This is a genomic window from Hyphomonas oceanitis, assembly GCF_036964545.1.
GTDB classification, from domain to species: Bacteria; Pseudomonadota; Alphaproteobacteria; order Caulobacterales; family Hyphomonadaceae; genus Hyphomonas; species Hyphomonas oceanitis.
The window spans coordinates 1-57,671 of record NZ_JBALTL010000006.1 but is presented as its reverse complement, the minus strand read 5'-3'; the positions used below and the strand labels follow the sequence as shown (position 1 = coordinate 57,671).

At 58.9% G+C, this 57,671-nt stretch carries 51 protein-coding genes and 1 tRNA gene (1 of these 52 running past the window's edge); 27 read left to right on the top strand and 25 right to left on the bottom strand.

The features are described from left to right. The 3 genes in view from astD to maiA are tightly spaced (at most 17 nt apart) and all read left to right on the top strand, a layout consistent with a single transcriptional unit that may run on beyond the window. Positions 1 to 384, top strand: the end of a protein-coding gene (astD, locus tag V7651_RS15810; RefSeq protein WP_335613720.1) for a succinylglutamate-semialdehyde dehydrogenase. The gene continues 1,071 nt to the left of window position 1, outside the view; only the last 384 of its 1,455 coding nucleotides appear in the window; the start codon falls outside the window, past its left edge; it ends in the stop codon at positions 382 to 384. Next, the gene (locus V7651_RS15805; protein ID WP_335613719.1) at positions 381 to 1,700 is read left to right on the top strand and encodes an N-succinylarginine dihydrolase; all 1,320 of its coding nucleotides are present in this window, start codon (positions 381 to 383) and stop codon (positions 1,698 to 1,700) included. Before astD ends, V7651_RS15805 begins: the two co-directional genes overlap by 4 nt. 17 nt (positions 1,701 to 1,717) lie before the next feature. Beyond that, entirely contained in the window at positions 1,718 to 2,359 is a 642-nt protein-coding gene (maiA, locus tag V7651_RS15800) for a maleylacetoacetate isomerase (RefSeq protein ID WP_335613718.1), read from the top strand. Position 2,360: 1 nt separating this feature from the next. Here the strand turns inward: maiA and V7651_RS15795 are convergent, their stop codons facing one another. The 3 genes from V7651_RS15795 to V7651_RS15785 are packed head-to-tail and all read right to left on the bottom strand — an operon-like array spanning position 2,361 to position 4,632. After that, a complete protein-coding gene (locus V7651_RS15795) occupies positions 2,361 to 3,194 on the bottom strand; it encodes a hypothetical protein (protein WP_035539090.1) in 834 nt (277 codons plus the stop codon). Between the two features lie 36 nt (positions 3,195 to 3,230). Further along, the gene (locus V7651_RS15790) at positions 3,231 to 3,605 is read right to left on the bottom strand and encodes a DUF6285 domain-containing protein (protein ID WP_035539092.1); all 375 of its coding nucleotides are present in this window, start codon (positions 3,603 to 3,605) and stop codon (positions 3,231 to 3,233) included. A gap of 1 nt (position 3,606) precedes the next feature. Continuing rightward, positions 3,607 to 4,632 carry a phosphotransferase family protein gene (locus V7651_RS15785; protein WP_241767005.1) on the bottom strand — a complete coding sequence of 342 codons (1,026 nt, stop codon included), beginning with the start codon at positions 4,630 to 4,632 and terminating at the stop codon, positions 3,607 to 3,609. A 58-nt stretch (positions 4,633 to 4,690) separates the two neighbouring features. On the opposite strand from V7651_RS15785, the gene V7651_RS15780 reads away from it, so the two are divergent. After that, positions 4,691 to 5,407, top strand: coding sequence for a DUF502 domain-containing protein (locus tag V7651_RS15780; protein ID WP_051624835.1), 717 nt, complete (start codon positions 4,691 to 4,693; stop codon positions 5,405 to 5,407). Between the two features lie 14 nt (positions 5,408 to 5,421). On the opposite strand, the gene recG is transcribed toward V7651_RS15780, so the two are convergent. Further along, positions 5,422 to 7,494 (bottom strand): ATP-dependent DNA helicase RecG, encoded by a 2,073-nt coding sequence (gene recG / locus V7651_RS15775; protein WP_335613717.1) that lies wholly within the window; start codon positions 7,492 to 7,494, stop codon positions 5,422 to 5,424. A 99-nt stretch (positions 7,495 to 7,593) separates the two neighbouring features. On the opposite strand from recG, the gene V7651_RS15770 reads away from it, so the two are divergent. Next, positions 7,594 to 7,854, top strand: a complete 261-nt coding sequence (locus tag V7651_RS15770) for an FAD assembly factor SdhE (RefSeq protein ID WP_034743032.1) — start codon at positions 7,594 to 7,596, stop codon at positions 7,852 to 7,854. 47 nt (positions 7,855 to 7,901) lie between these two features. Continuing rightward, positions 7,902 to 11,366: a transcription-repair coupling factor gene (gene mfd / locus V7651_RS15765; RefSeq protein WP_335613716.1), complete on the top strand. Its 3,465-nt coding sequence runs from the start codon at positions 7,902 to 7,904 to the stop codon at positions 11,364 to 11,366. Here mfd and V7651_RS15760 read toward each other — a convergent pair. Beyond that, entirely contained in the window at positions 11,363 to 12,622 is a 1,260-nt protein-coding gene (locus tag V7651_RS15760) for a diguanylate cyclase domain-containing protein (RefSeq protein WP_335613715.1), read from the bottom strand. The genes mfd and V7651_RS15760 overlap by 4 nt on opposite strands. 116 nt (positions 12,623 to 12,738) lie before the next feature. On the opposite strand from V7651_RS15760, the gene V7651_RS15755 reads away from it, so the two are divergent. From V7651_RS15755 to V7651_RS15690, 14 genes are all read left to right on the top strand, one after another. After that, a complete protein-coding gene (locus tag V7651_RS15755) occupies positions 12,739 to 13,836 on the top strand; it encodes a CaiB/BaiF CoA transferase family protein (protein ID WP_418887258.1) in 1,098 nt (365 codons plus the stop codon). Positions 13,837 to 14,088: 252 nt separating this feature from the next. After that, the gene (locus tag V7651_RS15750; RefSeq protein ID WP_335613713.1) at positions 14,089 to 15,333 is read left to right on the top strand and encodes a dipeptidase; all 1,245 of its coding nucleotides are present in this window, start codon (positions 14,089 to 14,091) and stop codon (positions 15,331 to 15,333) included. Between the two features lie 122 nt (positions 15,334 to 15,455). Further along, entirely contained in the window at positions 15,456 to 15,641 is a 186-nt protein-coding gene (rpmF, locus tag V7651_RS15745; protein ID WP_034742997.1) for a 50S ribosomal protein L32, read from the top strand. A gap of 110 nt (positions 15,642 to 15,751) precedes the next feature. After that, entirely contained in the window at positions 15,752 to 17,032 is a 1,281-nt protein-coding gene (gene eno, locus V7651_RS15740) for a phosphopyruvate hydratase (protein WP_335613712.1), read from the top strand. Positions 17,033 to 17,074: 42 nt separating this feature from the next. Continuing rightward, positions 17,075 to 17,374 carry an FtsB family cell division protein gene (locus V7651_RS15735; protein WP_081812311.1) on the top strand — a complete coding sequence of 100 codons (300 nt, stop codon included), beginning with the start codon at positions 17,075 to 17,077 and terminating at the stop codon, positions 17,372 to 17,374. 66 nt (positions 17,375 to 17,440) lie between these two features. Next, positions 17,441 to 18,454, top strand: coding sequence for a pyruvate dehydrogenase (acetyl-transferring) E1 component subunit alpha (pdhA, locus tag V7651_RS15730; RefSeq protein WP_034743317.1), 1,014 nt, complete (start codon positions 17,441 to 17,443; stop codon positions 18,452 to 18,454). Continuing rightward, positions 18,455 to 19,852 (top strand): pyruvate dehydrogenase complex E1 component subunit beta, encoded by a 1,398-nt coding sequence (locus tag V7651_RS15725; RefSeq protein ID WP_335613711.1) that lies wholly within the window; start codon positions 18,455 to 18,457, stop codon positions 19,850 to 19,852. 4 nt (positions 19,853 to 19,856) lie between these two features. After that, positions 19,857 to 21,206 (top strand): pyruvate dehydrogenase complex dihydrolipoamide acetyltransferase, encoded by a 1,350-nt coding sequence (locus V7651_RS15720; RefSeq protein WP_335613710.1) that lies wholly within the window; start codon positions 19,857 to 19,859, stop codon positions 21,204 to 21,206. An 18-nt stretch (positions 21,207 to 21,224) separates the two neighbouring features. Beyond that, a complete protein-coding gene (gene lpdA, locus V7651_RS15715) occupies positions 21,225 to 22,646 on the top strand; it encodes a dihydrolipoyl dehydrogenase (RefSeq protein ID WP_035539105.1) in 1,422 nt (473 codons plus the stop codon). 70 nt (positions 22,647 to 22,716) lie between these two features. Continuing rightward, complete coding sequence (locus V7651_RS15710; RefSeq protein WP_335613709.1) at positions 22,717 to 23,856, top strand: DUF2891 domain-containing protein; 1,140 nt, start codon at positions 22,717 to 22,719, stop codon at positions 23,854 to 23,856. Next, a complete protein-coding gene (locus tag V7651_RS15705) occupies positions 23,853 to 25,061 on the top strand; it encodes an Nramp family divalent metal transporter (RefSeq protein WP_335613708.1) in 1,209 nt (402 codons plus the stop codon). The genes V7651_RS15710 and V7651_RS15705 overlap by 4 nt, the downstream gene beginning before the upstream one ends. Then, entirely contained in the window at positions 25,058 to 25,819 is a 762-nt protein-coding gene (gene pxpA, locus V7651_RS15700) for a 5-oxoprolinase subunit PxpA (RefSeq protein WP_035539109.1), read from the top strand. Before V7651_RS15705 ends, pxpA begins: the two co-directional genes overlap by 4 nt. Then, a complete protein-coding gene (gene pxpB / locus V7651_RS15695) occupies positions 25,816 to 26,451 on the top strand; it encodes a 5-oxoprolinase subunit PxpB (protein ID WP_335613707.1) in 636 nt (211 codons plus the stop codon). The genes pxpA and pxpB overlap by 4 nt, the downstream gene beginning before the upstream one ends. Further along, positions 26,448 to 27,374 carry a 5-oxoprolinase subunit C family protein gene (locus tag V7651_RS15690; RefSeq protein WP_335613706.1) on the top strand — a complete coding sequence of 309 codons (927 nt, stop codon included), beginning with the start codon at positions 26,448 to 26,450 and terminating at the stop codon, positions 27,372 to 27,374. Before pxpB ends, V7651_RS15690 begins: the two co-directional genes overlap by 4 nt. A gap of 43 nt (positions 27,375 to 27,417) precedes the next feature. Here V7651_RS15690 and ccoS read toward each other — a convergent pair whose 3' ends face one another. The 8 genes from ccoS to ccoN are packed head-to-tail and all read right to left on the bottom strand — an operon-like array spanning position 27,418 to position 35,171. Then, entirely contained in the window at positions 27,418 to 27,597 is a 180-nt protein-coding gene (gene ccoS / locus V7651_RS15685; RefSeq protein ID WP_035539114.1) for a cbb3-type cytochrome oxidase assembly protein CcoS, read from the bottom strand. After that, positions 27,597 to 29,789 carry a heavy metal translocating P-type ATPase gene (locus tag V7651_RS15680; RefSeq protein ID WP_335613874.1) on the bottom strand — a complete coding sequence of 731 codons (2,193 nt, stop codon included), beginning with the start codon at positions 29,787 to 29,789 and terminating at the stop codon, positions 27,597 to 27,599. The genes ccoS and V7651_RS15680 overlap by 1 nt, the downstream gene beginning before the upstream one ends. A gap of 17 nt (positions 29,790 to 29,806) precedes the next feature. Continuing rightward, positions 29,807 to 30,328, bottom strand: a complete 522-nt coding sequence (locus V7651_RS15675; RefSeq protein ID WP_335613705.1) for a FixH family protein — start codon at positions 30,326 to 30,328, stop codon at positions 29,807 to 29,809. Then, complete coding sequence (ccoG, locus tag V7651_RS15670; RefSeq protein ID WP_035539120.1) at positions 30,325 to 31,785, bottom strand: cytochrome c oxidase accessory protein CcoG; 1,461 nt, start codon at positions 31,783 to 31,785, stop codon at positions 30,325 to 30,327. The genes V7651_RS15675 and ccoG overlap by 4 nt, the downstream gene beginning before the upstream one ends. An 8-nt stretch (positions 31,786 to 31,793) precedes the next feature. Continuing rightward, positions 31,794 to 32,681, bottom strand: a complete 888-nt coding sequence (ccoP, locus tag V7651_RS15665; protein WP_335613704.1) for a cytochrome-c oxidase, cbb3-type subunit III — start codon at positions 32,679 to 32,681, stop codon at positions 31,794 to 31,796. Further along, positions 32,674 to 32,835: a cbb3-type cytochrome c oxidase subunit 3 gene (locus V7651_RS15660; RefSeq protein WP_335590918.1), complete on the bottom strand. Its 162-nt coding sequence runs from the start codon at positions 32,833 to 32,835 to the stop codon at positions 32,674 to 32,676. Before V7651_RS15660 ends, ccoP begins: the two co-directional genes overlap by 8 nt. A 9-nt stretch (positions 32,836 to 32,844) precedes the next feature. After that, a complete protein-coding gene (gene ccoO / locus V7651_RS15655) occupies positions 32,845 to 33,612 on the bottom strand; it encodes a cytochrome-c oxidase, cbb3-type subunit II (protein ID WP_335613703.1) in 768 nt (255 codons plus the stop codon). An 11-nt stretch (positions 33,613 to 33,623) separates the two neighbouring features. Continuing rightward, the gene (gene ccoN / locus V7651_RS15650; RefSeq protein ID WP_206741569.1) at positions 33,624 to 35,171 is read right to left on the bottom strand and encodes a cytochrome-c oxidase, cbb3-type subunit I; all 1,548 of its coding nucleotides are present in this window, start codon (positions 35,169 to 35,171) and stop codon (positions 33,624 to 33,626) included. A 601-nt stretch (positions 35,172 to 35,772) separates the two neighbouring features. Here ccoN and V7651_RS15645 point away from each other — a divergent pair. The 3 genes from V7651_RS15645 (at position 35,773) to V7651_RS15635 (ending at position 38,030) form a co-directional block, all read left to right on the top strand. Further along, positions 35,773 to 36,942, top strand: a complete 1,170-nt coding sequence (locus V7651_RS15645; protein WP_035539131.1) for a sensor histidine kinase — start codon at positions 35,773 to 35,775, stop codon at positions 36,940 to 36,942. Further along, on the top strand, positions 36,939 to 37,571 hold the full coding sequence (locus tag V7651_RS15640; protein WP_035539132.1) for a response regulator transcription factor: 633 nt from the start codon (positions 36,939 to 36,941) through the stop codon (positions 37,569 to 37,571). The genes V7651_RS15645 and V7651_RS15640 overlap by 4 nt, the downstream gene beginning before the upstream one ends. Before the next feature lie 72 nt (positions 37,572 to 37,643). Next, positions 37,644 to 38,030 carry a response regulator transcription factor gene (locus tag V7651_RS15635; protein ID WP_051624837.1) on the top strand — a complete coding sequence of 129 codons (387 nt, stop codon included), beginning with the start codon at positions 37,644 to 37,646 and terminating at the stop codon, positions 38,028 to 38,030. 241 nt (positions 38,031 to 38,271) lie between these two features. On the opposite strand, the gene V7651_RS15630 is transcribed toward V7651_RS15635, so the two are convergent. The 6 genes from V7651_RS15630 to V7651_RS15605 form a co-directional block, all read right to left on the bottom strand. Further along, positions 38,272 to 39,081, bottom strand: coding sequence for an MBL fold metallo-hydrolase (locus V7651_RS15630; RefSeq protein ID WP_335613702.1), 810 nt, complete (start codon positions 39,079 to 39,081; stop codon positions 38,272 to 38,274). After that, positions 39,078 to 39,851 (bottom strand): TatD family hydrolase, encoded by a 774-nt coding sequence (locus V7651_RS15625; RefSeq protein ID WP_035539137.1) that lies wholly within the window; start codon positions 39,849 to 39,851, stop codon positions 39,078 to 39,080. Before V7651_RS15625 ends, V7651_RS15630 begins: the two co-directional genes overlap by 4 nt. A gap of 10 nt (positions 39,852 to 39,861) precedes the next feature. Next, positions 39,862 to 40,797 (bottom strand): hypothetical protein, encoded by a 936-nt coding sequence (locus tag V7651_RS15620; protein WP_051624838.1) that lies wholly within the window; start codon positions 40,795 to 40,797, stop codon positions 39,862 to 39,864. Further along, positions 40,794 to 41,441 carry a dTMP kinase gene (tmk, locus tag V7651_RS15615; protein WP_241767009.1) on the bottom strand — a complete coding sequence of 216 codons (648 nt, stop codon included), beginning with the start codon at positions 41,439 to 41,441 and terminating at the stop codon, positions 40,794 to 40,796. Before tmk ends, V7651_RS15620 begins: the two co-directional genes overlap by 4 nt. Positions 41,442 to 41,445: 4 nt before the next feature. Continuing rightward, positions 41,446 to 42,597 carry a D-alanyl-D-alanine carboxypeptidase family protein gene (locus V7651_RS15610; protein ID WP_035539142.1) on the bottom strand — a complete coding sequence of 384 codons (1,152 nt, stop codon included), beginning with the start codon at positions 42,595 to 42,597 and terminating at the stop codon, positions 41,446 to 41,448. A 119-nt stretch (positions 42,598 to 42,716) separates the two neighbouring features. Then, positions 42,717 to 43,628 carry a septal ring lytic transglycosylase RlpA family protein gene (locus V7651_RS15605; RefSeq protein ID WP_335613701.1) on the bottom strand — a complete coding sequence of 304 codons (912 nt, stop codon included), beginning with the start codon at positions 43,626 to 43,628 and terminating at the stop codon, positions 42,717 to 42,719. A gap of 561 nt (positions 43,629 to 44,189) precedes the next feature. Between V7651_RS15605 and V7651_RS15600 the strand changes: the two genes are divergently transcribed. Continuing rightward, positions 44,190 to 44,279, top strand: a tRNA-Ser gene (locus V7651_RS15600). 237 nt (positions 44,280 to 44,516) lie between these two features. Here V7651_RS15600 and V7651_RS15595 read toward each other — a convergent pair. The 6 genes from V7651_RS15595 to V7651_RS15570 form a co-directional block, all read right to left on the bottom strand. Continuing rightward, on the bottom strand, positions 44,517 to 44,942 hold the full coding sequence (locus V7651_RS15595) for a copper-binding protein (protein WP_335590909.1): 426 nt from the start codon (positions 44,940 to 44,942) through the stop codon (positions 44,517 to 44,519). Continuing rightward, positions 44,939 to 48,154, bottom strand: coding sequence for an efflux RND transporter permease subunit (locus V7651_RS15590; protein ID WP_051615576.1), 3,216 nt, complete (start codon positions 48,152 to 48,154; stop codon positions 44,939 to 44,941). Before V7651_RS15590 ends, V7651_RS15595 begins: the two co-directional genes overlap by 4 nt. Then, positions 48,151 to 49,977 carry an efflux RND transporter periplasmic adaptor subunit gene (locus V7651_RS15585; protein WP_034742946.1) on the bottom strand — a complete coding sequence of 609 codons (1,827 nt, stop codon included), beginning with the start codon at positions 49,975 to 49,977 and terminating at the stop codon, positions 48,151 to 48,153. The genes V7651_RS15590 and V7651_RS15585 overlap by 4 nt, the downstream gene beginning before the upstream one ends. After that, positions 49,974 to 51,212 (bottom strand): TolC family protein, encoded by a 1,239-nt coding sequence (locus V7651_RS15580; protein WP_034742943.1) that lies wholly within the window; start codon positions 51,210 to 51,212, stop codon positions 49,974 to 49,976. Before V7651_RS15580 ends, V7651_RS15585 begins: the two co-directional genes overlap by 4 nt. Positions 51,213 to 51,295: 83 nt before the next feature. Then, positions 51,296 to 51,709 (bottom strand): hypothetical protein, encoded by a 414-nt coding sequence (locus tag V7651_RS15575; protein WP_034742939.1) that lies wholly within the window; start codon positions 51,707 to 51,709, stop codon positions 51,296 to 51,298. A 186-nt stretch (positions 51,710 to 51,895) separates the two neighbouring features. Continuing rightward, the gene (locus V7651_RS15570; RefSeq protein ID WP_045699909.1) at positions 51,896 to 52,186 is read right to left on the bottom strand and encodes a hypothetical protein; all 291 of its coding nucleotides are present in this window, start codon (positions 52,184 to 52,186) and stop codon (positions 51,896 to 51,898) included. Positions 52,187 to 52,487: 301 nt separating this feature from the next. On the opposite strand from V7651_RS15570, the gene V7651_RS15565 reads away from it, so the two are divergent. The 3 genes from V7651_RS15565 to V7651_RS15555 all read left to right on the top strand — a co-directional run. Next, a complete protein-coding gene (locus tag V7651_RS15565; RefSeq protein ID WP_335613700.1) occupies positions 52,488 to 53,645 on the top strand; it encodes a TolC family protein in 1,158 nt (385 codons plus the stop codon). After that, on the top strand, positions 53,642 to 54,931 hold the full coding sequence (locus V7651_RS15560) for an efflux RND transporter periplasmic adaptor subunit (RefSeq protein ID WP_335613699.1): 1,290 nt from the start codon (positions 53,642 to 53,644) through the stop codon (positions 54,929 to 54,931). Before V7651_RS15565 ends, V7651_RS15560 begins: the two co-directional genes overlap by 4 nt. A gap of 11 nt (positions 54,932 to 54,942) precedes the next feature. Next, positions 54,943 to 57,671 (top strand): efflux RND transporter permease subunit (locus V7651_RS15555; RefSeq protein WP_335613698.1); only part of this gene is annotated, 2,729 nt, incomplete at its 3' end.

Genomic DNA, 57,671 nt, shown 5'->3' with positions numbered 1-57,671 from the left:
GTCACGGCGGGCGTCATGGATATTACAGAGGCCCATCACATTCCCGACGAAGAATTGTTTGGTCCGCTGATGCAGGTGGTCCGGGTGAAGACATTCGACGAGGCAATCAAGCGGGCCAATGCGACGCGCTACGGCTTGTCCGGTGGTCTCGTGTGCGATGATGATGCGCTTTGGGTTCAGGCGCACCGCGAGATGCGGGCCGGTATCCTCAACCGCAACCGGCCAACAGCGGGCGCAAGTGGCGCCATGCCCTTTGGTGGCCCGGGGCTCTCGGGCAACTTCCGCCCGGGTGCCTATTATGCGGCTGACTACTGCGCCTGGCCGCAGGCAAGCCAGGTGTCGGACAAAGCTGAGCGCCTTGGCGCGCAAGGCTTTCCGCAATGAGCGCGTATGAGGTCAATTTTGACGGGCTGATCGGGCCTTCGCACAATTATGGTGGTCTGTCCGACGGCAATCTTGCGAGTGCCACGCATGCTGGCGCGGTGTCCAACCCACGTGAAGCGGCGCTGCAAGGGCTGGAGAAGATGCGGACCTTGCTGCAGCACGGACTGATACAGGGCGTGTTGCCACCTTTGCCGCGCCCTAACTTCGACTTTCTCGTGTCCGCCGGATTTCATGGCACGGATGCGCAGATCATCGAGTCGGCGGCGAGAGTTGCGCCGCACCTGCTCAAGGCTGCCTATTCGGCGAGCAATATGTGGACGGCGAATGCGGCAACGGTGTCTCCGTCTGCCGACACAGCTGATGGTCGTCTCCACCTGACGTCGGCCAACCTGTCCACGATGCTTCACAGGAGTATCGAGCATCCCGATACGACGGCAACGCTGATCACGCTGTTCGACAATGAGGACCGTTTCTCGATTCATTCGGCGCTGCCGATGCATAGTGATTTTGCCGACGAGGGCGCCGCGAATCATGTGCGGCTGTGTGCAGAGCACGGCGCCATGGGGGTTGAGCTGTTCGTATACGGCCGTGAGGCAGGGGAGAGCACAGTTGGCTTTCCAGCACGTCAAAGCTTGCTCGCCAGCGAGGCCATTGCACGGTCGCACGGTCTGGATGGTGCCAGAGTTGTCATGGCGCGCCAGTCAGCCGCTGCGATCAATGCGGGTGCTTTCCACAATGATGTTGTGTGTGTCGGTGCCCTGGATACGCTCTTCTTCCATGAGCTGGCGTTCGAAGACACGCGCGGCACGCTTGATGCCATTCGCCGCGCAGCTGACGGACTGTTCGAACTAAAGCCTGTCATGGTTTCGAATGCCGATGTGCCGATTGCCGATGCGATCAAGTCTTACCTGTTCAACTCACAGCTCTTGCAGATGCCTGGCCAGGACCGGCTCGTGCTGGTGGCGCCTGTTGAGGCTCAAGAGATGGAGTCCACCCGCGCGTTTTGCGAGGGCATGGTCGCGGGTAACGGCCCCATCGGACACGTCGAGTTTGTGGACGTGCGGCAGTCGATGCGTAATGGGGGCGGCCCCGCCTGTCTCCGCCTGCGTGTTGTGATGACCGAGCCGGAGATCGATTCCTGCCATCAGGGCGTTCTGCTTGATGACGAAGCCATTGATGAGCTTCAGGACGTGATCCGCGCCACTTATCGTGATCGGCTTGCACCCGCGGACCTGGCCGATCCATCCTTTGCCGATGAGTGCCGTGCCGCGCGGGAACAGTTGCTTGCTGTTCTCGACCTTGAGTCGCTTGCCTGAAACGTTGGAGTAAATGCATGCTGAAACTGTACGACTACTGGCGCTCGTCGGCGGCCTACCGCGTACGCATTGCTTTGAACCTCAAGAACGCACCCTATGACAGCATTCCGGTGAACATTGCGCCTGGAAAAGATGAGCAATTTGCAGAAACATATCAACATTTAAATCCGCAGATGCGCGTTCCTTCAATCGAGCAGGACGGCCGCATATCGGGCCAGTCGATGGCCATCATAGAATGGCTTGACGAGACCTTGCCCGGGCCCGCCCTGTTGCCGGAGAATCCGTGGACGCGGCTACAGGCTCGCGCTTTTGCCGATACGATTGCCTGCGATATTCACCCCCTTAACAACCTGTCGGTTCTGGCCGCGTTGCGGAAGGATTTCGGCGCTGATGATGCGGCTGTGACGCGTTGGTACCATGACTGGATCCGACGCGGCTTCGCGGCGCTGGAGCGTGTCGCTCAGGACCGGCCACCGGGCACACTACTCTTCGGCGATACGCCTACGATCGCGGAAATTTGCCTTGTGCCACAGGTTTCCAATGCTCGCCGTTTCGATATGGACCTGTCTAATTTTCCGCGGCTGCAGGAGGTCGATGCTGCGTGCCGGTTGATCGATGCCTTTGCGCGCGCCGCGCCAGAAGCGCAGCAGAAAGCCTAGCCTAGTCATCGCCTGCTTCAGGCATAGGGTCAGTCTCCCCGGGCCGGCGAATGTCGATGATCTCGACTTCTTCCAGCGCACCGAGAGGTTCCGCTGTCTTGGCGACGTTGGCCTCGAGCCATTCCTTGTACCCCGTGAGATTATCGCTAGCGATAGGGGTATCCTGGGACACGATCATCATCCCATCCTGGCGTCCGATTTCGACAACTGGCTGGCACGTCGCAGATTCGGTATATTGGGGCGGGCAATAGGCCAGGATGTCGCTCGCTGAATTTTCCACACCGGCGACGGACGAGAATAACGCGGCATCGCCCCGAGCGCGTGTCAGGCGAAGGAAACCCCCAAATCTCTCTCTCAGGCTTTCGTCGGCACGGATGGGAGCGAGCATTTCCGGGGGCAGTGGATGGTCGGTTGCAATGACGAAGGCGCGGCCCCGATTATGATCGTCAAGATAAGTCTTTAAGGCGGCGGAGAGGTCAGTTGCAGCGTTGGCGTTGCGATAAAGCGGCGCATAGACCGGTCCAATAACCGATAGCGACTCGGCGAGCCGCTTGGATTGCTCGACAGCACGATCGGTTTGTGAGGCAATCTGGGCTTGTGACCGAGGCGCGAGGCTGTCATCCGGACCGACCAAGATAACGTCCACGCCCCAACCCTCGGCCCAAACGGCAGGAGGCATTTGCGCCGGAAGCGCAGCCCAGCTGTCATTGGTCCTGTAGTCAAAGGCGGGCAAGGCGATCAGCTCACCTTGATCGCGGAAGGTTCTGTAAGCCCACGGCCCCAGTCCGACACCAAGTGCAACAATGATTCCGACGATAAGAAGCGTGCGTTTCATGTTGGTTCCCTGCCTGTCGCGAGACTGTTAGCGGGGTTAGGAAAGCGCCGCCTTGAGTCCGGAATAGTTTGGTTGATCTATAGCCAACTGGGAGATTGTGGTTGTTTTTAGATGCTTGAACAAGCCTGGCGTCGCAGCATCAAATTGACCATCCCGTATGCGGGCGCAGAGGTCCCTGTTCATCGCAGCGAGATCAGCATTCTCCGGGGCATCCAGCAGGTTGCGAAGACGTTCGGCTTCAGACGCTTCAGCAGCCGGCCTTTGCTCAAGCTCTCTCAAGAGCGTTGCGAGCACATTGGAGGCCACTCTCGCATGAAAGGCAGCGTGACCTGTCAATTGAGGGGCAGCCGCATCATCAATGAAGGACTTTACAGCGGCGACCAGTTCGGTGGGGGAGGGCGCATCATGCATATCAAACAGCCCTTTCGAGAAGATTCAGGAGGTCAATTTCAGTTTCCGAAACCCGCCGCCCGATAGCGGCGCGCTCCACGCTTGGGTCACCACCGGAGCGGTAGGCTTCGTACATGATCATGCACATGATGCCCCATTTGAGGCTGCCCAGCATTTCCCACCAGTCGATGTCTCGCGGCTCGAACCGGGTGCCGCCAGCGGCGGCATATGCTTCAAGTAGAGCATCCAGCTGGCCGAAACCGCCCACACGGTTTTCGATCTGGCCGAACCGCCAGGAATTCACGCAAATCCAAGCAATGTCCTCGCGAGGGTCCCCTATATGAGCGAGTTCCCAATCCAGGACGGACGCCAGACCTTGCGCATCAACGATCAGGTTGCCCAGCCGGAAATCGCCATGGACAAGCACGGCCGGCTGGGGCGCAGGCTGGTGTTCCTTGAGCCAGGCGAACGCCAGTTCAAAGACCGGCCGGGGCAGGTCGAAGTTTCGATAGATCGTCTCATATTTGCGGATTTGGTCCATGCCATCGCTACGCGGCAGGTCTGGCAGCTTCTCCATGTCGATTGCATGGATAGCCGCAAGCGCTGCACCACATTGCTCGGAGAGTTGGGTACGGGCCGTCTCATAAACGGCATCGCGTAAAATCTTCCGCCCAATGGTTTCACCATCGATTCGGCGCATGATGAATGATTCGCCCAGATCGCTTCCGGGCTCGAAAACACCGAGGACGCCCGGCACGGGCACACCGGCGGCGTCTGCGCACGCCAGCAGCATGGATTCCATACGCAAGGTAATAGCCTCAGACGACCGCGCCACGGCTTCCCCACCGGGCGCTCTACGCAAAATCAGGCGGCTGGTCTTTCCGGCCACGACCACTTCAAAGGCCCAAGTCTCCTGACTTGCGCCTCCGGACAAGCGCTTCAAGTCAGCTATACGGGCCGCATCGCCGAAATCCCGGCGCGCCCAGCTTTCCAAAGCTCTTTCAATCTGTTCATTACTTCCCATCTTGGCCACAATTACGCGGAACAAGTGAATCGCCAAGGTCTGACCCAGAGTAACCTTGAGAATTGCCTATCGGAGATGCCTCATGGCTCGAAGGAAAGACCCCGAGGGTGGCCTGCCGCCACCTGACAAGGCCCCGACGCAAAGTCTCTTTGCATGGCTCAGGGGGCGCTTTTTTGCGGGCATGGTGATCGCCGCGCCGATCGCGGTGACGTTCCTCATCCTCCAATTCCTCATCGGCGAGATCGACAAGCGCGTCGTGCCGCTGATACCGGCTGCGCTTAACCCTGAGACCTATCTCAAATACGCCGTTCCGGGCTTTGGTCTGATCGTTCTGGTCGTTTTCCTGACCATTCTCGGGGGCATCGCCACAAACCTGATCGGGCGGTCGGTTATTAGTGTGGGTGACCGCATTCTCAGCCAGGTGCCGATCGTCCGTTCGCTCTATTCGGCGTTCAAGCAGCTGGTTGAAGTCTTCGCGAAAGACAATACTGACCAGTTCAGCGAAGTTGTCCTGATTGAATATCCCAAGACAGGAACATGGTGCCTCGGTTTCGTGTCGTCCCCAGCCAAGGGCGAGATCGGGGCGACGCTTGGCGGGGAGTATCTGGGTGTATTCGTACCGACGACACCGAACCCGACCTCGGGCTTCCTTATGTACGTCGATTCAAAGGAAGTTATCAGGTTGAAAATGACGGTCGAAGAGGGGGCGAAGATGATCCTTTCAGCCGGCCTCGTTGTTCCCGAATTTCCGCCTGCGCCCAAACCCGATCCGAAAGCGCCAAAGAAAATCCTGCCTTAAGGTCTACGCGCGTCCTAGCTACCGCTACCCGTTTCGATCTTGGGTGTCAGAAGCTCCCGGACCAGCCGCAGGGCTTGCCCGCGTGGCCCGGCGAGATCCGGATCAGCCTCAATGACAGCCGTTGCATCTTTCTTTGCAATCGCGAGCAGATCAGCGTGGCGTGACAGCTCAATCACGCGATAGTCGGTGGCGCCGGCCTGACGCAGTCCGAGCATGTCGCCAGGGCCACGCAGTTTGAAGTCGGCTTCTGCGATTTCGAAACCGTCTTCTGTGCGACGCAGAGTCTCCAGTCGTTCGCGCGCTGTCTCCCCAAGTGGAGGGCGATAGAGGAGCAGGCAGAAGGACGGTTTGTCGCCGCGCCCAACCCGGCCGCGAAGCTGGTGTAGCTGGGCGAGACCAAAGCCTTCGGCGCGTTCTATAACCATGATCGTGGCCTCCGGCACATCGACGCCGACCTCGATCACTGTGGTCGCAACCAGGATCTTTGTGCGCCCCGTGCGGAAGTCTTCCAGCGCGGCATCCTTTTCGGTCGGCTTCAAGCGTCCGTGAACCAGGCCGACCGGCACGCCCAGCTGGTCTATCAATGCAGCATGGCGCCCTACGGCTGTGGAATCATCGTCATCGACATCCACCTTTGGGCAGACCCAGAAGGCGCGTTCGCCGCGGCGAATGGCGCGTCCCACCGCGTCGATGACTTCATCAATTCGCGTGTCGGGTATTGCGCGCGTCTCAACGGGTTTGCGACCTGCCGGCTTTTCATCAAGGATCGTTACGTCGAGGTCGCCATGGACGGCTTGGGCCATGGTACGAGGGATCGGGGTGGCGCTCATCACCAGCATGTGCGGGGAGACACCCTTGCCGACGAGCCGCATGCGATCCTGCACGCCGAACCTGTGCTGCTCATCGACGATAATCAGCCCCAGATTCCGAAAAGACACAGATTCCTGAAAGAGGGCATGCGTACCGGCAACAATCTGGATTGAGCCATCAGCGATGCCCATCAGCGTCCCCTCACGGGCCGCCCCTTTGTCGCGCCCGGTGAGCGAAGCCACGGAATAACCGAGCGGCGCCAGAAGATTTGTAAGCGTCTCATATTGCTGTCGGGCGAGCACTTCGGTTGGCGCCATAAAGGCGGACTGGAAGCCCCCGGATACCGCCTGTACGGCCGCCATCGCTCCTACGAGCGTCTTGCCCGCGCCCACATCACCTTGAAGCATGCGCCGCATGGGGGACTGGCCTGACATATCCTCGCTGATTTCAGCCACGGCGCGCACCTGTGCGCCGGTTTGCTGATAGGGCAGGGAGCGCGCCAGCCGTGATTGTTCGACTGGGGCTTTGGGTATTGGCGGCGCCTTGCGACGCTTGCGGCTGGCACGCGCCAGCGCAAAGGCCGATTCACGCGCGATGGCTTCATCATAGGCCAGCCTTGTCCGGGCTGATTCAAATGCGGCTTCGTCGTATCGCACAGGGGCATGCAGCCCGCTCAGAGCGCTGCGAAAGCTCGGCCATCCTCTTTGAGCCACGAGATGAAGGTCGCCCCATTCAGGCAGGTCATCCGGTACGCTTTCCAGTGCCTGAACAGCGAGCGTATGCACGCGCTTGTTGGTCAGACCCGCAGTTAGTCCGTAGATCGGTTCGACCTCCGGCGGCGGATCGCCCTTCTTGGGGTCTACAATGTAGTCGGGATGGGTCATCTGGCGTTCGCCATTGAAATCGTCGACACGGCCGGAGACGATGCGCGTGGCGCCGATCGGGAATTGTCCCTGAAGCCAACGCCCATCGGCGCGGAAGAATGCCAACGTCAGGAATCCTGTTCCGTCGAATAGCTGGATTCTGTGGGGGGCCTTGTCAGAATAGGGCACCTGATAGGCATGGACTTCGCCGCTTACGGTCGCGACCTCGCCAAAGACGACCTGATCAAAACCTTCGCGGACGCGCCGGTCGACCCAGCGCTCGGGCAAATGCAACAATAGGTCCCAAAGCGTATCGCCCCCCACCAGCCTTTCGAACAGCGGCTTGAGCTTCGGGCCAACACCGGAAAGTGTTTCCAGCCCTGCAAACATGGGAAAAAGTCGCTCGTCTCGCATCTCAAAACTCTAGGCGTGCCCGCCCGCGCACACAATGCGTGGTTTACCTGTCCCTCCCACAGCCTATATCCTCCGAAGCAGACTGGTCTGGAGCTATTCATGGAAACAAGACGCCGAAAACTCACGTTCCGGGCCTGGCGGCGCGGTTTCCGCGAAATGGACCTCTATATGGGCTCGTTCGCGGATAAATTCCTTCCGGATTTCAATGAGGCTGAACTGGACGAATTCGCGCGCCTGCTGGATGTCCCGGATTGGGAAGTTTACGCATGGCTGATTGGTCAGCAAGAAGTCCCTGACAATCACAAGGGCCCAGTGCTGGACCAGCTGATCGCTTTCCGCTACGCCCCGCAGGCAGGCTGAACGAGTCAGTCCCTGCGCCTCAACCAAATTCTCTGCAAAAGATCAGGATGACACCCGCCGACCTTCTCAAGTCCTTGAGCGGCCCCGCCAGCTTTGCCGGCGCACCCTTCGGTGCGGACCTGATTGCATTCTGTAATGCCTTGGTCGCAAGGGGCGGTATCGGACTCTACGTCACGCGCGACGACAAGAGCGCCAACACGGCTCGGCGCCTTGCACAATTTATCACGCCGCGCCTCGATAGTATCGACATACCCGGTTGGGACACACTGCCCTATGACCGGATCAGTCCATCCCCTAGTGTCGCGGCACGCCGATGCGCAGGCTTGGCCCGGGTCGCCCGGCATGACAACTCGCAAGGGGCCCTCTTGGTGGTCACAACGGCGACATCGCTCGTCCAGCGCGCGCCTCCCGTTGCCACGCTTCGCCGCGCATCGTTCTCCGTTTCAATCGGACAGTCTGTCGCTCAGAAAGACCTTACAGACTATCTCGCCGTGAATGGGTACGTTCGCGCGAGTACAGTGCGCGAGCAGGGCGAATTCGCGATCCGTGGCGGCATTATTGATATCTTTCCGCCGACGGCTGGAGAACCCTACAGGCTCGACTTCTTCGGCGATACGCTGGAGACTCTGCGCACATTCGACACCGAAACCCAGCGCTCGACAGGGGACGCGCGTTCAGTCGCCTTCGCGCCTGTCAGCGAAGTCCTGTTCGATGATAAGATCCTGAGTGGTTTTCGGGAGCGCTATCTGGCCACGTTTGGACCGCCATCGGGTGATCAGATGTACGAGTCGGCTCGCGCTTCCATCCGCCGCCAAGGTGTTGAGGCTTGGCTTCCGCTCTTTCACGACCATCTGGAAACCTTGTTCGATTATGTTGGCGGGAACGCCCTCGTAGGGCTCGGACACCTCGCGCCTGAATCGGCTTTTGAGCGCCTCTCTCAAGCACTCGATTATTATAACGCCCGGCTCGATGCTGCGGGCGGCGATGCTCACTCAGCGCGTGTGCTCGCACCCTCGACCCTCTATTTGGAACCAGACGAAGTAGATCAACTGCTTGCAACGCATGCTGTCGTGAAATTCAGCCCGGCTGAAGCGTCAGGCGGGGCCTATGACATGGGTGCCCGCATTGGTCGGGACTTTGCGCCCGAACGGCTGCGGTCCGACCAGAACATCTTCGAAGCTGCTATAGCGCATGCCCGTGCGCTCCATGCGTCGGGTAAGCCAGTTGCCTTCGCCGCATGGTCTGCTGGCTCGACTGATCGCCTCATCAATGTCATGGCGGACCACGGATTGCCGGATCTTGCGCAGGTTCATTCGCTCGAAGCGGCCTGCAAGACAGACTTTACCGTTGTCGAAATACCGCTCGAGTCCGGTTTTGTTTCCCCCGAGATTGCAGTCATCTCCGAGGCCGACATACTCGGTGACCGCCTCGCAGCCCCACGCCGTCGGCGCAAATCTGCCAGTTTCATCACTGATGCAACCGCGCTATCGCCTGATGATCTTGTCGTGCACGTCGATCATGGTGTTGGACGCTATGTCGGCCTGAAAACGTTGGAGCTGACAGGCGCTCCCCACGACTGCCTCCAGCTCGAGTATGCCGGCGGCGACATGATCTTCCTGCCGGTCGAAAATATCGACCTGATCAGCCGCTATGGCTCTGAAGAGTCTGAGAGCCAGCTGGACCGCCTCGGTGGAGCGGGCTGGCAGACGCGCAAGGCCAAGGCCAAGAAACGCATCCTTGAGATGGCGGCTGAACTCATGGCTGTCGCTGCCGAACGAGCCCTGAAACGCGCAGAAGCGCTGTCGGCAGGGCAGGGCATGTACGAAGAATTCGCGGCGCGCTTCCCATATGAGGAAACGGATGACCAGCTAAACGCGATCGAAGATGTGCTTGGGGATCTGGCCTCCGGTCGCCCAATGGATCGTCTTATCTGCGGCGATGTGGGCTTTGGCAAAACCGAGGTCGCTCTTCGCGCCGCTTTCATGGCGGCGATGAGCGGAAAGCAGGTTGCGGTCATTGCGCCAACAACTTTGCTCGCGCGTCAGCACTTCAAGACATTCTCCGAACGCTTTGCTGGCTGGCCCCTCAAGGTTCGCCATCTCTCACGGCTGGTGGGTCAACGGGAATCTGTGGAAACGCGCGACGGCCTCACAGACGGCGGCGTGGACGTCGTTGTGGGAACGCACGCGCTGCTCGCAAAGGGCATGGACTTCAAACGCCTTGGCCTCCTGATCGTCGATGAGGAGCAGCGCTTCGGCGTGAAGCACAAGGAACGCCTGAAAGAGCTGAAGGCCGATGTGCATGTGCTAACGCTCTCTGCAACGCCAATTCCCCGCACACTGCAGATGGCACTCACGGGTATCCGCGATCTCTCCATTATCGCCACGCCGCCCGTGGATCGTTTATCGGTTCGGACCTACATCACAGAAGAGGACACGGTTACTTTGCGCGAAGCACTGCTGCGCGAAAAGTATCGCGGTGGCCAGGCCTTCTTCGTCGCACCACGTATCCAGGACCTGGACAAGCTGGAGCAGTTCCTGTCGACGCAGGTTCCCGAAGTATCCTTCGTTGTGGCGCACGGCCAGATGGCGGCGGGCGAACTCGAAGACATCATGAACGCCTTTTATGAGGGCAAGTATGATGTTCTTCTGTCGACCACGATTGTCGAAAGCGGCCTGGATATACCTCGCGCCAACACGCTTATCATCCACCGCGCCGACATGTTCGGTCTGGCCCAGCTTTACCAGCTGCGTGGCCGCGTCGGACGCTCCAAACTACGCGCCTATGCCTATTTCACCACGCCGCGTGACCGGGTTGTGACTGAGATGGCCGAGAAGCGTTTGAGGATTCTCCAGTCGCTGGACAGTCTCGGCGCCGGCTTCCAGCTTGCCAGCCACGATCTCGACATGCGCGGGTCGGGTAACCTGCTGGGCGACCAGCAGTCTGGCCAGGTCCGGGAAGTGGGTGTGGAACTCTACCAGTCCATGCTCGAAGATGCCGTCAAGGCGCTTCAGGCCGGTGCGCGGGGCGAAGACGAAGTCGTGGATGACTGGTCGCCACAGATCAATCTTGGCGTCGCGGTGCTGATCCCCGAAGACTATGTCGAGGATCTCACGATCCGTCTCTCGCTTTACCGGCGTCTAGCAGACATCAGCACGGCCGAGGAACGCGAGTCCTTCGCTGCTGAACTGATTGACCGTTTCGGACCGTTGCCGGAGCCGACGCGGCAGCTGCTGGAAGTCACTGCGATCAAGGTTCAGTGCAAGGCACTGGGTATCTCCAAGCTGGATTCAGGTGTTAAAGGCGCGGTATTCGCTTTCCGCCCTGATACGATCATGGACCCCGCACGCCTTATGGAACTCGTCCGGACACGCCCTAATGTTCTGAAGTTGCGTCCGGCGGATTCAAAACTGGTCCACTCCGGCCTGGGCGGAGAGCCCGAGCGACGTCTTGTGGCCGTTAAAGCATTCCTGAAGGAACTGGAGGCCGTTGTGGGCCGCGTATCGGCCTAGGCGGCTTCGAGACGCATGAACGGTCCCTGCAGGCCAGAATCAAGGAACGTTTTTGCGGAATGATAGGCGCGCTTTTCGACGACACGCCAGTTCAGAACAACGTCAGACAGCGTGTCCAGGTCTGCGACATGAGTTGCTATCCGCGTCGCAAGCCGGGCTCCGCCGCGATAAGGTGTCGTTGGCAAGGAGATGCCAAGGATACCTGCCGAAAGAGCGGCCGCGCAGTCTGTTTCCCGCAGCAGCGGTTGTAGACAATCAGCCAGGGTTTTCAGCACCCTTCTTTCACTGCGGCGCTCACCGGTCAGTTTCAGCATGACCAAGCTTAGGGGCTCGGCTCGCTGCTCTGCCACTTCTATTTGCCGCTCAAGATGTGATTCAAGAAACCGGCGGGAAAAGAGCCCTGTCGCCAGGTCTCGGGCCGCCGGGGCAAGTGCCGTCGAGGGCGTGATGGGCCGAATCGCATTATAGCGGCGCGCCAGCACGTCTATACGATTTGCGACGAGGGAGGCCTGATCCTGGCACTCAATGATTTCGTCTGCGTGGGCTTGAATTGATTTCATGGCCTCGGATGTCTGGCTCTCACCGTTTACGAGGGCGAAGATCGGAACATTGTTCAGCATGTCGCCGGATGGTGGGCCTTCGATGTAAGCCGTCTCAAGCGCTTCTTCGGAAGTAAGGTCGAACAACGCTGCGGCGAACCTTCGGCTCGACAGGTAGTCCCGGACCGTGCTTCGGGAAATCGCGGCCGTCAGCGACAGTCCGCGCGCCTTTAGGGCGCCCTGCAGAGACAGGAATATGGGTGAACCTTCGCCGACATAGATAAGTTCGGGACGCGCGTCACCGGCGGTGACGGGCGGCGCCAACCCGAATTCGCGGGCCGTTTCTGCGCGGATGCACACTTCCATATTGCGGGATTCGCGCCGCGACAGCGCAGCAAGCCGCCCCTTGAGCATTGTAAGGTCGCGGTCACGCCGCAGCGTGATGACGTCTGAAAGATTGAGGCCAGTGTCTGCCACATCGAGAATCGCCATCGGACGGGACAGACCTGCAGCACACGCCCGGGCGCAATGTTCCAGCGTCATCCGCGTCACACTTGCGATATCGACGAGGAGAGGGCCGGTTGAATTGAAATCGAGCGGTTGGCTGGCAGGATAGGGCCTCATTCCGCTTGATCGCATGCGCGCAAGGATCATTTCGAGGCGAGGACTGGTCGCAGCGATTTCGATAGGTGGGTCCAGATAGGACGTATCAGACATGAAACACTCAAAACGCTTCGAAGGGCGGACGCTAGGACACCCCTTTCTTTTGCGCGTTCGACACTTAATGTTCCGCTAATCAGGCCCAAAGGGCCTTAATTGAACGGGAGAGAATGATGGCAAGTGGGCCACTGGACGGTGTCAGGATTGTGGAGTTTGCAGGGATCGGCCCCGGGCCGTTCTGCGGCATGTTGCTGTCCGATATGGGCGCAGACGTTATCCGGATAGACCGTCCCGGCGATGGCAAGCCGGGACGCGCGGCAGATGTCATGAGCCGGGGCCGACGCTCCATCAGCTTGAATCTCAAGGATCCCGCTGATGTCGAGACCGCCCTGAAGCTGATGGAAAAAGCGGACGGGCTGATAGAGGGATTCCGTCCCGGTGTCATGGAACGCAACGGTCTTGGTCCGGATGTCGTACTCGGTCGTAATCCCAAGCTCGTCTATGGTCGCATGACGGGGTGGGGGCAATATGGCTCGCTCTCGCAAGCGGCCGGGCACGATCTCAATTACATCTCCCTTACAGGCGCCCTTTACGCGATGGGCCGGAAGGGCGAGCGTCCGAGCCCGCCCCTGAATCTTGTCGGTGATTATGGCGGCGGAGCCCTCTACCTGGCGATGGGGCTCCTCGCCGGCATCGTGAACGTCAAGAATGGAGGCAAGGGTCAGGTGATTGATGTGGCCATGACGGATGGCGCGGCCTCTCTCGCGACCATGTTCTTTGGTATGAAAGCCATGGGCGTCTGGACCGATGACCGCGAATCGAACCTGCTCGATGGCGGTGCCCACTTCTACGACACATATGAATGCAGCGATGGCCAATGGGTCTCGATCGGCTCCATCGAGCCGCAATTCTATGCGCTTCTGCTGGAGAAGGCGGAAATCACCGATCCCGAATTCAAATCCCAGATGGACCGCTCCAAGTGGGGCGACCTGAAGGCCAAGTTAACCGCGCTGTTCAAAACGAAGACGCGCGATGAATGGTGCGCCATCATGGAGGGCACCGATATCTGCTTTGCGCCGGTCCTTTCCATGGCTGAAGCCCCGAACCATCCCCACAATGCCGAGCGCAAGACATTCGTCGAAGTCGAGGGGGTGATGCAGCCAGCGCCAGCGCCGCGCTTCTCTGGCACGCCCGCAGAAATCCAACGGCGGCCCGCAGGGCTCGGCGAGCATACCGAGGAAATCCTGCGCGATTGGCAGGTCAGCCGCTGAGTCGAAGGCGGTACTGCTCGCCTCTCAGGTGAACGGAACATAACAGCGGGTCACCGCTCCGTTCAGGTTGCCAAGACTATAATCATGACTGTCGGTGCCGCGTTTTTAGGCTATTTGCCCGAACAAAGCCCGACGTCCTTCTTGCTTTACCTTGGCCGTCCTTCGGGGCGGCCATTTTCTTGCGCTGTTGCAGTTTAGCGATATGGTCCCGCTCATTCTAACGAGTATGAGGGCTGAAAATTGAAAATTGCGATGACGAGCGTACTGGCTCTGGCTCTGGTGGCCTGTTCCCAGCAGAAGGCTCCTGCGCCGGCCGAACCGGAAACCGTTGCGGCGCCGAAGACGGCAGCAGAGATCCATGACGAGATGCTAGTGCTCGATACGCACCTCGACACACCTGCCAACTTCTCAAAGGCCGATTTTGATATCATGGCCGATAATCCGAGCGTTCTGGGCAGTGTCCAAGTCGACTTGCCGAAGATGAACCGCGGTGGCCTCGACGGTGGCTTCTGGGTGACCTTCACACCGCAGGGCCCGATGGACCCAGCCTCCTATGAGGCCGCGAAACAGGCTGCCCTAACCCGCAACCAGGAAATCCATGACATGGTCGCGGCTCATCCCGAATCATTCGAGCTTGCCTATACGTCTGAAGATGCCGCCCGAATCGCCGCAACCGGCAAGAAGGTCGTCTATATGTCGATCGAGAACAGCTATCCGCTCGGCACAGACATCGGCATGGTAGAGGAATTCTACAATCGCGGCGTTCGCATGATTGGGCCGGTCCACTTCCGCGACAACCAGTTCGCCGACAGCGCAACGGATCTCGGTGCCAATGACTATGGCGGCCTGAGCCCGCTCGGCGTGGAACTGATCAAGGAAGCCAACCGACTCGGCATGATGGTCGACGGCTCGCACGCATCTGATTCGACGGTTGATGACATCATCGAACTGTCGACGACACCGATCATGCTGTCCCATACAGGCGTGAAGGCTGTTTACGACCATCCGCGCAACATTGACGATTACCTGATGCGGAAGGTCGCTGATGATGGCGGCGTTATCCAGATCAACGCCTATGGCGGGTATCTGGAACAGCTGACCCCAACGCCGGAACGCCAGGCCGCACTCGACGAGATGCAGAAGGAATTCGAGGGCATTTCTCCTGCGACCGCTGACGCGGAGACCCGGGACCGCTATATCGCCAAAATGGAAGAAATTGACGCCCAATTCCCGGCGCCACGCTCGACTTTCGAAAAATTCCTCGAACATATGAATCATGCGCTTGAGGTCGTCGGCCCGGATCATGTCGGCATGGGCGCTGACTGGGATGGCGGTGGCGGTGTTGTTGGAATGGAAGACGTTTCATTCCTGCCTAGAGTGACAGAAGCCCTGTTGGCCGAAGGCTATTCTGAGGAAGACATCCAGAAAATCTGGAGTGGCAACATGCTGAAACTGATGAAGCAGGTGGAAGACGCTGCGGCGCCTAAACCCGAATAGGGAAGGGGAATGCAGAATTCGCGGGTTTGGTGATCTTCAGACCTTGCAAAGCCTGTTGGGCGTCTGTATGAGGCCCGTTCCAATTCAATCGCTGAAAATGCGCAACAAACCGGATACCTGTCATGGCAGTTCCAAAGAGCAAGATCTCCAAGTCCCGCCGCGGCATGCGCCGTTCGCATGATCGGCTTGATATGAACACGTATATCGAGGACGCCCAGTCGGGCGAGCTTCGCCGTCCGCACCATATCGACCTGAAAACCGGCGTTTATCGCGGCCGTCAGGTTCTTGAGCCGAAGGACGACATCTAGTCAGGTTGCGCATTTGCGCGCACAAGACTAAGGCTTCCAGCGCCTCCCGCCGTCCGGCAGGGGGCGCTTTTTACATCTGACATAATGCCTAAGAGGGACACCAGACTGCCATGAGCGAGATCATCGACATTCACGCCCGCGAAATTCTCGACAGCCGGGGCAACCCGACAGTGGAAGTTGACGTCACTCTTGATGATGGCTCGACGGGCCGCGCAGCGGTTCCTTCCGGTGCCTCGACGGGTGCTTACGAGGCTCACGAGCAGCGTGATGGCGACAAGTCCCGCTATGGCGGCAAGGGCGTCCTCGGCGCAGTCGATGCTGTGAACGGCGAGATATCGAACGAGCTTGAAGGCATGGATGCCAGCGACCAGCGCCTGATCGACATGATGATGATCGATCTCGACGGCACTGAGAACAAGTCCCGCCTGGGCGCCAATGCGATTCTCGGCGTTTCGTTGGCTGTGGCCAAGGCCGCCGCGGAAAGCGCCGCGATGCCGCTCTACCGCTATGTCGGTGGCGCCAACGCCCGCGTCCTGCCGACGCCAATGATGAACATTATCAATGGCGGCGCGCACGCGGACAATCCGATCGACATTCAGGAATTCATGATCATGCCAGTCAGCGCCGAAAGCATGGCAGACGCTGTGCGCATGGGCGCTGAAGTCTTCTACTCGCTGAAGAAAACGCTGCATGATGCCGGTCATAACACCAATGTTGGCGATGAAGGTGGCTTCGCCCCTAACATCGGCTCGACTGATGAGGCCATCGGCTTCATCATGAAGGCCATCGAGAAAGCAGGCTACGCGCCGGGCGAAGACATTGCCCTGGCACTCGATGCCGCTTCGACCGAGTTCTACAAGGACGGCAAGTATAACCTTGCCGGCGAGAGCAAGATCCTGGGGTCGGAAGAGTTTGCGAAATATCTCGCCGATCTTTGCGGTCGCTATCCGATTGTCTCAATCGAAGACGGCATGGCAGAAGACGACTGGGATGGCTGGGTCGCACTGACCGAGATGATTGGTGATCGTGTCCAGCTCGTCGGCGATGATCTCTTCGTGACAAACCCCGAGCGCCTGTCTATCGGCCTCCAGAAGGGCGCTGCGAACTCGATCCTGATCAAGGTCAACCAGATTGGAACGCTTTCCGAGACGCTCGACGCAGTCGAACTGGCGCACCTCCACGCATACACCGCCGTCATGTCTCACCGCTCCGGTGAAACCGAAGACTCGACCATCGCAGATCTGGCAGTTGCCACCAATTGCGGGCAGATCAAGACGGGTTCCCTGTCACGTTCTGACCGAATCGCGAAGTACAACCAGCTCATCCGTATCGAAGAAGAACTGGGTCCGATCGGCATTTACGCCGGCCGCTCGCGCATAAACGCTTCTTAGTGCAAACGCACGGTTAACCAATCGTCGTTACAGGTGGGCCTCATGGTATCACGCCTTGAGGCCCTCGGCCTAAGTCTTCTCGTGCTCTACTTTGCCTACCACGCTTTTGCGGGGGAGAAGGGGCTTGGCCGTTGGTCGGATGCCCAGCTTGAACTCGAAGATCGCAAGGTGGAACTCGCCAAGATCGAGACGGATATCTCGCGCCTGCGCACCGATATCCGCAGACTTACACCAGGTTCTGTGGATCCGGACTTTGTAGAAGCGCTCGCACGCGATAAGCTGGCATTCGTATATCCAAACGAAATCGTCTTGATGACGTCAGAACGTAGCGTTGCAAATTGACATAGATGTTCTGACTTGTCTCTGCGGAAATGCGCAGACATAAGACTCGCAGGGATGGAGCATTATATGGCAACGAAACCGAAAGGTGCCAAAAAGGCACCTTCAAAAGCAAGTAAGGCAGAGCTGCTCGAATTCTATCGGGCCATGCTGTTGATCCGAAGATTCGAAGAAAAGGCCGGCCAGCTTTATGGCATGGGCAAGATCGCGGGTTTTTGTCACCTCTACATTGGTCAGGAAGCGGTCGTGACGGGCATGCAAGCCTGCCTCAAGGATGGCGATCAGGTTATTACCGGTTACCGCGACCACGGTCACATGCTCGCATGTGGACTGGACCCGAAAGGCGTCATGGCCGAACTGACCGGACGCAGCGGCGGTCTTTCCAAGGGCAAGGGTGGCTCGATGCATATGTTCAGTCGCGAGAAGAATTTCTTCGGTGGGCACGGTATCGTTGGCGCTCAGGTGCCGCTTGGCACGGGCTTGGCCTTTGCCAATAAATACAAGGGCGGCGACAATGTCAGCTTGGCCTATTTCGGCGACGGGGCGGCCAACCAGGGGCAGGTCTACGAATCGTTCAACATGGCTTCGCTCTGGGATCTGCCGGTTGTCTATGTGATCGAAAACAATCAGTATGCGATGGGCACGAGCGTTGCGCGCGCCTCGGCCGAGGTTGAGCTTTATAAACGCGGCATCAGCTTTGAGATCGAAGGTGAGGCCGTTGATGGCATGGACGTGCTCGCGGTGAAGGAAGCCGGTGAAAAGGCTGTCAAATACGCGCGTTCCGGCAAGGGCCCTTATATCCTCGAGATGAAAACCTATCGCTACCGAGGCCACTCGATGTCTGACCCGGCGAAATACCGCAAGCGGGAAGAGGTCGATGATATTCGCACGCACCACGATCCGATCGAGGGCCTCAAGGGCCAGATTATAGAGGCCGGCCATGCAACCGAAGACGAACTCAAGAATATCGATAAGGAGATCAAGGGTATCGTGAAAGATGCTGCGGACTTCTCGCTTGAGAGCCCGGAGCCGGATGCTTCTGAACTCTGGACGGATGTCCTGCGCGAAGTGGAGGGTGTGTAAATGTCAGTCGATATTCTTATGCCAGCCCTCTCACCGACCATGGAAGAGGGAACCCTCTCGAAATGGCTCAAGAAGGAAGGCGACAAGATCTCCTCAGGTGACATCATCGCCGAAATTGAAACCGACAAGGCAACGATGGAAGTCGAAGCCGTCGATGAAGGTGTGCTCGCCAAGATCCTCGTTGCTGAAGGCACTGAAGGCGTGAAGGTCAACGCCGTGATCGCTGTGCTCGCTGAAGACGGCGAAGATGCAGGCGATGTGAAGCCCAAGTCCAACGGCGCTGCCGCACCCGCCAAAAGCGATGCTGAGCCTGTCGCCAAAGAGGAGAAGCCGAAACCAACAGCGGATGCAGAGGCCGCCCCAGCCGCGCCTGTCCTTTTCGATCCTTCCATTCCCGAAGGCACCAGCTTCACGGATACCACGGTGCGCGACGCCCTGCGCGACGCTATGGCCGAAGAGATGCGCCGCGACGAAACAGTGTTCGTCATGGGCGAAGAGGTGGCTGAGTATCAAGGCGCCTACAAGGTTACCCGTGAACTGCTTCAGGAATTCGGCGCGCGCCGCGTGGTCGATACGCCGATAACGGAACATGGCTTTGCTGGTCTCGGCGTGGGTGCGGCCTTTGGTGGCCTGAAGCCCATCGTCGAGTTCATGACGTTCAATTTTGCCATGCAGGCCATTGACCAGATCATCAACTCGGCGGCCAAGACGCTTTATATGTCAGGCGGCCAGATGGGTTGTTCTATCGTGTTCCGTGGTCCGAACGGTGCGGCCTCGCGCGTCGGCGCGCAGCATAGCCAGGATTATGCCTCCTGGTACGGACACATCCCGGGCCTCAAGGTCATCGCGCCTTATGATGCGGCAGATGCCAAAGGCCTGCTCAAGGCCGCCATTCGCGACCCGAATCCGGTTGTCTTCCTTGAGCACGAACTGCTCTACGGCACCAGCTTCCCGGTGCCGGACCTCGAAGACCATATCCTTCCGATCGGCAAGGCTGCCGTGAAGCGTGCCGGTACGGATGTAACGCTGGTGGGCTACTCCCGCATGGTAGGTTTCGCGCTGCAGGCCGCAGAGGAATTGGCAGAGCAGGGGATCAGCGCAGAAGTCATCGACTTGCGCTCCATTCGTCCGCTCGATACGGCAACTGTCATTGAGAGCGTCAAGAAGACCAACCGTCTCGTCACCTGCGAGGAAGGCTGGCGCTTCATGGGTATCGGTGCCGAAATTTGTGCCTCTGTCGTTTCCGACGCCTTCGATTATCTCGATGCGCCGCCGGCCCGCGTTCACCAGAAGGATGTGCCGCTGCCTTACGCGGCAAATCTCGAAGCCATGAGCTTGCCCGGTGTCGCTGACATCGTCGCAGCGGCCCGCAAGGTCTGCTACGTGGATCAGGAGTAGCGCCATGAGTATCAACATCACCATGCCCGCGCTCTCTCCCACCATGGAAGAAGGCACGCTTTCCAAATGGCTCGTCAAGGAAGGCGACACCGTCTCCTCCGGCGACATCATTGCCGAAATCGAAACCGACAAGGCGACGATGGAAGTCGAAGCCGTCGATGAGGGCACTGTTGCCAAGATCCTTGTTGCCGAGGGCACCGAAGGCGTGAAGGTCAATGCTGTGATTGCTGTGCTCGCAGAAGAGGGAGAGGATGCATCCTCGGTGAAGGCGCCGAAGGAAACCGCCCCTACTGCGAAAGCCGAGGAATCGGGCAAGGGCGAGAAGAAATCTGACGACAAGCCTGAGCCCAAAGCAGCCAAAGCAGAAACGCCTGCCAAGTCTGATACGGCTTCTAAAACCGAAAAACTGGCGTCGACGCCGCTCCCAAGCACCAATACCGCTGACGGTCGCATCAAGGCAAGCCCGCTTGCCCGCCGTATCGCGGACATGAAGGGCATCGACCTCAAGGCGTTGAAGGGGACTGGTCCGCGTGGCCGGATCATCAAGCGAGACGTCGAGTCCGCACAGCCCGGCGCCGCTGCGCCACAGGCTGGCGCCCGCCCGGCTGGCGCTCCTGACGGTCTCATCTTGCCACAGGTTCTCGATGACCGCGTCTACGCGCCTGATAGCTATGAGCTGAAGCCGCTCGATGGCGTCCGCAAGGTCGTCGCCAAGCGCCTGACGACCAGCTTCATGCAGGTGCCGCACTTCCCGCTGACCATCGATCTCGAACTCGATCACCTCTTGGCCAGCCGTGCGGCTATCAATGCGGCCGCGCCAAACGGCATCAAGGTGTCTGTCAACGATCTGCTCATCAAGGCCAGCGCTATGGCTTTGATGGACGAGCCGGATTGCAACGCATCGTACACGGATAAGGGCATTGCCTATCACAAGCACGCCCATGTCTCGGTCGCTGTGGCGATCGATGGCGGCCTGATCACTCCGGTTATCTTCAATGCGGAAACAAAGGGCCTCGCCGAAATCTCCGAAGAGATGAAGGACCTCGCAGGACGCGCCCGTGAGCGAAAGCTCAAGCCGCAGGAATATAGTGGCGGGACGTTCTCCATCTCAAATCTCGGCATGTTCGGCATCAAGAACTTCGCCTCGATCATCAACCAGCCCGAGGGCATGATCCTCTCCGTCGGGGCAGGGGAAAAGCGTCCGGTCGTGAATGCGAAGGGTGAGCTTGCTGTCGCCACGGTGATGAGCGTCACTCTTACTTGCGACCACCGGGTCATCGGCGGCGCAGAAGGTGCCAAATGGCTTCAGGCCTTCAAGCGCTACGTCGAAACGCCCGAAGCGATGCTGCTATAGGCAGCGGAAAGACACAATATGAGCACCCCATACGACCTCATCGTCATCGGCTCCGGCCCCGGCGGCTATGTTTCTGCGATCCGCGCCAGCCAGCTCGGCATGAAAACGGCGATCATCGAGCGCGAAGCCCTCGGCGGCATTTGCCTCAATTGGGGCTGCATCCCGACCAAGGCGCTGCTCCGCTCGGCTGAGGTCATGCACCTCGCCAAGCACGCCACGGATTTCGGTCTTAAGATAGACAAGGTCGAGGTTGATCTGGAAGCTGTCGTCAAACGCTCGCGCGGCGTTGCCAGCCAGCTGTCGAACGGCGTGAAGTTCCTGATGAAGAAGAACAAGATCGACGTCATAGAAGGCACCGCGCGCCTGGAGAAGGGCACATCTGCGCCCAAGGTCATCGTCAAAAGCAAAGACGGCAAGGATACGACGCTCGAGGCCAAGCACGTCATGCTCGCCACTGGTGCCCGCGCGCGCGATATCCCGCAGGCTGGCCTCGTTGCTGACGGCAAGCTGATCTGGACCTATCGCGAAGCCATGACGCCAGACGTCATGCCCAAGCGTCTCCTCGTGATCGGTTCTGGCGCCATTGGTATCGAGTTCGCCAGCTTCTATAATGAGCTTGGCTGTGACGTCACCGTCGCCGAAGTCCTGCCGCGCATCCTTCCCGTCGAAGACGCTGAAATCTCCGCCATGGCGGAGAAGGACTTCAAGAAGCAGGGGCTCAACATCATCACGGGCGCCAAGGTGGAAAACCTTAAAGCCGGCAAGAACACCGTCACGGTCGACATCACCAACAAGGATGGCAAGAAGGAGTCGAAGGAATTCGACCGCGCCATCCTCGCTGTCGGCATTGTTGGCAATGTCGAGAATCTGGGCCTTGAGGCGCTTGGCGCAAACGTTGAAAAAACCCACGTCAAAGTCGATGGCTTTGGCAAGACCGGCGTGCCTGGTCTCTATGCCATCGGCGATCTCACAGGCCCGCCTTGGCTCGCGCACAAGGCCAGCCATGAAGGCGTTGTCTGCGTCGAAGCGATTGCGGGCAAAGGCAAGGCCCCCCCAGAGCCTTTCGATGCCTCAAACGTCCCTGGATGCACCTATTCCCACCCTCAGGTCGCCAGTGTCGGCTTGACTGAGGAAGCCGCGAAAGAAAAAGGGTACGATATCAAGGTCGGCCGCTTTCCGTTCATTGGTAATGGCAAGGCCATCGCAATGGGCGAAACCAATGGCATGGTCAAAACGGTGTTCGATAAGAAGACCGGAGAACTGCTTGGCGCCCACATGATTGGGGCGGAAGTCACCGAGCTGATTCAGGGCTATGTCATAGCGCGCCAAGGCGAACTCACCGACATTGATCTCGCTCACACCATATTCGCGCACCCGACTATTTCGGAAACAATGCACGAATCCGTGCTCGATGCAGACGGCAAGGCGCTTCACATCTAGGGCAGGGGCCTTGCCCACGGGCACCGCGCCTTATACGCAAGAGCCAGCCTCAATTGCTGGAGATCCTCGCGTGACACGCCACTTGTTCATCGGCCTGACAGCCCTCCTGCTTGCCGCGTGTGCGCCAAAGGCTCCACCTGCAGAGGATGCGCCCCTGCCAGCACCCGAGATCGTCCTTCCAGACTCCCGAGAGGGCGTGGTGACAGACCGCTTCGCCCGAATGGCGCTGCAATGCGTCCACAAGGAATACCCGAACAAAATCAGCCACGTCATGAACAGCGATGCCGACGCGCAGACCCCGCGCCAGCTTCACCCAGCTTTCTATGGCTGCTTTGATTGGCACTCGTCGGTGCATGGCCACTGGTTGCTTGTGCGCATACTCAACACCGATCCATCGACGCCCTACAAGGATGCGATTGTCACCGCTCTGGGGCAGAGCTTTACGCCTGAAAATATCCAAGGCGAACTCGCTTATTTCAAAGCGGAAGACCGCGCGAGCTTTGAGCGCCCCTATGGCACCGCCTGGCTCCTTCAGCTGATGACGGAACTGCGCGAATCCGAACTGCCAGAAGCAAAAAACTGGGTGACGACGCTCGAGCCACTTGAGGCCTTTATCACCGACGAGACATCCACCTGGCTCACGAAGCTCGCTTACCCCATCCGCATCGGCACGCATAATCAGACGGCATTTGCCTTCGGACTCATGCTTGACTGGGCCAAGGCCTCAAATGCTGGTGCCTTTAGTGCCCAACTGACGCAGAAGATTCTCGAATTCCACGCCAACGACAGGAACTGCCCCCTCGCGTACGAGCCTTCGGGTGAGGACTTTTTGTCACCGTGCCTGATGGAAGCCGATCTTATGCGCCGAGTCATGACATCGGATGATTTCGCCAAGTGGCTCACGGCCTTCCTGCCACAAATCCCGGCAGACGGTAGCGCCAACTGGCTTCTGCCCGGCGTGGTACTCGACCCCACGGATGGTAAGCTTGTCCACCTCGATGGCGTGAACTTGTCCCGCGCCTGGGCGCTCGATGGCATTGCCAGTGCCTTGCCCGAAGGTGATCCGCGCGTTCCCGCTTTGCGCGCCGCAGAAGAAGTGCACAAGCAGACAGGTATCGCCGCGGTTAGCGACGAGCACTACTCCGGCAGTCACTGGCTCGCGAGCTTTGCGACCTATCTGGAAACGCGGCGCGGGATAGACTCGCAATGAAGCTGCCTATTGGCCCCGGTGCACTCGTCGCTGCGGCCTTTATCGGTCCGGGAACGGTCACGACCTGCACGCTGGCTGGCGCCAGTTTCGGCTTCGCCCTTATTTGGGCGCTCGTCTTCGCGACGCTGGCCACAATGATCCTGCAGGACATGGCGGCCCGTCTCGGTGTCATGGGGCGTGTGGGCCTTGGGGAGGCCCTGGTCGGTGGGGCAGGTAACCCGATGCTTAAATGGGCCGCAGCGGGCCTCGTGCTTGCTGCACTCGCGCTCGGTAATGCCGCCTATGAGGCAGGTAACCTGGCAGGCGGTACGCTCGGCCTTCAGGCCATCATCGGTGAGGGCGATGATTACCGCAGGCCCTTGATCCTTCTACTCGCAGCCATCGCCGCCCTTGTGCTGCTTATTGGGCGTTACAAGCTGATTGAGCGGATCCTCGTCACACTCGTTATCATCATGAGCCTCGCCTTTGCTGGGAGCGCGATCCTCGTCAGACCTGATATCGGTGACATGCTTGGCGGGCTGGTGCCGCGCGTACCGGAAGCGGGGCTTCTGACTGCCATAGCCCTCATCGGCACAACGATCGTTCCGTACAATCTCTTCCTTCATGCGGCCTCTGCACGTGAGCATTGGCCTGATGCCACCGCCAGAGCCTTGCAAGAGGCCCAGACAGACACGCGCGTATCAGTGGGCCTTGGCGGCCTTATCTCCATCCTCATACTCACCACTGCCGCGGCCAGTCTCTTTGGCAGTGGCCAGCAGATATCCAGTGCGGTCGCGATGGCTGGGGCGATAGCGCCGACTTATGGAGAGGCCGCGCGTTATCTCGTCGGAATCGGGCTCTTCGCTGCTGGCCTCACGTCTTCCATTACGGCGCCGCTCGCCACCGCCTATGCCCTCAGCGAAATTGCCCGCAAGCCGCGCAGCGGTCCGCTCTTCAAGGCGGTCGCGCTGGCTGTCCTTACGGTCGGCACGCTGGTCGCACTGATTGGGTACAAGCCTATAAGCCTGATCCTCGTCGCGCAGGTCGCGAATGGTATACTGCTGCCCATTGTGGCGATTTTCCTCCTCGTCGCAATGAACCGTCGTTCATTGCTTGGCGACAGGATAAACGGCCCGCTTGCGAATGTGCTCGGCGGCCTCGTTATCGTGATCACGCTTGGGCTCGGCCTGCGCCTTGTTCTTCGCGCGCTGGGGGTGTGGTCATGAAGAAGACTATCTGCCTGAATGCCGATATCGGCGAACTGCCCGGAAGTAACGCTCGGGCGCTTGACCGGGCGATCCTCGACGTCGTCAGTCGCTGCAGCATTGCCTGTGGCGGCCATGCGGGCGATCAGACAAGCATGGCAGCGACCGTGAAGGCCGCTTATGCGCGCGGTGTCCTCATGGGGGCTCATCCCTCTTATCCCGACAGAGAAGGGTTTGGCCGAAAGCCGATGGCCATGTCGCGTGAAGACCTTTCGGCCACGCTTTCCCAGCAGGTCCGCGCGCTGGCCGCCATAACCCGCGAACGCGGGGCGAGTCTCAGTCATCTCAAGCCTCATGGCGCCCTCTACAATACGGCTGCGGGTGACGAAGGCATTGCCCGTACAATAGTCGACGTCACCATACAGTCCAGAATTCCGCTTCTAATCGGCCCACCCCGATCATGCCTCGAAAGCGCTGCTTCAGACGCCGGACTGGATTATCTGTCCGAAGGCTTTGCTGACCGCGCCTATGAAACATCGGGCGCCCTCATGCCACGCTCTACGACTGGCGCAGTCCTCGAAACTGATGCAGAGCGCATCCGTCAGGCCGTTCAAATAGCAGCAACAGGCAAGGTCAGCGCGCGCACTGGCGAAACAATAGACCTGCCGGTCCGCACGATTTGTGTTCATGGGGATACGCCCGGCGCTCTCGCGAGCGCCCTGGCCATTCGTGATGCACTGAATGCTGCGGGCATTGAGATCGCCGCGATCACTCCATGAGCCATCCGATTATCACGTTTTGTGGCGATGATGCCCTACGCATTGAAGCGCCTGTTCAATCGACCCGTCTTGCTCGCGCGCGCCAACTGCAGGATTCAGGTGAATGGATCGAAGTCGTTCCAGGTCGGCGGGACATCACGGTCCAATTTGATCTTCACACCGATACACCTCAGTCCGCTCAGAATCGCTTGTCGCTTGCCGTGTCGAAGCCTTTGCTGTCCGAGGCGCATTCGATGCAGGAGGTCAGGCTGCCGGTGCATTTCGGAGGAGAGAGTGGGCCTGATCTTGGGGGCATCGCACACAGTCTGGATCTGTCCGAGAGCGATCTCATTGCGCAACTAACCGCAAAGCCGCTGGATGTTGATATGCTCGGTTTCACCCCTGGCTTTGCGTATATGTCAGGCTTGAGCGAGGAATTGGAAATCCCCCGACTTTCTCAGCCGCGCCTGCAGGTGCCGGCTGGTTCCATAGGTCTTATCAGCGGACAGTGCGGACTATACGCGCTAGCAGGTCCCGGTGGCTGGCCGCTCATCGGACGGACGGATGTTTCCCTATTTGAGCCATCTGCCGATAATCCCTTTCGGCTGCAGCCTGGTATGCAGGTCCAGCTTGTTGATGCGGACGCATCATGAGCATCACTATTCTGCAATCGGGCGTTCAAATGACGCTTCAGGGTGCGCCCCGTATCGGAACCCGCCATCTTGGCGTCCCTGCCAGCGGACCCGCTGATCCGCTCTCCATGGCACTGGCCAATCGTCTCGTCGGAAATGCAAGTGACGCGACAGCCTTCGAGATCACCTTTGGCGGAGCAGGACTTTGCTTCAATACGCCAGTCAGTTTCGCGCTTACCGGCGCACCAGCATCTCTGACGTTAAATGGTGAACCTATAAAATCACACGTAACTTACGCTGCCCACGAGGGAGATGAGTTGCAGATCGCTCCAGCGACACAGGGTTGCCGTATCTACGTCGCCGTTGCCGCGGTACTTGAGGCTAGGCGCTTCCTCGGAGCCACCTCGACTTATATTCCGGCTGCACTCGGTGGGCACGAGGGCAGGGCGCTCAAGGCCAATGACCAGATATCCATGGCATTCGTCCGTCTTGTGCCAACGCAGACTACACCGGATGACCTGCAACCTGTCTGCAGCAACAGCTACACTTTACGCGCCTTAGAAGGCCCTGACTTTTCCTTGGTCTCGGCCGACGTTTGGGATGAAATCTATACGGCGACGCAGCGAGCCAGTCGGATGGGTGTTGAACTAACGGGGACCTTTCCAGAGGTCGGGCCAGATGCCAATCGACCGAGTTCGGCCATCTGGCCGGGGGCCCTGCAGTTGCCACCGGGTGGACGCGGCTTCCTGCTTCTCGCTGACGCGCAGACCACAGGTGGCTATCCCCACATCCTTCAGGTCGCTCGGGCCGACCTACATCTTCTGGGTCAGATGCGGCCGGGTGACAGGGTGCGTTTCCTGCGCAGGACGCACGAGCAGGCATCGGAGGCCTTGCGTGCCAAGCAAGCTCTGCTCTCAACGTGGCTGCCGGACTTCGCGCTCTAAATTTACTCTGACGAGAGCGGCTCCGCAGTGTGCCAGGAACGCGCTACTTCTCAAGGCCTTGCTCTCCATTGTCGGGCAGAGGGCGATCCTCGTCCACGAGTATGCGGTTCGCGGCACCATCCGGATCGTCAAACTGCCCCGAGCGGGCCGCCCAGAGGAATGCAACAAGCCCCACAAGCCCCATGCCCAAAGCAATTGGTATAAGGAATATCAATCCTGCCATCAGAGGGTCTCCCGCATCGCATTGAGTCGAAGGGCATTCAGCGAAACAAGAATGGAGGAGGCAGACATCGCCACGGCTGCCACCAGTGGAGTTGCATGTCCGGTAATCGCGATAGGCACTGCGATAACATTGTAGGCTGCCGCAAATGCGAAGTTCTCGATCATGACCGAGCGCGCCTGTTTTGCCACACTTATAAGGCGGGGGAGGGCGGCTAGACCGCCGGAGTAGATGGCATCACTCGCAGACTGGCTGACATCCATTGCACCCCCAGGTGCCAAAGAAGCATGGGCCAGAGCCAAGGCGCCAGCATCATTCAGGCCATCGCCTACCATGAGGACTTTATGACCTTGCGCTTGGAGCTCTTCCAGTCGATTGACCTTGTCACGTGGGGAAGCTGCAGCTGACCAATGATCGACTTTCAAAGTCTGCGCGACACTCTCGACAGTTTCAGAGCGGTCGCCTGAAACGATCTCTACTCCGTAACCGGCTTTCTGAAGGCGGCCGATCGTTGTGGCTGCGTCGTTCAGGACGTGATCCTGGAATTGGAAGTGGACGGGTGTTTTACCTGCCTGTGAGAACCACAGTGAGCTGCGATCACTTTGCCCGGAATCCACGCTGACCCATTCAGCTGAGCCCAGCCGGGCAGGCGCGCCGTGAACAATTCCTTCCAGCCCCAACCCCGCAAACTCGCGCGCGTCCGACGCGACCGGTCCAGCCCCGGCTGCTTCGACGATGGCACGCGAAAGAGGGTGCCGGCTCGCACGGGCAAGCTCCGCTGCGGCTTGAAGAGCCTCCGGCGAAATCTGGCCGGATAATTTGGGCGTTCCAAGCGTTAGCGTGCCGGTCTTGTCGAATATGATGTAGTCACATTGGGCGATCCGCTCGAGCGCATCGCCGGATTTGAGGAACGTGCCGGAACGGAAAAGCCGGCCCGCCGCGACGACTTGCGTCACAGGGGCCGCGAGTGCCAGGGCGCAGGGGCACGTAATGATGAGCGTCGAGACGCCAATGAGAAGCGCCTCATTCACACCCATGCCCGCGAGCAACCAACCGATGAAGGCGAGCAGGGCTGACGTGTGAACAAATGGGACGTAGAGCGAGACTGCCCGGTCGGCGATACGCCGATAGGTCGAACGGCGCTGTTCGCCAGCTTCAAGCATGCGGGCAATGTCGGCAAGGAGAGAGTCGCTCGCCGCCGCTAGTGCCGTCCCGGTCAGAGGCTGTGACAAGTTCACTGTGCCCGCCAGAAGGTGCATTCCCGGTATTGCCCTGCGCGCAAGGCTTTCACCTGTGACGAGGCTTTCATCAATGTCGGATATGCCTCGATCGATCTGTATATCGACGACGGCGCGCTCACCGGGTGCTAGTAATATCTGGTCACCGGGGCTGATCTCACTTGCGCGAACGGAACTTGCTTTCCCGTTCGGACCCAACCGCATTACCGTGCGATGCGCCATCGCAGCCAGATCGCGCGCTGAGGCGTGGGCTTTACGGCGCACCCTTGCCTCAAGGAACCGACCGATGAGCAGAAAGAACAGTAGCATGACAGACGCGTCGAAATAAGCGTCCGCTCCGCCGCGCAAAGTCTCGGAAACACTCACACAGAATGCGATCACAAGCGCCAGGGAGATAGGGACATCCATATTGGCGTGACCGCGTTTCAGCACATTCCAAGCTGAAACGAAAAACACACGCCCTGAAAAAATGATGGCCGGCAGGGCAATGACGCCCGATAGACCGTGCAGCATCGTCCGGGTTGTTTCACCCATTTCTCCCACGCCGGCCCATATGGAGACTGACAGGAGCATGATGTTGGCCATAGCAAAGCCTGCAACACCGAGCGCAATCAGCAGGCTGCGCTCTTCGCGCTGCTCATCGGAGGCGCCTTGGTCCTGATCGCGCGGGGAAACTCCGTAGCCAAGCTCAGCCACTGCGGTGACTATTGTGGGGGCCTTTAGGCTTCCACGCCATCCCACTTCAAGATCTCCGGTAGAGAGGTTGAGACGGGCACTTTCCATGCCCGGCAGGGTTTTGACCGCACTTTCTATCCGGTTGATGCAGGCTCCGCACTTTGCACCTCGGACAGTGAGGCTCAATCGGTTTTGGCCGTCAACGCGACGGACAAAAGCCGATGGATCAGACAGGCTCGGAGCTTCAGATGGCGCCAGTCCGCTAGGGCATCCTGTAACCATATTGGTATCCAAAAGGCTCATTTCAGAATGATCTTCTTGACTGCCTGGAAAGGAACTTCCGCATCGCCATCATGTATGTTGGTATCGATTATGACGTGCCATGCACCCTCCGCGAGCAATGGAAGGGAAGCTTGATACTCACCCCCACCAACTGGGGCCAGTGTGAGCACTATGTCGCTGTTCTGCGTCGCGGCGCGTCGTATTTCGGCTGTTACCGGACCGGCGGCCAAGGCGCTGCCGTCAGGCCCCAGAATACGGCAGATCAGCACATCGCCGTCATCGGTTGCCAGGAGACCCACCTCACTGCGCCAACCCATCTTTTCCTGATATGCCTGTGCAGATAGCCTGTCATTGAAATGAATGCCCTGCAGATAAGAGTGATGCACATCCTCACCAGGAAATGACGTAATGGCGGCCCACAGAAACACGCCATTTACCACGAACATCAGGCCAAAGAATCCCATCATCCAGAACAGGACATGGTGGCCTTTCATAACCTTCGAGGGTTTGTTCATTGTGGGTGAAAGAGTAGCCATCATTTTGCTCCTGCGGTGACAAAGGCGGCGGTGCTTGTATGTGTTTCGCCCGTTTCTGGGTCCTGAATCGTAATAACGAGGGACGTGCGGTGTGGGCGTTCGGTCGGTGGAGCTGTGACCAACATGCGGAAGCGGTCGACGCCGTATTGCTCAAGCGGCAGCTGCACTTCCATGCCATTTTCAGGTTGAGCCAAACCAATGATCTGCAATTGCGCGCCGTCCAAACCTGATATGGAAATTTCGGCGTTACGTGCGATAGTTGCCTTGTTGACGATTTTTAGCGTGTAGCCATTGCGCACACTGCCATCTGCCAATTGCACGAACGGTGGTGAGCGGTCTTTGAGGACGCTCACCTGAAAAGTCGGCTTCTGGGCCAGGCCGACAAGTATAAGTGCGCTAATTGCGATCATCAGAACACCATAGAGAATGGTACGTGCCCGAAGCAGCTTGTATTTGGGCGTGCCGCCAGCTGCACGGGTAGCGACGGCCACGTCAGTGTCATAGGCGATCAATCCGGTCGGCCGATCCACGCGTTTCATTATGTCGTCGCATGCATCAATACAAAGTGCGCAATGGATGCATTCCAGCTGTGCGCCGTCACGTATGTCGATACCCATCGGGCATACCTGTACGCATTGCTTGCAATCGATACAGTCGCCGCGTCCCTCAAACCCTTGGTCTTTGTGGAGGGCGCCGCGTGGTTCACCCCGGTCGTAGCGATAAGTCACGTTCAGCGCGTAATCATCTGTCAGGGCGCCCTGAATGCGCGGCCACGGGCACATATAGGTGCACACCTGCTCGCGCATCCAGCCCGCGAGAAAATAGGTCGTGAATGTCAGGATGCCCGCGAAGAAATAAGCCGTAAGCGGCGCCTCGCCCTTGAAGAATGTCCGCGCGATCGTCGGTGCATCATGCCAGTAGAGGATCAAGGCGCCGCCCGTCAGGAAGGCGATCAGAAGCCAGACAAGATGCTTGCCTATCTTCCGCGCAGCTTTGTTGAGAGTCCACGGCGCCTTGTCCAGCCGCATACGCGCTGCCCGGTCTCCCTCGAATGCGCGCTCCACCCAGATATATAGATCGGTCCACACAGTCTGTGGGCACGTATAACCACACCATGCCCGCCCAATCAGCGAGGTGACAAGGAAAAGCCCCAAGGCCGCAAGGATGAGCAGACCAGCGAGATAATAGATCTCCTGCGGCCATATTTCGATGAAGAAAAAATAGAATTTCTCGCCTGCAAAGTCCGCCAGTACTGCCTGATCCGGAATACCCTCGCCGCGTTGCCAGCGTATCCATGGCAAAGCGTAATAGATGCCAAGCGTACAAGCCATGACGATCCACTTCACCATCCGGAACTTGCCGTGCGCAAGTTTCGGATAGATCTGCTTGCGCCCTTCATAAAGCGAAGGCGGTTGCTGTCCCTTGTTCGCAGGTTTGGCCGTGTTCGAGATCAGGTTCATGATGAAACCTATTCACCCCCGCCAAGCGAGTGGACATAAACTGCGAGTGCCTTGATCGTTGGGTCATCCAGTCGGCCCTGCCATGCAGGCATGTGCGCATTCCGGGCATTTGTGACCGTAGCGCGAATATCTGCCGGCTCGCCCCCGAACAGCCATTCCGCATCGGTCAGGTTTGGCGCGCCGACCAAGCGGCTGCCTTTGGCATCTGCGCCGTGACAGGACACACATTGCGAAGCGAACAGCACTGATCCACGAGCAGCCGAGTCCGCATTCGTCTGACGGTCCGAGAAGCTGAGTACATGCTGTACTAGGTCATCGATCTGTGTGGAGGTCAGCAAATTATCGCGGCCGAATGCAGGCATCGCAGACATACGTGTCAGGTCGTCTGAATCGTGCCTAATACCGTGACGTATGGTTTGCTCGATCCCGTCGAGTGTCCCGTCCCACAGCCACACATCGTCCGCGAGCATGGGATAGCCCTTTGCTCCCCGGCCACCTGAGCCGTGGCAGGTCGCGCAATTGTCGCCAAATGCGCTCTCGCCCATCGCCATCGCGAACTGTTGCAGGTTCAGATCATTCTGAATCTCCACCAGTGAAGCACTCATCAGCTTCTGAGACGCCACACCGCGCTCCGTGCGCATGGCCGACACTTCTTTCGTCACTTCAGCGCGGTCCGATTTTCCAAGCAGGCCGGGCGTGTTTGTCCCACCGAGACCCGGCAGGGCAGGCCACGCAGGCATCAGGATCATATAGATGACCGCCCAGAAAATGGTCGCGTACCACACAATCAACCACCAGCGGGGAAGTGGATTGTTCAGCTCCTTGATGCCGTCCCAGGAATGGCCGGTTGTTTCGACGCCGCTGTGCGGATCATATTCTGTGTTTTCGTCACTCATCGCCGGGTTCCTTGTCTTCGAGCGGCAGGTAGGCTGCTTCACGGAATTTCGTTTTGTTGGTTGGCCAGAGCGCATAGACGAGCGCGACGGCGAACATTGCGACAAACAGGGCAAGACCCCAGGTTTGAGCGAAATGGGAAAGTGTCTCGTACATCTCTTGCTCCTAGCGCCGATTGCTCAGGTCGTCGGCTTCATAGGTCGAGAAGTCGACAAGCGTGCCAGTCATCTGCAGATAGGCGATCACGGCATCCATCTCGGTAATGCGCGTGCGATCGCTATCGAAGTCACCGATGGTGATGGTGCCTTTGCGACCGGATGCTTGTTCGTACCGTGCCACAAGTGCGTCCTGGCTATCATAGTCAGCATCAGGGTCGACTTGTGCGATGAGGTCGGTCTTCGCGTTCTCGATCATGTCGTCGGTATACGGCACGCCTTCAAAACGGAGTGTCTTCAGATGATCTGCGATATCATCGAAGTGAAGCGTATTGTCCGACAGGAATGCGTAGGGCGGCATGATGGATTCCGGCACCACCGACCGTGGATTGGTCATGTGGTCGAGGTGCCACTCGTTCGAGTATTTGCGCCCCACGCGGGCAAGGTCCGGCCCGGTCCGCTTCGAGCCCCATTGGAAGGGGTGATCGTACATGCTTTCCGCAGCTAGCGAATAGTGCCCGTAACGTTCGACTTCGTCTCGCAGCGGCCGCACCATCTGGGAGTGGCACGTATAGCAGCCCTCCCGGATATAAATGTTGCGACCTGCCAGTTCGAGCGGCGTGTAGGGCCGCATGCCCTGCACCTTCTCGATCGTATTTTCAAGATAGAACAAGGGTGCGATTTCGACGAGGCCACCTATGGCGACCACGACGAGGATACCAACGGTCAGGAGCAGAGAGTGGCGCTCAAGAGCCTGGTGTTTCTGGAAAAGTCCCATGTGTCCGGCTCCTATTCGGCAGGCTGAAGGGCTGGCGTACGGTTGGGCTCGGTGACGGCGACATCTGCCGCCTCACCATGTCCCAGCGCCGTGCGCACAAGGTTGTAGGCCATGATGAGGGCACCGGTCAGATACAGGCCTCCGCCCACGGTACGGATCATGTAATTGATGTGCTTGGCATCAACGGTCTCGATGAAGCTGTATTCAAGGAAGCCGTATTCGTTGTACGCGCGCCACATCAGGCCTTCGATGATGCCTGCAAAATAGAGGGCGACGATGTAGAACACGATGCCGATCGTCGCGAGCCAGAAGTGCCATTCGACCAGCGATTTCGAATACAGGGCAGGGCGTTTCCACAGCCATTGTGTGAGGCAGTAGAGCGCGCCGAAGGAGATGAACCCGACCCAGCCCAGTGATCCGGAGTGGACGTGCGCAATGCCCCATTCTGTATAGTGCGACAGCGCATTCACAGCGCGAACACTCATCAGCGGACCTTCAAAGGTCGACATGCCATAGAAGGCCAGAGACACGACCATCATGCGGACAACGGGATCCGTACGGAGTTTGTCCCAAGCGCCCGACAGCGTCATGACGCCGTTGATCATACCGCCCCAGCTCGGCATCCAGAGCATGATAGAGAAGGTCATGCCCAGCGTCTGCGCCCATTGGGGCAACGCTGTGTAATGCAGATGGTGAGGGCCAGCCCAGATATAGATAAAGATCAGTGACCAGAAGTGTACGATTGAAAGACGGTAGGAATAGACTGGCCGCTGCGCCCGCTTCGGGATGAAGTAGTACATGATGGCCAGGAAGCCGGTCGTCAGGAAGAAGCCGACCGCGTTGTGGCCATACCACCACTGCGTCAGTGCATCCTGCACGCCTGAGAACAGTTGGTAGCTCTTGGAGCCAGACAGGTTCACCGGAATCGACAGGTTGTTCACGATATGAAGCATCGCAATGGTGACGATGAAGGAGAGATAAAACCAGTTGGCCACATAGATATGCGGCTCTTTGCGCTTCCACAGCGTGCCGAGGAAGACGAGCAGGTACGCTACCCAGACAATTGTCAGCCAGAGGTCCGCATACCATTCAGGCTCTGCATATTCCTTCGACTGGGTCACACCCATCAGATAGCCGGTGCCGGCGATAACGATAAACAGGTTGTAGCCCCAGAAGACGAACCAGGGCCAAAGTCCGCCTGCAATCCGCGTGCGGCTGGTGCGCTGGACGACATAAAAGCTGGTTGCGATCAGCACGTTGCCGCCGAAGGCGAAGATCACGGCCGATGTGTGCAATGGGCGCAGGCGGCCGAAATTAGTCCAGCCAAGGTCTGGAAAGTAAAAGATGTTCGGCCAGGTCAGCTGCAGGGCGATAATTACGCCGACAAGAAAACCGGCAATCCCCCAGAACATGGCGGCTGCGACGCCGAACTTGACGATGGTGTCTTCATAGAAAGACTCATCGAATGGATTTCTGCCCGTTAGTCCGCCCGCCCATATGCCGATAGACAGCAAGGCAAAGGCGGTCAGGAAGAAGAATATCCAGGCATGCGCTTCCATCATTGGATCGATCGCATTCGCAGCGATCAGTAGTGATCCCAGGCATGCGATGCCAACGAGTGTCGCCACGCCGGCAATGCTGCCCGCAATTGACGACCGCGGCTTTGTGATTGTGCTCACCGAATTTGCCCCTTTTTGTAGACCTGCTTCGAATTGGTCGCAAAATGCGGGGAGCCGCGCTCAGGTTGTATACGGGTTGTTACGGATGGGCCCGGCTGTCGCACCTTCGTAGGAAACAGCCACAGAGAAGGAGGACTCCATGTTCAGGATCGCGCAATTTTTGCCTGGAATCATCTTGTTGTTGGTGGGGCTCACCAAACTTTGGACGCATACTAGGTCTTTGGAGGCTTTCCTTGCTGTCCGTTGTGGACCTGAAGGCATCTCTGCGGCCGGTCATAGCTCCATTTCTCTTTGGTCCACAATGCTGCGCGGGCACTGCTGGGGGTGCCCTGTCGCCTTGACCGGTGCGGCTTTGATTGTTGCTGCAGCAATGGTCTGGGCAATGCCGCCAGCTATGCTTAAGTCGCGTATTCGCTGGGCAGGACGCGTTGCTGGCCTTAGGTAGGTCGCTGGACGCCACACGAATAGAAAAGGGAATCTGATGAGCACCGAATCACCTGATGGTGCCAAGGCTATGCCGTTGAATTCTCCTGATCTCGCGACATTACAATCCCACTTGGCCTCGATCTTGGACTCAGTGCCTGACGGCATGATCGTGATCGACGAAACAGGTCGGATCGTTGCTTTCAGCCGCGCCGCTGAAGCTCTTTTTGGTTATACGGCTGCTGAAATCATGGGTCGAAATGTTCGCGAGCTGATGGCGGGTCGCGATGAGAGCAATCACGACAAATATATCCAGAATTATCTGCAAACAGGCGAGCGGCGGATCATCGGCATCGGCAGGGTCGTCACGGCCCGGAAAGCCGACGGTACGCTTTTCACCATGGATCTGAAGATCGGCGAGGCGAAGATTGGTGATCATTGGCTTTTTACTGCATTCGTTCGCGACCTTACCGAACAGCGCAAGGCAGAGATGCGCATGCGAGAGATGCAGTCGGAACTCGTCCACTTTTCACGTCTCAGTGCCGTCGGTACGATGGCGTCGGCGCTTGCTCACGAGCTAAACCAGCCATTGACCGCCGTTGCCAACTATCTTGAGGCTGGCCGCGATCTGCTGGATCGACCCGGTGACGATTCGCGTGAAACTCTACGCGAGGCCATGGATGAGGGCGCGAAGCAGGCTGTACGCGCTGGAGACATCGTCAGGAAACTTAGAGGATATGTTTCCCGCGGGGAAATTGATGGTCGGTCTGTTGACCTTGGGCCACTGCTGAATGATGCGACAGCACTAGCCAGGCTGTCCATGAACTCGTCCGATGTGCCGATTCTTCTAAGGGTCGCGCCGGGACTTGAGAACGTCATAGCGGATCCAATCCAGATTCAGCAGGTCGTGATCAATCTTGTGCGAAATGCACAGGAGGCGCTGACCAGGATTGCCAGCCCCCAGATATCGATTGAGGCGTCACCAGGCCCACAGGGATTCGTCAGCGTCTCAGTAATCGATAACGGGCCGGGGCTAGATCCTGAAGTGCAGTCCATGCTGTTCAAACCATTCACGACATCGAAATCCGGAGGCATGGGGCTAGGCCTGTCCATCTGCCAGACAATCGTCGAGGCCCATGGCGGCACCATCTCCGCTGAAAATGTTCCTGGCGGCGGCACGTGTTTCAGGTTCACACTTCGTGTTGATCCGGCTATTCATGCATCATGAGCGACCAGAGACTGATACACCTTGTCGATGACGACGAAGCCGTGCGCCATTCGGCCAGCTTCATGCTGCGTCATGCGGGATTTGCGGTAAAAACGTATCAGGATGGCGTGACATTCCTCGAAACAGCCCAAGAGGCTCTTCCTGGCTGCATTCTGCTAGACGTCCAGATGCCCCACATGGATGGTCTTGAGGTTCAGGAGCATCTCAACAAGCTTGGTGTCGCACTTCCTGTGATTGTGCTCACAGGCCACGGGGATGTCGAGGTAGCTGTGCGGGCAATGAAGGCTGGTGCTGTCGATTTCGTCGAAAAACCATATGAAAAACAGTCGCTTGTGGGCGCCCTTGAGCGCGCCTTCGAGCGTCTGGAAGCGCGTAATTTCCAAGATGTGATGATGGACGAGGCGAAGGGCCGCGTCGAGCGCCTTACGCCTCGAGAGCGGGACGTTCTTGTGGGCCTCGTTGACGGGCTGACAAACAAGATGATCGCTGAATCGCTCGATATCTCGCCCCGCACGGTCGAGATACATCGCGCCAATCTTATGGAAAAGCTCGACGCGACAAGCCTTTCCGCTGTTTTGCGTATCGCCTTCGCTGCAGGCATTGGCCTCGATACGGCGCACGAAGCGTAGGGGCTTTTACTTAAAGACGACGCGGTGATGCTGAGCCATCCTTGAGAATAACCGGCTCTCAAAAGGAACAGCATGTCGCAATCCGCAGAGACAGAGACGCAGTTTTGGATTGCTGTTGTCGATGACAATGAGCCGGTTTGCCGCTCGCTTTCACTTCTGCTGCGATCAAAGGGCTATGGCGTAACGGCATTCGCCAACGGACTGGCCTTTCTTGAAAGGGAGCAGGCGCAGGTTTTCAATTGCATCCTGATCGACTTCAAGATGTCGCATCATGACGGTTTCGCGTTATTGCAGGAGCTGCGCGCTGGCGGCGATGACACACCAGCGATCATGATAACGGGCTGGCAATCGCCCGACCTCCTGCGGCAGGCTCTGCAGGCAGGCTTTGAGGATCTCATCTACAAGCCGATGCTGGACGACACGCTACTGGCCGCGATTGATCGTGTGCTGCTTGTTTGAGTCTTTCATCGATGTTCAGCAGAGAAGGGGGAAGGGATACGCTTGCGCGGACGAGGATTAACAAGTTCCTAATCTGCTCATGTGGGAACGGCGCTGGCGAAGTCCGCTTGAGCTTCGGACAGCATGTGCGCGCAATGTATGCGACTTGAAAATCGAACTGATTTGCAATCCGTGTGGTCATGGAAGACACTAACCTAGAGTCGCATAATCATCATTATGGGAAATTAAGACATGCGGGTTGTCAGGCGCTGAACGGGATTTCCATGCCGTCGTAGCCTGGCTCCACGCCTACAGGCAGCTCCCTCTGCAGCGTCTTGTAGTCCAGATCCACATGCATGTTGGTCAGCACCGACCGCGCAGGTTTCAGCTCGGCAATCCAACCAAGCGCCTTCTCCAGATTGGCGTGTGATGGATGCGGCGTGTAGCGCAGCGCGTCGACGACCAGCACATCCAGTCCACTCAAATGCTCCAGGCTCTCCTCAGGCAACTCGTTTACATCGTTGCAGTAAGCGAGTCCGCCAATCCGGAAACCGCAACACCGGATCCGCCCGTGCTCCATGTCGACCGGCAAGAGCGTTATGTCTCCGCCAGCGCCGCTGATTGTAAATGGCTGGTAAGGAATGATGTCCGGCATTGTCTGCAGGATCGGTGGATATCCGCCCATACCCTCGAAGGAATATTGGAACCGGGTGGCAAGCGACTGGCGGGTCACCGCATCCATATGGGTCGGTATGGGCTTACGCATCATGTTCACGAGCGCTCTGACATCGTCGATCCCGTGCGTCTGGTCTGCATGGTCATGCGTATAGACCAGTGCATCGAGTGCGCGGACATTGGCCGCGAGCAATTGCTCGCGCAGGTCAGGTGACGTATCGATCAGGACGCGCGTCATCGCGCCGTTAGTGCCCATTCTGTCAAGCAGAGCCGAACAGCGCATGCGCCGATTACGGACCTCGTTCGGATCGCAGATACCCCAGTCTCCACCGACGCGCGGCACACCGCCGGACGAACCGGTGCCCAGCAAGGTCAGCCGATGGTCCAATCCGCTCATGCGTCGACTTTCGCAAACAAACGCCGCGCATTGTCCTCAGTAGTCGCTTTCACCGCGTCCACCTCGAGGCCTTTGAGCTTAGCAAGCGCTTCTGCCACGTGCTGCAGATAGGCTGGTTCGTTGCGGCGTCCCCGCATCGGCATCGGCGCAAGATACGGACAATCTGTCTCCAGGATCAGGCGCTCCATTGGCACGTCAGCAATCACGTCTCTCACTTCACTCGCGCTCTTGAATGAGAGAATACCTGAAACAGATACAAACGCTTCCAGTGCCAGTGCGCGCTGCGCAAGCCGTGCACCGCCCGTGTAGCAGTGCAGCAGCGGTACAAATGGCGACACCGCGTATTCCTCTTCGAGCATGTCGCCCATCAGATCGTCGGCTTCCCGCGTATGCAGGATGAGCGGCAGGCCGGATTGCCGCGCTGCCTCGATATGTTTGCGCAGGCTGGCGATCTGGGCATCCTCAGCGCTGTAGCCGTAATGGAAATCCAGACCTGTCTCGCCAATCGCCACGACGTCCTTACGTGTTGCGGCTTCAACCAGCTGGTCGACTGTCAGGTCGGGAAAGTCCTTGGAGTGATGCGGATGGACACCTACCGAGCACCAGATGTCATCATTCGCTGATGCAATCGCATGGACCGCTTCGAAATTGTCCAATCGGTCACAGATCGCCAGGAACCGGCTCACGCCTGCTGCGCGAGCGCGCGTAAGGACTTCATCGAGGTCCTCGGCGAATACATCGCCGTGCAGGTTCACATGTGTATCGAACATGGGAGATGCCTTAACCTTGCCCAACCACAGAATAAAGGCCCGCGATCACCTTGGCGGCCGTCTGCGATGCCTCCATGTTGAGTTCATCCGCTTCACCGAGCAAACGCGATGTTCTGAGCCACGCATCGGCGGCGGCCGGATTATCATCGGCCTTGTCTGCCAGCCACCCCAACACTTCAGCGCTGAACGCTTCCATGGCCACCGCGTCGGCATTCGCTGTCTGGAGCGCAGCCGTCAGCAGCGCGTCATTCGGTTTCGGCATGCCGCGCAGCAGGGCCCGGGCCGCATTGGCCGCCTGCAGGCCTGCCGGGCTGGACAAGCGAATGCCCAAGCCCGGACGGCCGCGCGCGAGGCCCAAGGACTCCTTCGGCGCATCTACGGCCTTAAGCACAGCCGCCGTGTCCTCGTCGGACAATCGCTTCAGGCGCAATGTGCGGCAGCGCGAGCGAATGGTCGGGAGAATGGGTTTCGAGCCGTGATTGATCAGGAACATGATGCTGGAGGCGGGTGGTTCCTCCAGCGTCTTGAGTAGCGCGTTGGCGCCGTTCCGGTTCACCTCGTCCAGCGCATCAATGATCCCCACGCGCCACCCGCCCATGGCGGGGCGCAGCGTAAAGAAATGGTTCAGGTCGCGGATCTGGTCGACAGTGATATCCTGCCGGGGCTTGCCCTTGTCATTGAGTTCAATCTGGACGGTACGCTGGTCCGGATGGCCGCCTGCTAGGTAGGCCTGCATCACTGGATCATCCTGTGGCGCATCGAGCGGGCTGTTTGCGGGCCCGCGTGCGCCCAGCATATACGCCGCCAGTCGCATGGCGAGCCGTGTCTTGCCAATACCGGCCGGGCCTTCGATCAGCCAAGCATGATGCAGCTTGCCACTTTCATTCGCTGAGATAAACGCCGTTTCAGCGTCCTTGTGGCCAATAAGGGGTAAGGCCGCGCTCATGGCGCGCTCGCACGTTGCGCCGACAACAGAGCTTTAATTTCTTGCCAAGCACCCTCTGCGACCTGCTCAGCCGTTTGGCCGGCATCTATCAGGCGGCACCTGGCTGGATCCGACTGTGCAAGCGTCTGGAAAGCGCTGCGGACCGCTTCATGGAACGTCGACGGCCGAGCTTCAAACGCGTCGGTTTGTGCTCCCCGGCTCGTGCGGCGGGCGTCGGTTGCGCTTTTCGGCGCATCAAGCACAAGCGTAAGATCCGGCCGCGTATCTGCTATCACGGCGGCTTCGATCTTCAGCAGTATATCCTTGGCGACGCCGCCTTTGACACTCTGGTATACCAGCGTCGAATCGGAAAATCGGTCCGAGATCACCCATTTCCCATTCGTCAGCGCCGGACGGATCAGCTTGTCGAGATGATCACTCCTGGCCGCATTCATCAGCAAGGCTTCGGACATCGACGACCAGCCGTCGTTTTCAGGCGGACGCAAGGCCAGCTCGCGAATGCGCTCAGCCAGCGGCGTGCCGCCGGGTTCACGTGTCGTGACAACGTCTATGCCCATGCCCCGCAACCGCTCAGCAAGCGCCATCTGTAACGTGGATTTGCCAACGCCTTCGCCGCCCTCAAGGGTGATAAAGCGTCCGGTCAACCTATCAGCCACCATTGCCAGAAATGAGTGCACTCAGGCCGGCAATGGCTTTTCCGAAGAAACCGATCTTGTTCACATCAGCCTCTGCGATGATCGGCGCTTCAACCGGCGCGCGGCCTTCCAGCGTCACGACGAGGCGGCCCACGCGGTCGCCCTTTTTCACGGGCGCCTCCAGTGCCTTGTCGAGTACGATCTCGGTCTTCGCATTTTCGAACGCAGCCTTGTGCCCGGCGATCAGCATGGGCTCGGCCAGCGATACCGGCACCAGGCCCTGTTGGCCCAGCCACACCTTTTGCTCCGGCAGCGAGACGCTTTCAGGAGCGATCGTCTTCAATTCGAAGCTCTGGAAGGCCAGACGCAACATGCGCTCAGCTTCCGAAGCGCGTGCGGCCATCGTCTCCATTCCATTGATGACAATTGTGCGCCGGACGCCGTCACGCTCGGCCGAGCCTGTAAGGCCATAACCCGACGCCTCGAGATGTCCGGTCTTCACGCCATCAGCGCCTTCAATGCCGAGCAGTGGATTGCGGTTCGGCTGGGTGTACTCGCGCCAGCTATACGAGGGCAGGCTGTACCATTTGTAGTATTCGGGGAAGTCATCCACGGTCATCTTGGCCAGAAGCGCAAGGTCTTCCGCCGAAATGACGTGTCCGACAGCTTCAAGACCTGTCGAGTTGAGGAAGTTCGCCGATTTCAGGCCTTTCTCATGGGCGAGATCCGTCATCCTTCGTGCGAAAGCTTCTTCTGATCCTGAAATGCCTTCGGCCAGCACGATGCATGCATCATTGCCGGACATGATTATCACTCCATGAAGCAATTCCTCAATGGTGGGCGTGTCCTTGGGAACCAGCCCCATGGTGGATGTACCGGAAGGGAACCCGCCGCGACGCCAGGCGTCCGCGCTGACCGTCAAACGGTCCGTCATCTTCAACTCGCCGCGCTTGATCATGTCGAACACCAGATAGGCAGTCATCATCTTGGTCATCGAGGCGGGGATCATTGGTTCCGCGCCATCCTTGGAGTAGAGGACTTCACCGGTGGCGTTATCCAGAATGACGGCATGCGTCGCAGGTGTATCGATGATCTGCGCGGTCGCTGGAGCAACGAGCAGCGTTAGGGCGCACATCGCGGCAAGAATAGGTGATCGGCGCTTCATTGGGCGAGGGCCTCCATTGCAAAATCAGAGGGCCAAACGACATTCGGCCCTTATTCCCGTGTAATCGGGAAAAAGGGCCGGTTTGTGGTCAGCGTCAATGGGGCGTTCTGTAGCCGGGCTTAGTTATCTTCAACAATCCGGCCATTGGCGATGCCGCTATCGGCCATTTGATCGCGCGCCTGAGCCGCAGAGTCACGGGTCGGAAACGGACCAACACGCACGCGAAAGTAATCCGCGCCGTTGACCCGTGCGGGCACAATGACGACAGGCATTGAACCACCAAGGCTTGCCTCAAAGTCCTGAGCATTCCCGATGTCTGCAAAGGCACCCACTTGGACAAAGTAGTCACCCTGCCCCATCGCAACATTCACGGCCCGAGCAGGCTGCGGTGCAGAAGCATACATGACGGGTGCACTGGCTGATTGTGTCGGCTGATAGCTCGCCAGGACCAGATTATTAGGCGCTTTCTCTTGTTGCGTCGTAATCACGGCACCTGATACCGGCGCCGGCCCAAGGTAACGCACGCGTACATTTGCCCGGTCGTCCGGTCCGAATGCCAGTGCGCTTGCGGCTTGTTTGGACAGTTGAAGCATGGCGCCGTCTTCGAACGGTCCGCGATCATTCACACGAACGACAACCGCCTTCTGCGTGTCGACATTGATTACCTGCACAAGGCTCGGCAGCGGCAGCGTCGGGTGGGCCGCCGTCAGGCCTTCCTGCGCAAAGACTTCACCATTTGCAGTCGGCAGGCCGACAAACTCGTCGCCATACACAACTCCTATGCCGGTTTCATCAAAAACAGGCGTCGATGTTGGCATTGCTGAGTAGACAGCGGCAGGAGTCAGATTCATGGGGGCGGGGGTCACACTCCCCTGCCCTGCGGAAACGGCAGATGCCAGCGTAAGGGATTCCAGAGGTTCCGAGGCAACAACAGGCACTTGGCGTGTCGCCGCGATCCGATCAGCCGTCACGGACGCATCAAACGCATCGGGTGTGACTGCCGCCTCAGTGATCTCTTGCTTTTGGGACATTTGCGGTGCCTCAAGGCTCGCATAGTTGCGCGCGGTGGGCGCTGGTGCAGCCGCGACCGAAGATCCTGGATAACGGAATGCGATACGCTTACCCTCTTCTCCCGGCGCTGGCGCAGTGATGCGGGCCGGTGCGCTCAAGCGGGGCTGGCGCGATGCGGGCATAGGCGCGGACTGACCCGTCTGCGGCGCCTGTCCTGCATATACGATTGGTGCAGGGTTGTTCTTACCGGCATATGCGGGTGACGCGACTGCGAGTGCAACGGCACTGGCGATCAGAGCGCTTGTGAGTTTTGTGGCGTGAACCTGTGTCTGGAAACGCATTGCGTTAATTCTACCTCGTTCTGCGGTCACGAAATGGACTGTTCTTCCATTTCTAAGCGGCTGTTCTGCCGCGTTCAGTGATCATGGTTACCAGATCGAGGTGGATGCCCGATGAACCGGGAATGTCGGTTTCGTCAGATTGGGCAATATATCATTAATAGGTTTGGTCGGCATCAACGCGCTCCGGGGCGCATATCAGGACTTGCAAAGCCCCAGCCGATATTCCAAACACGCGTCGCCGGAGGAGTGGCAGAGTGGTTGAATGCGGCGGTCTTGAAAACCGTTGAGCCTTCGCGGGCTCCGGGGGTTCGAATCCCTCCTCCTCCGCCATTGCGCGTTGTTATTATTGGATAATATTTATTGTTATGAATTCTAGTGCACTTTCTAGTGCACAATCGCAAACGAAATGCAGAATATTTGTGTCCGAAGGCCAGTGCTTACGAAAATGACGGACATGATCGATCACGCTGATTCGCTGAATCTCCGGTGGATTTGGAGGTTGTGCCAATTGATAGGGCTAAACTGCTGCCGTGCGTGCCGAACTGCGCATTCACGCAAATATGCAATCTAGTTCGGAGTCAATTTTGGCAGGCAATCCTTGCCGTGAGCTTCGATGTTACAAATGACTGTTACACGGAAACTCCCGTCCCTGCCCTGCTTGACGCTGAACGCGACCTTGTCGCCCTTGGCAAATCCCGCCAGATCAACTCTTGAGAGTGTCTCGAATCCCATTGTCATCGCGCCCATGCCAACACCTTCAATCGGACCATGATCAATTGTCAGGAAGTCACCATCCGGTCCAATCGATATAATCGTACCTTGACCCTCTCCCGATAGCGCTTGTTGCAATGCCGGGTTCTTAGGCTGGCCTGCTCTCGCAGTTTCAGGTCTCGCGGCTGTGGCGTAGTGGTCCGGGGCTTGCCCGCAAGCGACGAGCGTCGATGCCAGCCCACCCAAGATGATGCCCGCCTTCATGCCTTTGATGGTTTTCATGCTATTTCTCCTTCAATCGTTTCGATAGGGTCGGCCGGAACCGTCGAATCCGATCCCGCCCGTGTGGCCAGTTTTCGTCCGACCCAGATGTAGTAAATCACGGGGACGACGATCAACGTGAGAACGGTTGTCGAAACCATGCCGCCGAGCATGGGCAGGGCAATGCGGCGCATCACGTCAGACCCTAACCCTTCCGTCAGGAAGATCGGCGTGAGACCGGCCATAACGACTGTCACCGTCATCAGTTTCGGCCGGACCCGCATGGCCGCGCCATGGCTCACGGCGGCGAACAATTGTGCGCGGCTTTCTGGTCGTTCGAGCCTGACCTGCTGGTCGATATAGAGCAGCATGACAACGGCGGTCTCAACGGCGATGCCACCGAGCGCAATAAAGCCCACGGCGACGGCAACTGACAAATTGTAGCCCGCAAGCCAGACCGCCCAAAGTCCACCAACCAGGCCGAAAGGTAGCGACATCATGATCATGGCGGTGCGATCAAATTTACCGAAATGCAGCATGAGCAAAAGAAAAATCAGACCAACAGCCGCCGGAATAGCAATCTTCAAACGGTCATTGGCAGCCTGCATCTGTTCGTATTGACCAGACCATTCCACGGCGTAGCCCGGAGGCAAATCGACGGAATCGGCCACGGCCTTTCTCGCATCCGAGACGTAGCCGCCAAGATCGCGCCCAGCGATATCGACGAAGACCCATCCTGTCAGCCTTGCATTTTCCGACCGGATCATGGGTGGGCCTTCCGTATAGGCGACGCTGGCAATCTCGCCGAGCGGGATATGGGCACCTTCCGGAGTCGGCACGAGTATATTCTCAAGGTCCGTGCTGGTTTCCCGGAACGCACGATCATAGCGCAGGATAATATCGTAGCGTTCGCGTCCCTGAACGGACTCCGCCAGTTTCATGCCCCCGAGGGCCGTCTGGATGACTGACTGGAAGACACCCATATCGATGTTTCGGCGTGCGAGTTCGGCCCGGTCCGGTGTAATCTCCAGATATCGGCCGCCCAAGACCCGGTCAGCAAAGGCCGACCTTGTGCCGGGCACATTGGACACGGCCGTTTCGATCTCGCGCGTGACGCGGCTTATGTCCTGAAGGCTGTCACCGGTGACCTTCACACCGATCGGTGTGCGCACTCCGGTCGACACCATGTCCATACGGATCTTGATCGGATAGCCCCACGAGTTCACCAGGCCAGGCATCTGGAGCCGGCTGTTCAGCTCGTCGGTAATCCTGTCCGGTGTCATGCCCGGCCGCCATTCGGATTTCGGCTTCAGCTGGATCCATGTTTCGATCATGGTCAGGGGAGCCGGATCGGTTGCGGAATCAGCGCGGCCCGCTTTTCCAAAAACGCGTTCGACTTCCGGAACGGTCGAAATGAGCCGGTTTGTCTGACCGAGGATTTCACGCATCTTGGTTGAGGAGGCGCCGGGCAAGGCTATCGGCATGTAGAGAAGTTCGCCTTCATACAGCGCTGGCATGAATTCTGTACCGAGACGCTGGACCGGCAGAATGACGCTGGCCATGACCAGCAATGCCAGCCCGATCGTCAGCCATTTGAAGCGCAGCGCCGCATGCAGTATCGGTTTGTACAGCCAGATGAAGAACCGGTTGAGCGGGTTGGCGCTTTCCGGTTTCATGCGTCCGCGCAGGAGCCAGACCATCAGGACCGGCACGACGGTTACCGACAGAACTGCGCCGAATGCCATGGCATAGGTCTTCGTGAACGCAAGGGGCGAAAAGAGACGATAGCTTTCTCCCGTAAGCGCGAAGACTGGCAGGAAGGAAACCGCAATGATCAGCAAGGAGAAGAACAGCCCGGGTCCGACCTCCTGGGCCGCGTGGACCAGGGCTGCTCTTCGCACTTTTGGCGTAGCCGTGTCACCGAGTTCCGACATCTTCCGGCTGGCATTCTCGACCATGACGATTGAGGCATCGACCATGGCGCCGATCGCGATGGCGATCCCGCCAAGCGACATGATATTGGCCGTCACACCCTGCCCCGACATGATCAGGAAGGCCCCGAGCACACCGAGCGGTATCGTAATGATGGCGACGAACGCTGCACGGAAGTGAAGGAGGAATATGAAGACGACCAGCGCAACCACGATTCCCTCTTCCAGTAGTTTTCCCTTGAGATACTCAACGGCGCCTTCGATCAGCGGCGCCCTGTCATAGACGGTGACAATCTCCACCCCTTCTGGAAGGCCGCGCTGCAGCTCTGCCAGTTTGGCCTTCACGCGCCTGATGACATCGAGCGCATTCTCGCCATCGCGCATCACAATAATGCCGGCGACTGTCTCGCCTTCGCCATTCAGTTCGACCACACCGCGACGCAGGGCCGGTCCTTCAACAATCCGCGCAAGATCGCCCAGTGTCACCGGCGCGCCATCCTCGGCCTTGACCACGACCTGTTGCAGGTCCGCACTGCGCTCGACATAGCCGGAGGACCGGATAACGAATTCGGTTTCGCCTTGCTCGAGCACCCGCCCGCCAACCTCGCCGCTCGCAGACCTTACCGCTTCAGCCACGCGCCGGATCGGAACATTGAACGCGCGCAACCGGTTCGGGTCGACCAGAACCTGAAACTCCCGGACGAAGCCGCCGACGGAAGCGACTTCCGCAACGCCCTCGACGCCTGACAGTTCCAGTTTGAGGAACCAGTCCTGCAGGGAGCGCAATTCGGCAAGGTCGGTCCCCCCCGTCTTGTCGACCAGTGCGTATTGGTAGATCCAGCCGACTCCTGTCGCGTCTGGTCCGATCTGCGGCGTCGCGCCTGCAGGCAGTTCCGACCCGAGCCTCGAGAGGGCCTCAACCACGCGCGACCTTGCCCAATAGAGGTCCACATCGTCTTCGAAGATGACATAGATGAAGCTGGTTCCGAACATCGACGCCCCGCGCACATCCTTCGTCCTGGGCAGGCCAAGCAGGCTGGTTGACAGGGGATAGGTCACCAGGTCTTCGACAATTTGCGGCGACTGGCCCGGAAAGTCCGTCCGGATAATGACCTGCGTATCCGTCAGGTCCGGAATGGCATCAAGCGGGGTGTTCTGGATCGCGAGCCAGCCAGCAACCGCAAGCGCAACCGCAAGCGTCATCACAATCAGCTGGTTGGCAACAGACCAGGAAATAAGTCTCGCGATAGAAGACTGCGACGGGTCGCGGCCAGCAAGGTCTTGATCGGAAGACGCGCTCATTGTGGCACCTCCGACATGTCGCTCATATTCATGTTCATGGGATCAGGCCACGCGATCTTCTCTGCCTGGGCTGTCCCATACGGATTGGTCGGCTCGCTCCCTTGCTGCAGCCAGGCGCGCCCGGTTTCTGTCTCACGATAGAATGCAAGACCTGCGTCTCGGTAATGGGCGGGCGCGCCTTCCATGAGCCAGGGGTCAAGCGCAGTCATCAGGGCTGCCAGGGCATTGCGTGTTGTCACCTCATCCGTGGCGTCGGTGGTCGACATCAGCGCAGTTACGGCGCCCTCGAGGACAGGCGCCAGCCTCGTGCCGCTGAAACGTACGCCAAGCGCGTCGCCGGTCTGAATCGCCGGCGCGAGAAAAGTCGGATCGATCTGGTACCCTTCTGTCAGCGCCTCGTAAAAATACAGGGCCATGTCCGTCAGATGGTCGATCTCGGCCAGTGTTCCGGAATCGGTGACGAGTTCGTCAAGTGGCGTGTCCGGATTCCCTCCGGCGGTTGGTCCGCTAAGTTTTGCCAGCCCTTCGCGGAGGCTGACTTCGGAATCGAGCAGGAACTGGCCGCTGGCAACCACCTCTTCATCGGCCCTGACGCCTTGCAGGATTTCCGTCAGCCCCTGGGCGGACACACCGGTTTGAACAGCCCTCGCGTCGAATTTGCCATCGCCCAGCGCGACAACAACATGCGCGCCGGAACTGTCACGCAGCACCGCTTCGCTCGGAACCGAGAGGCGCGCTTCGCCGCCAAGGTCGAACGATATATCGGCATAGGCGCCCGGCCGGAGCGCACCGGATGCGTTGTCGACGAGAATACGCACCTGCGCCGTACGCGTCTTCGGATCGATTGTCGGATAGATATAGTCGACTTGACCCTTCCCTGCCGCCTCCGGTGCACTTGGGATGGAGAGAGATACCGGCAGCCCCGTGTCGATGAAGGGCAGATCCTTCTCTGCGACGGAAGCAATGACCCAGACATCGCTGTATGACTGGAGGCGCAGGACCGGTGTGCCCGGTTTGACATAATCGCCTTCGCGAATGTCGAGAGATTTCACGATCCCACCTGTTTCGGCATAGACCGGGACGCGTTCAATGAGCTGACCGGTGCTGGCCAGCTGGGCGATTGTGGCGGGTTGCATGCCAAGTGAACGAAGGCGCTGGCGAACGGAAGCGATCCGGGCGTCATTGCCAATCTTGACCGATGCCAGGTAGTCCTTTTGTGCGGCAATCAGGTCGGGACTGTAGATACGGTACAGCAAGGCACCGGGACGAACCGCATCGCCTTCCGCCCGCACAGTGAGGCTTTCGATCCAGCCTTCAAGCCGAGAGGTCGACGCAGATTCCGTTCGCTCGTTCGATTGTACGTTTCCATATGCGCGTACCGTCCGACCAAATGACGCATACTGGGCGCGCGCCGTTCGAACACCCATTGTCTGCAACATTTCGGACGGCACGGTGATACCGCTGCCAGCGGCTGGTTCGTCATAGACTGGGATATAGTCCATCCCCATCGAATCCTTCTTGGGAACCGGTGACGTGTCAGCCAGGCCCATCGGATTCTTGTAGTAAAGGACGTCCCCCTTGCCCTTGCCTGCTGTGGGCGTTGCCTTGGCAGGTATGAGATCCATGCCGCAGATCGGACAGGTCCCGTCAGCGTCGGTCGATATATAGTGCGGATGCATTGGGCAGGTGTAGGACTGCACCTCCCCGCCGGAATCGGCTGACACATCCGCCCCACGCATCGTTGCCGCATTGGGGTCAGCGCCGCCACAAGCGGCCAGCAAAAGAGTCAAGGCGAGCAAACTTGTTACAATTGTATTTTTCATGATGTCACCAGAAGGGCATTGAGGCGCTCGGTCGCGCCGTCGCGGCGCGCCGCTTCGGCAGCGGTTTGCGACTGAAGGAGCAGGATAGCGAGTTCGCCATCGATGATCGGGGAATAGTCTCCGGCGCCGGACTCATACACAGTGAGCAAGGCGTCTCGCTGGTCCTCAAGAGAATGGATCTTCTGCTTGAGCACCGCCAGCGATTCGACGGCTGCACGCCGTGTCGCCAGGTAACCCGCATAGTCGGATGCCGCGCGCCTCGCGGCCGCCATGGACAGGGCACGTGCCGCGCTACGGTCGGCTTTGGCCGCGCGCAGCCGGGGCGCCTGGCTCTTCTCAGCCCAGATGGGAACAGTGAATGTCACCATGCCCGAGACCCAGTCATCGCCAGCAAAGGTGGATCCCATGCCTCCGCGCCCGTTTTCACGTTGCTGATAGGTTAGCTGCACGCCCCATTCTGGTTTATATGCGGCGGCCGCCTGATCGACGCCGGCGTCGGCAACGCCGACAGACGCCTGCGCGATACGAACAGCGTGAAAGGCGCCGGCCTCCCCCGTCCATTCAGCGACGACCGGCATAGGCGCATCTGTATCAGGTACCGCGCCGATTAGGTCGACTAGCCTGGCATCGATATCTGCGTTCTCGGCGTCGAGCTCTGCGAGCGCGCGATCAATATCAGCCCGCTCAACATCGACTTGTGCCAGCCGGAACAGAGCCGGGCGGCCCGCATCGATCTCGTTCTGTATGACGTCCGTCAATTCGGCATATTTTTCGCGCCGGGCCAGCGCGAGGCGGCGTTGTTCCCGGATACGCGCGCGTTCGATCAGCGAAATGCGCAGCTCCGCGCGCAACTGGGCATATTGCCAATCGCGCGCCGCATCGGTCTGGGCGGCGCGATTATTCGCTCCCGATGACTGGGCGTTTCGCAAGGCAGCAGACGGAAACTGCTGGCGTACCCCTACAGCCTTGTTGGTTGGCAGGAACCTGTCGAATACCGGATCGAAAACGGGCAAATTGTTGATGCCGAGCGATATGACCGGATCGGGTAGCGCGTGAGCAGCCGTGGCGCGTTCGCGGTCTGCGTCCGAACGGTATTGCAGGGCGTCCAGCGCGGGATGGCGCGCGAGCTCTGCCTCCAGCTGATCGAGACTTTGGGCGCGAGCACCCGAGAAAGTTGAAGATGCGAATCCGGCGACCGCTGCGAGCAGCCAGACGCGTGATGGGTGAGTGAACATGGGTCTTTCCTGGATTTGAATCAGAAGAACAAGGCAACCGCCCGCGAGCCTTCAGGCGCGCGGCAGAGCGATTGTTGTGCTGATCAGATCAGGAAACGTTGTTTCAGGACGAGAGGTGTCTGCGGGCGGGGTTTGTATGTTCCTGCCGGCGGACCGGTTGAGAACCCCTTGATAAGGACTTCTTCCACCGAAAATTGCACCGCCGGAATCGCGATCAAATTCGCTTCATCGGGCAGCGGAGAGACGGTGGGCGCGGGTGAAACCTGATTGATTGCGATAATGCTGCAATCATTTCGTTTAGGGCACGACTCTTCCATCGAATCGGGTCCGGAAGCATCGCGATGAACATCTTCAATGCCAGGGGCTGCCTGAACACTCTTCGACACAAGCATCGCCTCGATGCCGTCGCCACGATTCTGGACATCCAAGGCCATCACCGGGCAGGCGACCAGTGCAGCCGCGACAAGCGCGAGGAAGAGGCGACAGATGCCGATCATTCGATCCCTATGCACACATCAAAATTAATATTCCAATAGTCCGACATGGTAAATCAAGGAGTTGTGATCGCGCTGCCGTAAGACTCGCGATATATTTACGGGCGACCGGATAGCGCTAAATGCCTGCCGGACTAGTAAGCCACCACCAGCCCTGTTGCGTTAAAGTCCTCAAGAGCGTGACATTTCTTAGTGATTTTTGAAGAATTGACTGTTATGGCGCATCACATGCGTTTGTTCGGCGTCATCTTCAATATCAGACTTTGGCTCGCGACTTGTCTGGTCGCGACCATGTTGATTGGCCCTGCGTCGGCGGATGTACATGCGATTGATCCTGAGACGATAGTCTGTCAGGCTTTGGATGACCAGGGCGTCGAAACGAGCACAGAACGCACGAAAGACGGACAGTCGAGCCCGGATCATGATCATCATGTAGATGCATGCGGGAGTTGTCATTTCCATCTGGCCGGGTCCTTTCATACCAGCTCCGTATCTCGCATAATTCCTGACGCTTCCGTGTGGCCAGGCATAAACGCGACCGCGCCTCGCGCCGGTCCCTTCGGCCTCTACCGCCCTCCCCGTGTCTGATCTGACGCCATAGCCACGGCTCTGCCGTCGGCATATTTCAGGTCATCACGAGGAAATTAACTCAATGAATACATTGAAGCAGGGTGCATGTTGTGCCCTGATCGCAGCTGTCCTTGCGGGCACTGCGGTCGCGGCTCCGTGCAGCCGACCAATGGTCGCTGTCTCCGCAATCGAGGCAGGTGCCCCCTTAACATTGGACGCCGTACTGGCAGAAGTCCGCAATGCTTCCCCGGAAGTGCGCAAGGCCGCACTGGAAACACGCGCTCGCCAGGCGGACGCAGATCAGGCCGGTCGCTGGCTCAATCCGTCGATTGGATTGGAACTAGAAAACTTCTCGGGCTCCGGGCCACTCGCTGGCTTTGATCAAACCGAGACAACATTTTCGATTGCCCAGACATTCCAGCTGGGCGGCAAGCGAACAAAACGTCAGCGCGCTGCGCGTGCCAGTGCCGCGCTTGCAACGGCAGAATGCGGCGCCATCCTGCGTGAAACAGAACTGGAGGCGGTGACGCTCTTCTATGAACTGGACGCGGCCGCCCAGCTCGTCCGTCTCGCCGATCAATCGGCCGAACTGGCGGACACGCTCAGCGAAACCGTTGGCAAGCGAGTGGATGCAGGCGCGGCCGCGCCACCGGAACTTTCCCGGGCGAAAGCCGATGCTGCAGCCTTGCGCGCAGTGGCCGCACAGACACGCGGTGACATGGAATCCCTTCGCTACGATCTCAGCGCATTGTGGGGAAGCGCCGACCCGGTCTTCGAGGCACCCGTCCAGCCAATGACGGCGCCCGCCGACCCCGGTCCTGCCAACCTGGGCCAACACCCCGCCATCAAAGTAGCCGAAGCGGGCATCGTCGCCCGGCAGGCAGAGCAGGATCTGGCGCGCGCGCAAGGGATTCCTGATCTTACGCTAAGTGCCGGCATGCGGCAGTTTGAACAAACGGGCGATACCGCCTTCCTTCTGGGCGTCAGCGTTCCTGTCCCATTGTTTGACCGCAACCGGGACGCAACCCGCGCCGCGGGTTACAGAACCGATGCCGGTCGCGCCGACCGGGCGGCTGTGGAGGCAAGATTGCTTGCCAGCCAACGTGCGTCAGTCGCTCAGGTCCGCGCGGCCCAGGAACGCCTGGCCCTCCTTGAAAACGATGCCCTGCCCTCTGCCAGGGCGGCCTATGAAGCATCCGTCCAGGGCTATGCCGCAGGCAAGTTCGATCTCACTTCGACCCTCGATGCCCGTAAGGGCCTGATCGAATCCGGCGTGGCCGTGATCGATGCCGCCCGCGCCCTGAATACCGAAAACATGCGCCTGCGAAGCCTGATTGGCGCCCCCCCCTTTAATGGAGACATCCAATGAAACAGTCCCTGATCCTGACAACAGCCCTACTGAGTTTGACAGCCCTGCTGTCGGCCTGTGGCGAGACTTCAGCGGCAGACGGCAAAACCAGCGCCGTCGCTTCGGCCGTAAATGACACGCACGGGAACACCCCGTATGAGGCATTCTCAGCTGCCGACAAGGAGAAGGACTCCGAAGGAAACGATACTCACGACGAACACGGCGAAGACGAAGGCGATGTCGTCAATCTGACCGAAGCAGAAGCACGCGAAGCGGGCATTGAACTCAGTGAGGCGAAAATGGCCGAAATGGGCCAGTCACTCAGCCTTCCAGCAGAAATAATGTTCGACGCAGACAGGGTCGCGAATGTCTCACCAAAGGTCAGCGGCGTTGTCGCAAAGCTCTACGCCAGCGAAGGCGATCACGTGAAGCGAGGCGAGACTCTGGCGCTGATCTCCAGCCGCGATCTCGCCGGCCTGAAAGCGACCTGGCAGAAGGGTGAAACCAGAAAAGCCCTTGCCGCTCAGGCCCTCGCGCGCGAGGAACAGCTCTGGGCCGACAAGGTCACCTCTGAAGCCGACGTTCAGACCGCACGTGCGGAATTTGAAGCCGCAAAAGCCGTAAGTGATGCAGCCGAAAATGAGCTACACGCAGCAGGTGTCAGTCATGAAGCGCTGGAAAACGTCGCGACAGCAAGAGATGGCGACAATGCCAATTCCTACCTGACTGCGCCGATCGCTGGAACGATTGTGCGGCGCGCAGTGACTCTTGGCGAGACTGTTGCCGCGGGAGACGCCGGCGCCGACACGCTCTTCACGATCGCGGATGACAGCGTGGTCTGGGCAGACATCGCCGTCTACAAACAGGACATTGGTCGTATACGTATTGGCGCACCTGTCGCGCTGAAGACCGACGCAGGAAATGTCCTGGCGCTATCGACTGTCGCTTTCGTGCTTCCCGTCATCAATGAAACCTCTCGCACCGCGACGGCACGGGTGATTGTGGCCAATACCGATGGCAGTCTGACGCCCGGCCAGTTTGTGACGGCCGATCTCAGTGTCGGCAATGCAAGCCCCGTGGTGCGGGTCCCGCAAACAGCCGTCCAGATTGTCGAGGACAAACCGTCGATCTTTGTTCCCGTTGAAGGCGGTTTCGCACCCAGGCCAGTGATGATCGGTGCAACGGCCGGCGGCTTTGTCGAAATTCGTTCGGGCCTGGCGGTCGGCGAGACCTTTGTCTCGCAAGGGGGTTTCACCCTCAAGGCCCAGCTTGAAAAAGACGCCTTTGGCGATGGACACGGACACTAGGACCAACAGACATGATCAATTTTATGCACCGTATCGCCGGGGGCCGTCTCCTGGCAGCCATCGCGGCACTCGCCATGACGCTTGGCGGCCTGTTCGCCTTCCGGGCCCTGCCCGTGGATGCCTTTCCGGACGTCACCCCCTCCCTGGTTCAGGTCTTTACCGAAACCGAAGGCCTCGCCCCGGAAGAGGTCGAACGCTATGTCACCTATCCGATTGAAACGGCCATGTCCGGCCTCCCGAAACTCAAGAGCATGCGCTCAGTCTCGAATTTCGGCCTGTCCGTGGTCAACATCTATTTCGAAGACGGGACGGACGTCTATTTTGCCCGCCAGGTCGTCGGTGAACGTCTCGCTGAGGCGCGCGGCAACATTCCGGACGGGTTTGGTGACCCACAAATGGGACCCATATCGACGGGCCTGGGCATCATTCTCTACTTCAGACTGGATGACACCAGCGGGACGCGGGATCTCGTCGAAATGCGCGAGATCCAGGACTGGATCATCAAGTATCAGCTGCAGACCGTTCCGGGCGTCACCGAAGTGCTCTCGCTTGGCGGCTTCGAAAAGCAATACCAGGTCCGCCTCGATCCGGATGCATTGCTCGCCTATGATATCCAGATTGGCGACGTGATTGGCGCGCTGGAGCGCGGCAACAAGACGGAAGGCGCGCAATTCCTCGAAATTGGCGCGGAGCAGTACACCGTGCGCGGCGTCGGACTGGCCCGGTCGGTCGATGACCTTGCCGAAATCGTTGTCAATGTTGATGACGGACGCCCCGTCCGCGTCCGCGACCTGGGCGAAATCGTCATCGGCGGCGGCGTCCGCCAGGGACTTGCCACGGCAAATGGTCAAGGCGAAGTCGTCGCCGGCCTCGTGCTGAAGCTCTACGGCACCAACACGTCTGACGTAATCGCCCGCGTGCAGAAGCGCTTTGAAGAAATCAACGCAAGCCTGCCCGAAGGCGTGACGGCGGTTCCCTATTATGACCAGGGTACACTCGTGAACAAGGCTTCTGCAACGGTGACGACCGCGCTCTGGCAGGGCGGTCTGCTTGTGGCGCTAGTTGTCTTCGTCTTTCTGGGCGGGTGGCGGCCAAGCCTCGTCGTCGTTCTCTCGATTCCCTTCTCTGTCGGCTTTGCATTCATCGCGATGAACGTGCTCGGCATCAGTGCCAATCTGATGTCGCTGGGCGGTGTCGCCATTGCCATCGGGATGATGGTCGATGGCGCGATCGTCATCGCGGAAAATGTCGATCGGAGTCTCCGGGAAAGCGCAGGCACGGAAGATCAGCGCAGCGTCGTTGCACGCTCGACTGCCGAGGTCATTGCGCCCCTGGTTGCCGCTGTCGCAGTGGTCATCGTTGTCTTCCTGCCGCTGTTTTCGCTGCAAGGCGTTGAGGGCAAGACGTTCCGTCCACTCGCCGCATCTGCTGCGCTTGCGATGACCGGTTCGCTTTTTTACGCAGCGCTGATTGCGCCGTCCCTTGCAAATGGCCTGATGCGTCGCGGAAAGGCAAAGAACGAAGAAAAGCCTGACCTTATCGCCCGCTATGTCAGCTCACTTGCTGGCTTTTTCGTCAGGCAACGCATGGCAGCCATTGTGATGGCTGCTGTGCTTCTTGTTGCAGGTGGGCTCGCCGGCTCGCGGCTTGGGTCGGAATTTACACCCTCGCTCGAAGAAGGTGACATTCTGTTGCGGGTCACGATGGCCCCATCGATCTCGTTGACAGAAGCCACCGCAACGACAACGCGGGTCGAAAAACGGCTGCTGGATGCGTTTCCAGAGATCAAGTCGATCGTCACGCGTATCGGGCGCGGCGAAGTCGGCGCGCATGCGGACCCGACCAATAGCGCGGAAGCCTTCGTCGAACTGCAACCGCGCGATCAGTGGCGCGAAGGGATGTCTCCCGAGGACTTGCGTACGGCCATCTCGGAAAACCTGGAATCGGTGCCAGGTATCGTTGCAAGCATCGGGCAGCCGATTGCCATGGCCGTGGATGAGCTCATCACCGGAACACGTGCTGAGCTGGCGGTAAAGATCTTCGGGCCAGACTCGGAAATCCTTCTCGACAGGTCGCAGGTGCTACAGACACTCCTGCAGCAAGTTGACGGCGCTGCTGAAGTCCAGGCCGACCAGATCACCGGCGCACCGCAACTCGTGGTGACGGTGGATCGGGCCGCCCTTGGCCGTTACGGTCTCGACGTCGAAGACGCACTGGATGCGCTTCGCGCCTCCGTCGGCGGCGCCGAAGCCGGTGCCTTGTTCGAAGGTGTTCGCCAGTTCCCAATCGTCGTGCGCCTGCATGAAGAAAACCGGGATACGCCCGAAGCGATCAGCCGTATCGTGCTGGAATCACCATCGGGCGCACGGGTACCTCTCGAAACAGTCGCCAGAATCGAGACGATCATCGGACCGCGCCAGATCACACGCGAGAATGGAGAACGCTTTATCACGGTCCAGTCGAACGTGAGGGGGCGTGATATTGGTTCCTTTGTCGAGGAAGCCCAGGCGCTGACGGATGCCCAATTGGAGTTGCCTCCCGGTTACCGCCTTGTCTGGGGTGGCCAGTTCGAACTTCAGCAACAGGCGAACGCCCGTTTTGCCGTGGTCATCCCGATCACGCTCGGTATCGTACTGTTGATCCTGTTGATAACGTTCGGCCGGTTGAAGTCGTCGGTCCTCATCCTGCTGAATATCCCGCTGGCCCTGACGGGGGGCGCACTGGCGCTCTGGATAACCGG

Coding starts and splice junctions, on each gene's coding strand:
- V7651_RS15645 (WP_035539131.1), top strand. CDS start 35,773: ATGAGCACCGAATCACCTGATGGTGCCAAGGCTATGCCGTTGAATTCT.
- maiA (WP_335613718.1), top strand. CDS start 1,718: ATGCTGAAACTGTACGACTACTGGCGCTCGTCGGCGGCCTACCGCGTA.
- V7651_RS15805 (WP_335613719.1), top strand. CDS start 381: ATGAGCGCGTATGAGGTCAATTTTGACGGGCTGATCGGGCCTTCGCAC.
- V7651_RS15725 (WP_335613711.1), top strand. CDS start 18,455: ATGTCAGTCGATATTCTTATGCCAGCCCTCTCACCGACCATGGAAGAG.
- V7651_RS15675 (WP_335613705.1), bottom strand. CDS start 30,328: ATGATGGCTACTCTTTCACCCACAATGAACAAACCCTCGAAGGTTATG.
- eno (WP_335613712.1), top strand. CDS start 15,752: ATGAGCGAGATCATCGACATTCACGCCCGCGAAATTCTCGACAGCCGG.
- pxpA (WP_035539109.1), top strand. CDS start 25,058: ATGAAGAAGACTATCTGCCTGAATGCCGATATCGGCGAACTGCCCGGA.
- V7651_RS15795 (WP_035539090.1), bottom strand. CDS start 3,194: ATGAAACGCACGCTTCTTATCGTCGGAATCATTGTTGCACTTGGTGTC.
- recG (WP_335613717.1), bottom strand. CDS start 7,494: ATGCGAGACGAGCGACTTTTTCCCATGTTTGCAGGGCTGGAAACACTT.
- lpdA (WP_035539105.1), top strand. CDS start 21,225: ATGAGCACCCCATACGACCTCATCGTCATCGGCTCCGGCCCCGGCGGC.
- V7651_RS15760 (WP_335613715.1), bottom strand. CDS start 12,622: ATGTCTGATACGTCCTATCTGGACCCACCTATCGAAATCGCTGCGACC.
- V7651_RS15705 (WP_335613708.1), top strand. CDS start 23,853: ATGAAGCTGCCTATTGGCCCCGGTGCACTCGTCGCTGCGGCCTTTATC.
- V7651_RS15575 (WP_034742939.1), bottom strand. CDS start 51,709: ATGATCGGCATCTGTCGCCTCTTCCTCGCGCTTGTCGCGGCTGCACTG.
- pdhA (WP_034743317.1), top strand. CDS start 17,441: ATGGCAACGAAACCGAAAGGTGCCAAAAAGGCACCTTCAAAAGCAAGT.
- V7651_RS15770 (WP_034743032.1), top strand. CDS start 7,594: ATGGAAACAAGACGCCGAAAACTCACGTTCCGGGCCTGGCGGCGCGGT.
- V7651_RS15660 (WP_335590918.1), bottom strand. CDS start 32,835: ATGTACGAGACACTTTCCCATTTCGCTCAAACCTGGGGTCTTGCCCTG.
- ccoO (WP_335613703.1), bottom strand. CDS start 33,612: ATGGGACTTTTCCAGAAACACCAGGCTCTTGAGCGCCACTCTCTGCTC.
- V7651_RS15750 (WP_335613713.1), top strand. CDS start 14,089: ATGACGAGCGTACTGGCTCTGGCTCTGGTGGCCTGTTCCCAGCAGAAG.
- V7651_RS15630 (WP_335613702.1), bottom strand. CDS start 39,081: ATGAGCGGATTGGACCATCGGCTGACCTTGCTGGGCACCGGTTCGTCC.
- V7651_RS15610 (WP_035539142.1), bottom strand. CDS start 42,597: ATGAAGCGCCGATCACCTATTCTTGCCGCGATGTGCGCCCTAACGCTG.
- V7651_RS15755 (WP_418887258.1), top strand. CDS start 12,739: ATGGCAAGTGGGCCACTGGACGGTGTCAGGATTGTGGAGTTTGCAGGG.
- V7651_RS15625 (WP_035539137.1), bottom strand. CDS start 39,851: ATGTTCGATACACATGTGAACCTGCACGGCGATGTATTCGCCGAGGAC.
- ccoG (WP_035539120.1), bottom strand. CDS start 31,785: ATGAACCTGATCTCGAACACGGCCAAACCTGCGAACAAGGGACAGCAA.
- V7651_RS15735 (WP_081812311.1), top strand. CDS start 17,075: ATGGTATCACGCCTTGAGGCCCTCGGCCTAAGTCTTCTCGTGCTCTAC.
- V7651_RS15595 (WP_335590909.1), bottom strand. CDS start 44,942: ATGAAAACCATCAAAGGCATGAAGGCGGGCATCATCTTGGGTGGGCTG.
- V7651_RS15790 (WP_035539092.1), bottom strand. CDS start 3,605: ATGCATGATGCGCCCTCCCCCACCGAACTGGTCGCCGCTGTAAAGTCC.
- V7651_RS15605 (WP_335613701.1), bottom strand. CDS start 43,628: ATGTCCCAAAAGCAAGAGATCACTGAGGCGGCAGTCACACCCGATGCG.
- V7651_RS15560 (WP_335613699.1), top strand. CDS start 53,642: ATGAAACAGTCCCTGATCCTGACAACAGCCCTACTGAGTTTGACAGCC.
- rpmF (WP_034742997.1), top strand. CDS start 15,456: ATGGCAGTTCCAAAGAGCAAGATCTCCAAGTCCCGCCGCGGCATGCGC.
- V7651_RS15720 (WP_335613710.1), top strand. CDS start 19,857: ATGAGTATCAACATCACCATGCCCGCGCTCTCTCCCACCATGGAAGAA.
- V7651_RS15590 (WP_051615576.1), bottom strand. CDS start 48,154: ATGAGCGCGTCTTCCGATCAAGACCTTGCTGGCCGCGACCCGTCGCAG.
- ccoN (WP_206741569.1), bottom strand. CDS start 35,171: ATGGAAGCGCATGCCTGGATATTCTTCTTCCTGACCGCCTTTGCCTTG.
- ccoS (WP_035539114.1), bottom strand. CDS start 27,597: ATGGCAGGATTGATATTCCTTATACCAATTGCTTTGGGCATGGGGCTT.
- V7651_RS15620 (WP_051624838.1), bottom strand. CDS start 40,797: ATGAGCGCGGCCTTACCCCTTATTGGCCACAAGGACGCTGAAACGGCG.
- V7651_RS15585 (WP_034742946.1), bottom strand. CDS start 49,977: ATGAAAAATACAATTGTAACAAGTTTGCTCGCCTTGACTCTTTTGCTG.
- V7651_RS15580 (WP_034742943.1), bottom strand. CDS start 51,212: ATGTTCACTCACCCATCACGCGTCTGGCTGCTCGCAGCGGTCGCCGGA.
- V7651_RS15690 (WP_335613706.1), top strand. CDS start 26,448: ATGAGCATCACTATTCTGCAATCGGGCGTTCAAATGACGCTTCAGGGT.
- V7651_RS15635 (WP_051624837.1), top strand. CDS start 37,644: ATGTCGCAATCCGCAGAGACAGAGACGCAGTTTTGGATTGCTGTTGTC.
- pxpB (WP_335613707.1), top strand. CDS start 25,816: ATGAGCCATCCGATTATCACGTTTTGTGGCGATGATGCCCTACGCATT.
- V7651_RS15780 (WP_051624835.1), top strand. CDS start 4,691: ATGGCTCGAAGGAAAGACCCCGAGGGTGGCCTGCCGCCACCTGACAAG.
- V7651_RS15680 (WP_335613874.1), bottom strand. CDS start 29,789: ATGGTTACAGGATGCCCTAGCGGACTGGCGCCATCTGAAGCTCCGAGC.
- V7651_RS15640 (WP_035539132.1), top strand. CDS start 36,939: ATGAGCGACCAGAGACTGATACACCTTGTCGATGACGACGAAGCCGTG.
- V7651_RS15570 (WP_045699909.1), bottom strand. CDS start 52,186: ATGAAAGGACCCGGCCAGATGGAAATGACAACTCCCGCATGCATCTAC.
- mfd (WP_335613716.1), top strand. CDS start 7,902: ATGACACCCGCCGACCTTCTCAAGTCCTTGAGCGGCCCCGCCAGCTTT.
- ccoP (WP_335613704.1), bottom strand. CDS start 32,681: ATGAGTGACGAAAACACAGAATATGATCCGCACAGCGGCGTCGAAACA.